Below are 57,671 nucleotides of genomic sequence, written 5' to 3'. Positions count from 1 at the left end.
GCACCAATTACCTTCATAACACCAATCTCTTTTGTACGTTCATAGATAGACATCATCATAGTATTGGTAATGCCTATTGCTGCTACCACAAGTGAAATAGCGCCAATACCTCCTAACATAATTTGAATGCTATTAGAAGCTTTCTTCATTTCATTTAAGTATTCCATAGGACTTGATGCTCTATAGCCTGCTTCATTAATTGCCTCTTGTACACTGATTACACTATCTTCATCTATTACTTTAACTCGTAAGTTACCATATTGGTTATCATCTTGATTACGATTATTTTCTTCACCATAAAGCTGTTTATTATAGCGCTCCTGGTCTTCTTTCAGCTTATTAAAAATCTCTAATGGAATAACTGCTGAATAGCTATTCTCCCAGTCTTCTGGTCCAAACATCCCTGATACGGTTACCTTAGGTTGTTTAGGTACCTCTACACGATTGCCCTGGCTATCTGTCTGTGGCTCATTAGTATCCCCTGTATACCGACCTACATCTAGTTTAAGTACATCTTCTCCTACTTTAAATTCCATAGGTGGAGGTGGATTACGCCAATTAATCTCTTGCCCTGCCTTTACAAATTCACGACAAAGTTCTTGCCCTAACAAAATACTATTCTTATCTTGATCTGTAAATAACCTACCTTGCTCTACTTTATAACCTAATGCTTCCATTTCCTGCGCTGATAACCCACGTATTTCTACCTGCCAGCTTGTTGCATATTTACCAAATCTTAAATAAGCTTGAAGAGAACGCTTTGGTACGACCATCTGCACCCCTGGCAATTTGCTGATAGTTTCTACTGCCTTATCATTTAGTTTGGGCGCCTTAGGATCATCCCAATTATTTGGATAAACTTCTACTATAGTAAGAGACTGCATACCTGCAAGTTGTTCTTTGAAGTTACTGTCCATAGCAATTCCTAGGGAAAGCATTAAGATAATAGAGCTTGCCCCAATGACAACACCTAAAATGGTGAGGAAAGTACGAAGCTTTCGCCGCCATAAGCTTCGTACACTCATCATAATGAGATCACTAATCTTCATCGATATCTATCTCAGCTAATTTATCTTTACGTTTTTTCATAATAAATGCAGTAATACCTGCGGCAATACCTATACCTACTGCAACACCTAAAAGAATTGGCCATTTTGCAGGCTTTTCTTCTTCCATTGGAACTTCTTCCATTGGAACTTCTTCCATTGGTGGTGCACTTTCCATAACCTCTACTTGGAAATCATGTGTTAAAGACTGCATTTTACCTGTAACATCTTCATACTCAATTTGAATTTGTCCAGTAAGCGTTCCTGATTGATTTGGAATAATCGTTGGCATATAAGTTTTAGAACTACCTTTTTCTAATGCCCCAATAATGAGTGTATTATCTTGTACCTCAAACCCTTCACCAGTTGTTGAAATTCTAATATTACTGATACTTGTTTTACCTGTATTGTAAATGTTAGCTGTCATTTCAGCGGGCATACCTAATTCAGCATACTCTACCTGTACTTCAGCTACTTCAAGCTTAGTTACCTGCTCAACTGGAATACCAAAATGCTCTGTTGCTGTAATAGCCTCACCGTTTTCATCTTCATACTCCATTTCCAGAGTAATTTCATAAGTCTTTGGTTTTGCACTTGGAATCGTATAAAGTCTAATATTCTTTACTTCCATTTGACCTGGTGCAAGGGTATCAATAAAGAATGTATTACTTGCATTCACTGGTGTAAATACACTGCCTGTATCATTCTCACCTTGTTCTTTAACCGTTAAGTTAGCTTTTAAGTTATTTACAGTTTTTGACTTGTTTGTATTAAGGAAACCAATTTCAAGGTCAAACTCCTCACCAGCTTTTACAACAACTGGATTAGAACTATATGTTCCTACAATTACTTTAGGCTTACTTTTTCCTTTGTCTTCCCCCTCTTCAGCTTTTTCATTTTCTACTGAAACAGTTGCATATTGTTTAATGGCTACTTCTTTGCCATTAAGACTATATTCAGCTACAATTTCAATGGGATAAGTTCCTGTTGTAACTGGTTCTGTCGCTACAAAAGTTACATTGTAAGATTTAGTTTGTCCTTTTGCAAGCTTTGGCTCAATAAAGATACTTTTTGATTTAGAAACAATGCCTTCTGAACTTTTAACACTAATTTTAACATTTTTAGCTTCATCTGGCGTTGTTACTTTAAATCCAATATTGAACTCTTCACCTATTTTCTTAAGCCCTATAGGCTCTGCTATTGTTGTAATCTCAAGCTCTTTTTGCGCTACACTGCCTTTTGTACTTAAATAAATAAATTGACTGCTTGTCTGCGTTTCACCTAAATCATCAATATAACTTAATTTCATTTCTACTGGCAAATTATATGTACTTGTATCATTTACAATAAGACTCACAGGTACAGTCTGCACCTTACCACTTTCAATATTTTCTACATAACGCACATTGCTGCCATCTGCTACAAAGACTTTTTCATTTGGTACAATTTCAAGTTTTACATTTTTAGCTGCTACATGACCAACGTTTTTAATGTTTACTTGGATCGCTTTGGCTACATTTGCCTCAAATGCTGTTGTATTGGTTACATTGACTTCAAGGGCTGGAGGCATAAAGTTACTATCTACTTTAAGTTTAACGATATGTTCTTTTCCTTCAATTTCTACAACCATGTCATGAATACCACGTGTCACATCTTTATCAACATCAAGTGTCACATAGTAATCTTTTTGTTCACCTTTATTCATGGATGAAAGGCTGATTTCCTTTTTCTTTAGTGCAATGCCTTTTGCAGAAGTAGTGTCTTTCATTTTCAATTTCATCTTTCCAGATTCTACATATGCTTTACTATCATTTTTTACCGTCAATGTAATCTGTTGCATTTCTCCTGCAACGACATTAATCACACTTTGTGACAAAGTAAGACCTTCTCCTGCACTAATAGCCGCTGTTGCATTTTTCAAAGGAATTTGTACAGTAGCTGGTTCTTTCATACCTTCATAACCTATTTCTAGTTCTACAGAATTTCCAGTACCATTATAGACTAAATCCATAATAATGATGGTATTATCTCCATTAATTTGAACGTCTTTTGCAGTTAAACTTTTAGAAGTACTTCCTGAAAGCTCAATATATTGAATAATATCACTAAGACTACGTTTATCACCCTGAGCTGGCGTATATGTAGCCTTAACAAACACATTAAATGTATCCCCTTTTTCTAATTTTGCTTCAACTGCATCTGCTTCTAAAACTAATATAGACTTTTCATCTTGTTGTAGCTCTGTAGCATACAAGCTCCCTCCTGTCGGATATGTACATGATGCCGCAATAATTCCTGCCATAAGCAGTCCCATTGCCCTATTCTTTCCTTTCATAAATGATCTCCCTTTCTTCTCCATTTTTTACTTCAATCTTATGAATGTTTCCATCTATAATCGTAATAATACGATTTGCGTAATCTGCAATTTCTGGGTCATGAGATACAATAATTAATGTCTGATTATATTTCCTAGCTATATCACGAATCATATCCATAACTTCGATGGTTGTATGGGTGTCTAAGTTTCCTGTAGGCTCGTCTGCAAATAGAATTTTAGGACGATTGACAAAGGCTCTTGCAATACTTACTCTCTGCTGCTGCCCACCACTCATTTCCTTTGGTTTATGGTGCATACGTTTACTTAAGCCTACTGCCTTTAACATTTCTTTTGCCCTTATTTCTCTTTTGGCTTTTGGCATTCCTTGAAAAATAAGTGGTAAAGAAACATTTTCAAGTGCCGTTAAAGACGGTATTAAGTTATAAGATTGAAACACAAATCCTATATGCTTCTGTCTAAAGGTTGCAAGCTGTGATTCATTTAGCAAATCAACACGCTTATTTTTTATTTTTATTGTTCCTTTAGTTGGTTTTTCAAGGCCAGCTAACATATTAAGCAAAGTAGATTTCCCTGATCCTGATGTCCCAAATAAACAGCAAATTTCGCCTTCTTCTATTTCAAGATTGATATTGTCAAGTGCTACAATTTTCTCTTGACCCATACGATAAACTTTTCTAAGGCCCTCTACTTGTATAATTTTACTCAAGTTACCCCTCCTTCTTTGTCTTTATTCAACCAATAAGTTTAGTATAGTATAAATTTTTTATCTTTTCTACAAATTAAACTTTTTATTTTATTACATTTATACTATACAAAAAGGTTATACCTCTTTATTAGACGCATAACCCTTCTTTTAAGTTTCAATATTTATTTATTTTTTAAACAAAACTTGCTCGTCTAGCCATATCTAAACTATTCTTTAAACATAACTTACCATATCCCCAACTGGGGGCTGGAAAGATGACTCCTGGCACGTTCCTATTAGCTCCTCTTAATAAGTAGGTTCTGATGCTTTCTCCATATAAAAAAGGATTATTATTTTGTACAATTCCCCACTGCATCATGAGTGCTACTGAACCTGTTACATGGGGCGTTGCCATACTTGTGCCTGATAAAGTTTGATATCCCCCAGCATAGTTGGCGGCCATAATATCAACCCCTGGGGCTACAAGGTCCGGCTTAATTTGAACAGGTGGTCTTGTATAACCTCTCCCAGAAAAAGGAGCAATTTGATTTGTCACACTGTTATAGGCTCCTACTGAAATAACAAAGGACGATGTAGATGGTGTAGTTAATGTTAAATCAGGGGTGTTATCTAAAAAATATGTCTCGTTACCTGCTGTAGCAATATTCTCTCCCCAGATATTAAAAGTTCCATCTACCACATTGTCTCCAAATATACGCATTCTCCATAATCCAGAATCTATAGGTCCACCCTGTAGCCCTGTCATAAATACACCAAATTCAATATTTCCATTAAGAGGAGAAGGCCCTGCAAAGGCTGGATAAACTACACTTCCCCCTATTACATATCTCCTTACAGGCGTCGTATAGGAAATACGAGGTGTACTTTGCCCATTTGGTGCAATAAGTTGAAAAGATAACTGATCAACAGAGTTTTGCCAGACAAAAAAACTATAAGTACGCTTATTAGGTCCTATTTGTAATTCTACTGTTGTTACACCATCCTGCTCCACACTTTCCTCTACATGATTACGAGATATTCCTTCATTCCCTGCCCCTACCATAATATTATTTTTCCATTCTTGTGCAGCACTATTTAAGTAAAATTCAATCAGTGCTGTTCCATTATGGGGCCCCTCATTCATACCTAAACTTAAATTAATAGCAATAGGTTTATTCTCCGCCCTTGCTTTTTCTATCACATAACGTACAGCTAGCATAATATCGGCTGTTCTTACAAGATTGCTAACAGCAGGATTTCCTAATTTGACAATAACAAATTCAGCTTCTGGTGCTACACCTACTATCCTTCCCGCAGAGCTTCTGCCATTTCCTCCTGCAATACCTGCCACATGTGTGCCATGTCCGAGTGTATCCTGACTTGGGACAATGCGTAATCTTTCAAATTGATTTGGCGCTCTTAAGGCTTCATTAATCTGCTCTCTTGAATATTCCGTTCCTTCTAGATAGCCTACTGGAGGATTTCCCATGATAGTTTGATCCCATATACTTACAATTCTAGTGGTTCCATCTGGATTCCTAAAATCAGGATGAGCATAATTAATGCCTGAATCTATAATCCCTAATAGTACCCCTGTCCCTTTAAGCTGATAAGGCAAGTTATTTTGAACTGTATTAATGCAGCTTGCAACCAAACTCTGTGTTAAGTTGTAGAAAAAGTCTTTTGGTGCTTCCATATATTCAATTTCAGGATATTGAAGTAAGTTCCTTGCACGTTCTAAGGGAATGACAAAAACAGCAATCTGATTATTAATACGCTCTACCAGTGCCCCTTCAGCCTGTGCAATTCTTTCAATGTCTCCATGATATTTCACGATAAGCCTTTGATCACGGTCTGCTAAAAGCTCATCTCTTTCTTCTTGGGTCATATTCAATATGATATTAAGTTCGGCATCGGTTTTCGGTCCCATCTTCTCCTCCTTATTGCTGACCATAAATACGTTCTAATTCGTCAAGTACATCTGATATACATAAAATACCATATCCGTAAGCTTGATTAGGGAAAGTTCCAAACTGACTAGGTTTCCTTGCATATCTCATAACTAGCCCCTTTAAAGCTTCCCCATAAAGATAGCTATCTGGTCTAATCCGCAGTCCATACTGTATAAAGAGTGCATAAGCCCCGCACATGAAAGCTGTTGCAATACTACTTCCTGACATCGTTGTATATAAAGCTTCTGTTCCAGCCTGTGGTACAGTCACATTAAGCCCTGGTGCAGATACATCTGGTTTAACACGGTCATCTACTGTATAACCTCTCCCGGATGTCGTTAAAATCTGAGACGTTCGTCCATTTATAGAGGCTATACTCGTAATCAAATGCGCTGTAGAAGGAATAGTTAGTGTAGTAAAAGGATCAGGTTCTAAAAATCTACTTCCTCGCCTATATTGATCCGTTAACGTTGCCCATACATTATATCTACCATCTACTATGGTATTCCCTATAATTTGTATCCTCCATATACCTGGATCTACAAATTCTGTTCCAAAGCCTTCTAATAAAATGATTAACTCCTGGCTTCTTGCACTAAAAGGGGCTGAGGATATATTAATAAGTACAGATGTGTTACCAAAGACATAGGCTACGTTATTAATACTATCCTGCAATATATCTGTTTTTTCACCACTAGGTGCAATAATAACAAAGGACATATCATCTACAAAATTCTTATACAAGTTAGCTGTATAAAATTTTTCTCCTGGGTCTATAGAAATTTGTATATCTCTCACTTCCCCCGCTACCACTGTTCCACTTGTATGCCTTTCTTTATTCGCCTCATTTCCTGTACCTACTGACATATTAATAGGCCATACAACACTCATTTGATCAATAAAAATTTCTAAGTTGCTATATCCCGCATGGGCTCCTTCATTCAGACCTGTTCCTATCATAAGGCTAACAGGTTTGTTAAACATACTCGCTTGTGAAATAGCAAAAGTAATCCCCCTCATTACATCTGCATTAGTAGGCCCTATCAAAGTACCATCTGGGTAAAACTGTTCACTCATTTTAACCACTAAAATATCACTCTTAGGTGCCACTCCTTGATTCTGTCCACCAGAAGCCCTTCCATTTCCAGCTGCTACACCTGTAACAGCTGTACCATGTCCCAGTATGTCTGTACTTGGTACAACAGTTAAACGATCCTCCTGGGTAGGCTGACTTAAAGCTTCATCAATTTGCTCTTTTGTAAAATAAGCACCACTTGAAAAGCCAGGTGGCGGCGTCCCTTCTAAATTTTGATCCCATATTGCTAAAACACGAGTAGTACCATCATCATTACGGAAATCAAAATGTGAATAGTCTATTCCTGAGTCCATTATAGCCACAATGACGCCTTCTCCTGATACATTATAACTTTGAGGTGTGTAGATCGCTTGTGGTGCACATATAGTGAGAGCATTTTCAACAGCAATATACTGCATAACTCTAGGAAGTTCTATATAGAAAATGCTCCTTTCATTAGATAAATCTGCAATTAAATTTTTATTAATTGTAATAAAAGCAAAACGGCCATTAATCGTCTCATAAGAAAAAGGCATCCTGTTACTAAGTTCCTCTAAATCCCTATGGTACTGAACAATCAGCTTCCATTCTTCTTGTAAAATATTTTGACTTGTAATTTGATAAAAAGCTTCTACAGATATATATGTGGGAAAAATTAATGCAAGTTGCAATAAAGGACTCATTTTATTAAGATTCATCATTTCCTCCCTATACAAGTATTAAGCTATTCTGGAGATCTAATTTGCCATAACCTTCAATATTATTAGGGTAAGTCATATTGATACTACGCCTTGCTCCTCTAATTAAGATGGTTCTTGCTACTCTTGTATTCATAGGTTCGAAATTTCCTTTTAGAACAGCCCATTCAAGTAGCAATGCACATGCTGAAGCTGTAACTGCTGTAGCTACCCCTGTGCCACTATAAGTTGTAAAGCCACCTATCAAATTAGGCACTTCTACATTTACACCTGGTGCGATTATTGATGGCTCAATAACCATCGTTCGTGTGGGCCCCCTACTAGACCCTGCATAGATACTCTGGTCTACTCCATTATAAGCCCCAATCGTAATATTATCTAAAGCATTTCCTGGCGTTGTGATTGTCATATTAACATCTGGCTGTAAAAATCTCGTATCCTCTCCTACAAAACCTTGTTTAGGTAACCATACATTATAGCTCCCACTAACTACTGTTTCACCATAAACAGTAATAGCCCATATTCCAAGTGTAGGTGTTGTAAATCTAAAACGAATACTTTGATCACCTGAAGTAGTTGCTGAACTTATATATTGTACTTCAACCTTGGCATTTTCTAGTGGAAAGGTGTATTCCTGAACCTGTATGGCATTAATGGGAACTTTTCCAGTGGTTCCACCTAAAGGTGTTCTAATGGATACAGACAACTTATCAGGTGCATTACTCCATAAGTACATGACAAAACCTCTCTCATCTGCTCCTACATTTAACTCAAATGAACTGGTGCTATTTTGAGTAACCGTTCCACTGTAGTGATGCCCTTGATTAGCTTCATTTCCTCCAGATAATACAAAAATAATATTTTCAAATGTACTCGTTTCCTCTAAGTAACGTTCTACAATAGTTCTCCCATCATGACCGCCTTGGTTTGTACCAATAGCTGTACAAATAACTAAAGGCTTTCTTTGAATGCTAGCCAATTGTAACAAATGATTAATTCCTGTTAAATAATCATTTTCTTGATAAGCTATAGCACCTGTCTTAATAAGATTTGCATCTCTTAAATACTTACTAGCAGGTCTCAATTTTACAACAGCAATGTCAGCATCAGGTGCCCCTCCTACATAGCCTCCTGGCACACCTCGCTCATTTCCTGTTGCTATACCTGCCAAAGCTGTTCCATGACCATCCATATCTGTACTGGGTACAATACTTAAAGGATCTGGAGATCTTAAAGCTTCATTAATCTGTTCCTCTGTATATACCGTACCATAGTTATAAAGCCCTGTACCACTTCCTGGTATACTCTGATCCCAAATATTTATAATACGTGTTGTATTATCCTCATATGTAAACAGTGAATTCGTATATTGAATACCTGTATCAACAAACCCAACAATAACTCCTGTTCCGCGCAGTTCCCCAAATGGATAGTTATGAAAAATGGATATATTACTTTGCTCTACAGCCTGTATTGCATTGAGTCCAAAGAGCATAGGTTCATAAATCGATCCTATTTCTTTCTGAAGCTCTGCAAATTCACCTTCAGCCCCTTCAGGCACTTCTAACACAGTCAACCTCGAACTAATAGGACTAAAAATTAAATTAGGAAATCTTTGTATATATTCCCTAACGCCAATGGGTGTTTCTATTAAATAGCTCCTTATCTCATCCATATATTTCCTCCAAATTCAAGCAAAAACTGCCTGAAAGCTTTATGTTAAAACTTTTCAGGCAGCCTCAAATGCTCATCTCTTATTATTCATATGAAAGATTAGTTCGTTTTAGTATGCTTTTTGATTAACTTTTCAATCCAACTTAGTACATCTTCCTGTATTTTCTGAATTTCTGTGTCCAAATCATGTAAAAGATCATGCATACAAGATTCATATTCTATAATTTGTTTATCTTCAAATGGAATCTTTCTTACAAGACTTCTATTACGACTAATAGGAATCACTAAATCTTTTGTTCCTAGTAGGAAAAGAGAAGGCACTGCATATTCCTTAGCATGTTCTATAGCATACTCTACACCTATTCTTAAAAACTGGTCCATAAAGCGCATAGTCGCAAAAGTATTACCTACTTTATCTTCTTTAAAAGCTTCAATATAGACTTCATTACGTGTAGCAAGGCCTTCACCTACTCGGTGTATTTTCAAATCACCCGCCATAAAACCTAAACTTTCATAAAAAGCAGGTGGGAGATTTTTCATACCTATAGGTACCCCAAGTGCTGGTGATGCTAAAATTTGTCCCATTAAGTCTTCTTTATACTTAAGTCCGTATATAAAAGTAATCAGTCCCCCCATGGAGTGACCATAAGTCACAATAGGCTTCTTGTACCTGCTCTTTAAATCCTGAATGAGATAATGTAAATCTTCTACAAAATCAAAAAAGTCTTCAATATCCCCCTTAGGTCCCTCTGAAAAGCCATTACCCCTATGGTCAATAATGCATACCCCTATATTTTGTGCTATAAGTATTTTAGCAAAATCAATATAACGCCCTGAATGCTCCATAAAACCATGCGCAATGACTACGATACATTTACATTTTGAAGGAATATCTTTGCGGCAAAAAAGTTTTACACCATCTTTCCCATAAAAATACTGCTCCATTAGGTTCATACTTTCACCCTCTATCTACCATATTCTCTTAAAATGGTATCAATTGCCTTACTTGCTTCTGACTTAGATAAACTTTCAATTTCTTTTTCTAATGTTATTTTATGTGTATTACATAAATTTAATAGATATTTTTTTTGTTTTGCTGTAATAGGTGATTGCTTAGGCATCTGCCATGCTAAAGGGTGTGGCTTAAAAAGTTCTGGGTCTTTAGTTTCAAATTCATCCCTTAAAAATCTAAAAAGCTCAGAAGTTGCATAAGCATCATCATAAGCACGGTGTGCATTTAATAAATCTATGCCATAATGATTACATAAATCTCCAAGCTTTCGACTTGGCAAATTCCATAACATCTTACGCGCAATAATCAGTGTATCTAATGTATCATTTTCTAACTTAAGTCCAAGACGTGTTGCTTTAACACGAAGCATACGATAATCAAATACTTCTATATTATGTCCAATAAGTGGAAGTCCTCTGCAAAAATCTATAAATCGAGGTAAAACAACTTCTATAGGCGCTGCATCTTTCACCATTTCATTAGTAATACCCGTTATACCTGTAATGTATTCAGAGATGATTTCATTAGGTTTTACAAGTTCATTAAACTGATCCTTAACCTGATTATTTTCTATATAAACTGCACCAATTTCAATAATATCACTTTCAAGAGGCTTTGTACCCGTTGTCTCTATATCTAAAACAATGTATTTTTCCATGTTGTTCTCCTTACGTCCATTCTTTAGTACTTATTTTACATGATGTCATCGTCATTTACTACCAAAATTTATTCTTTAATTTCTACCAAATTTTTTATTTTTTTATGCTTAAAACGATTGACAAAAAAATTTTTTTGGACTGGCTTGTAAAAAATCACCATGCAATATATAGTATATAAAGAATACAGAGGTCATATATATAGTACAGAAGAAGACCTTAATTGAACTTTTCAAGGGGGATTATCATGGATTATTACGTGATTAAACGAGATGGTAGAAAGGTAGCTTACGAATCTTGCAAAATAAAAAATGCTATTAAACGTTCAGCAAGTGACCTTCATCTTCTTGTGAATGTAGATGAAATTACAGAAGAAGTTGAAAGACGTATACAGGACTGTAGTTGTTATGAAATTAATGTAGAGCAGATTCAAGATTTAATTGAGCAAACTCTAGATGACTTTGAATTAAATTCTATTAAAAACACCTATGCTAATTATCGCAAAGAACGTACACGTATTCGTGACTTAAAATCAGAGCTTATGGATACAGTCCACGCTATTGGTATTGAAACAGATAGAGACAATGCTAATGTAGGCAATAACTTCTCTTCTAAACTCTTACGTATTGCAAGTGAGACAAATAAATGGCACAACCTTTCTACTATGCCTAAGCACCTAGCTAAATTACATGAGTTAGGCGACCTTTATTATCATGATTTAGATAGTTACAACCTGACTACTAATTGTTTACATATTGATACAGGTGCTATATTTGAAAAAGGCTTTAATACAGGTTATGGCACCATAAAAAAACCAAAGCGTATTGAAACAGCTGCAGAATTAAGCTGTATTTTACTTCAATCATCTCAAAATGATATGTTTGGTGGTCAATCTCATGTAAACTTTGATAACGATATGGCTCCTTATGTAGGTTATACTCGCGAAGAAATTGAAGAAGAATATGCTCCTCTTAAAGAAGTTATGGGAGATACTCCTTTTAACACTTTCGTACAAGAGAAGCTTTCTACACGTATTCATCAAGCTATGCAAGGCATCGTGTACAACCTTAATACTATGCATTCACGTGCGGGCTCACAAGTACCTTTCAGTAGCTTAAATATTGGGCTTCCTATGAGTGAAGATGCTGCCCTTGTCTGTGAAGCTTTCCTCCTTGAATATGAGAAAGGCCTTGGCAAAAAGGAACAACCTATTTTCCCTAATATTATTTTCCGTGTCAAAAAAGGTGTTAATCGTGAACCAAATGATCCTTACTATTATTTATTTAAATTAGCTACACGCGTTGCTGCTTCTCGTATGAACCCAACCTTTATGAATATTGATGCAGACTTTAACGCTTATTACTACAATAAAGGTATTCTTCCTGCAACTATGGGCTGCAGAACTTATGTATGCTCTAACATTAATGGCCCTGAGGGTCCTAATAGACGTGGTAACAATGCCCCTACTACGATTAACCTGCCCCGTATTGGTATTTTAGCAGAAGGTGATTTAGAACGTTTCTGGCAGTTACTTGATGAAAGACTTCATCAAGCTAAAGATTCGTTAATGCATCGCTATGAAGTTCTTAAACACCTTAAAGTAAAAGATTTACCCTTTGTTGCTGGTCAGGGACTTATGTTAGGATCAGAAGATCTTTCTTCTGAGGACTCTATTGACCCAATCTTAAAGAACGGCACCTGGTCTATAGGCTTTATTGGCCTTGCCGAAACACTTATTGCCCTTACAGGTAAACACCATGGTGAAAGTGATGAAGCACGTGAATTAGGCTATAGTATGATTCAACGTATGCGTGACTTTACAGATAAAACAACTAAAGATACAGGCCTTAACTGGAGTTGCTATGCTACACCTGCTGAAGGACTAAGTGGCAAATTTATTGGTCAAGACCGTCAACGCTTTGGCATTATTCCAGGTGTAACAGATAAAGAATACTATACAAATAGCTTCCATGTGCCTGTAAATTATCCTGTATCGATTATTGATAAAATACAGATTGAAGCACCTTTCCACAAAATGTGTAATGCTGGTCACATTAGTTATATTGAAGTAGATGGCTACCCTTCTGCTGAAACCATTGAACGTATCATACGTTATGCTTATAGCGAATCTAATATCAGCTATATGGGTATCAACTTCCACCTCCGCTACTGCAAAAACTGTGGTGAAACGATCAACGATGGTGTTAAAGCCTGTCCATCTTGTGGCAGCATGGATATACAAGGCATTAGCCGTGTAACAGGCTATCTAAGTTTAGATGAACGCTTCGGCTCTGGCAAAAGTGCTGAAAGAGACGACCGCATCGCTCATGATGGTAGCCAGAAGCATACTTATACTCTATGAGTACCCTAAAAGTTGCAGGCTTTCTGGAACACTCTACTGTAAATGGTGAGGGCTTTCGTAGTGTACTCTTTTTATCCGGTTGCCTCCACCACTGCCCAGGATGCCACAATCCTGAGATGCAGTCTTTCGAATATGGCGATGATGTACCTATAAACGTAATTCTAGCTAAAATCAAAAAAAATCTACCACTTATAGATGGTATTACCCTCTCTGGTGGTGATCCCTTTGAACAGGCTACTTCTCTTATACTTCTTCTAAAAGAAGTTAAAGCACTAGGACTTTCTATATGGGCTTATACAGGCTATACTTATGAGCAGCTTTTACAAGAACCTAAATTTAAGCCTATGCTTGAGCTCACTGATGTTCTTGTAGATGGTCCTTTTATAAAGGCTCTCAAAACAGATACAAAAAAATACGTAGGTTCATCAAATCAACGTATTTTTAAACTTCTAAATGGCCAAATTGAAAAAGAACTTTTCTTCTCATAAAAAATAGAGCATCTTCCTGATGCTCTATTTTTTACATTGATAAATTACAATACCTGCTATAATAATACCAATACCTAAGCATTTCATCCATTGAAAAGATACTTTTTCTGTACCAAATAATCCAAATAATTCTATAAGATACGCACCTAACATCTGAGCGATCAAAATAAGCATGGTAGCTCCTGCAGGACCTAATTTAGAAATAGCTAAAATCACGCAATAAAAAATGCCAATACTTACTGCTCCACTGAATAAATAAAACTTATTTACTGTCTTAAATCCATCTGGATTAAAATCCTTTGCAAAAAATAAGATGATTAAACTTGTTATAAGGCCTATACCGTGAACAAAAGTATTTGTAAACCATAATCCGGACTTTTCTGTAATACGTGTATTCCATACACCTTGAATACTCATTAAAATACCAGAAATAATAGCGACTATGCTAGCCAAATCATCTCCTCCTCTAATTCTTATTTTTTCACTTGAATTAGTTTCGGATAATTTCTGTTTTTTTATGCTTTAAAGTAAATGTATACCGTGCTTTTCACACATCTCAATCATTTCTTTTTGCCAGATAGAAGCCTGAACTTCTCCTATATGAATCTTATGTAAGAAGAACATGCAAATACGTGATTGTCCAATTCCTCCTCCAATTGTGTAAGGAAGTTCTTTGTTAAGAAGTAAGCTGTGGAACTCTAACGATTTACGTTCATTACATCCTGCTATATCTAACTGTCTAATAAGTGCCTCTTCATCTACACGAATGCCCATAGAAGAAAGCTCGAATCCACATTCTAAAATAGGATTCCAAAACATAATATCTCCATTTAAATGCCAATCATCATAGTCTGGTGCTCTACCATCATGTCTTTCTCCATTAGAAAGTACATCTCCAATTTGCATAATAAAAACAGCTTTCTTTTCTTTACAAATAGCATTTTCTCTTTCTTTGGCTGTCAGGTCTGGATACATCTGAAGTAATTCTTCTGACGTGATAAAAGTAATCTCTTGTGGTAACCATCGTTCAAGAGATGGGTATTCATGAATAATAAAGTTTTCTGTTTTTACAAAAGCATTATAGATTTTTTTAACTGTTTCTTTAAGATAATCTTCTGTACGCATTTCTTTTGTAATAACTTTTTCCCAATCCCATTGATCCACATAGATAGAATGGAGATTGTCTAGTTCTTCATCACGTCTTATGGCATTCATATCCGTGTAAAGCCCTTCTTCTACTTCAAATTTATAACGCGCTAATGCCATACGTTTCCACTTTGCTAATGAATGAACGATTTCTGCTTGTGCGCCATTATCATCTAAAAGATCAAAACTTACGGCACGCTCTGTACCATTTAAGTTATCGTTAAGGCCACTTTCTGGTTTTACAAATAAAGGTGCAGAGACACGTGTTAAAGATAGTTCATAGGCCAGTGCACTTTCAAAATAATCTTTTATTTTTTTTATAGCCACTTCTGTTTCTCTAAGGTCAAGTGTAGAAGTATAACTTTCTTTCATAAATAATTTCATGGAATCACCTCTTATTTTTAATTAAAAAATGCAATAAAAAACCTTCGCACCTCTCAACATGTGAAAGGGACGAAGGAATAATCTCGTGCCACCCTTATGGATTTAGACGTACAGAAAAATCTCGATACGTTTTAGATATAACGGTCTAAACCCGACTAAGCCTACTTGCCGAAGCGTTTGGTTAGCAGCTCCAAGATGTTCTTCTTCTAAAAATTAGCTACTGGCTTTCACCTACCCCAGCTCTCTGTATGCATCACTCTTAGCTTACTCTTCTTATCATTGCTTTTCATATAATATGGTTGAATTATATATAACTTTAAATTTATTGTCAATACTCTATTTCACTCATTTCTTCAAGTGTTCTAAAAGGCAACAAGCAATTCCAGTCAAAGGCATCCCTTAAATTTCTTGCTTCTAATGCCTTAAATAAACTTGTTTCTAGCATCTCAATATGACTTGTCATGTGTGTTATTAATGCATCGTACTGCTCATTTTCAAGTAGTGCTACTATTTTTTCTTGGTGAGAACGTTCATTCATCAGTTCTGGAACGAGATGATAGATGTACATCAAATATCTTTCTACACGCACAAATAAATTTTCGTACATTTTACTAAGTTCTGCATTAGCCGCAGTATCACAAAGTACTTGATAAAACAATCTGTAGTACCTACAATAAATAAGTGGATGGGCTGGTTTATTCATCTTTTCTAGTATATACTTAAGCTTATTAAGATGTTCACCTTCTACTTGCTGTTTAATAAGATATGCGCTCCCTACTTCTAGTACACGCCGCAGTTCAAAAAGCTCATGCATTTCTTTTAAACTAAGACGGGTTACAATAGCTCCCTTATTGCGAATACAATTCACTAACCCCTTACCTTCTAATTGAATTAGTGCTTCTCGTACAGGAATTAAACTGACATCAAATTGCTTTGCAATTTCATCTTGCTTAAGCTGTACACCTCCTTTATACTCACCTTGTAAAATAGCATCTTTCAAAGCTTCTGTAATAAGATCCGGCATGTTTTTGTAGTTTTGAATTTTCCCCAGTGTAAATATCTTTGTATTCATATTTTTATTATATCAAACTTTTATAATAAAATATAATTATTTATATAAATTTTTCAGAAAGCTAAAAGGAGGCTTCTATGCCAAAAATCATACATAATCTTAATGCCCGCATCGAACAAGCTGCCATGGAACTTTTTAATACCTATGACTATAATCAGGTCGATATGAAAATGATTGCAAAAAAATGTAATATTGCCGTTGGAACCTTATACAACTATTATCCCAACAAAAAACAACTTTTCATTCATGTCTTAGAGGAAAGTTGGTCTACTACTTCTCATTCTTTAGATGAGATTTATGAAATGGCCTTATTGCCAGAAGAAAAGCTCTCCCGTAGTATTGAAGTTCTTTATGATGACATTCATGGGCGTAAAGGAATGGGGAAGCTCATTTACAAAATACTTGCTTATCAAGAAATGGAAGCTGAAATGACAGACCTATTCCATCAAATCTTCTTCCAAATCGAGCGTCTTTTTGAGAATTTTGAGAAAAAAAGCTTCTCCTGCATTGAAGACTCTCTTAATATTAGATTAGCTAAATCCCTCATTGCTATTATCCAAAATACAGTTTCCTCATACCCTCATTCTAGAGAAGATAACCTTCACTTTATTCAGGACTTTTTCTATAACTCCATGCACGTTGACCTAGGCCTTAAAAAGAACTATTTAAAAGAGCACACTATTTAAATAGTGTGCTCTTTTAAATTAGAAATTTGCCAGTCAATAGTTTCTCTTCCTTGTCTTTCAAGAATTTCATTGACTTGTTTAAAGTGGTTACAACCAAAAAATCCTCTATGGGCTGAAAGTGGACTTGGATGGACTGCTGTCAGTACCACATGCTTAGGATTTGTAATAAGATTCATTTTCTTCTTAGCCGGACTTCCCCATAGAAGGAAAATAACTGTTTCATCTTTTTGATTAAGTAGCTTAATAATCTCATCCGTAAGGATTTCCCAACCTTTATTTTGGTGAGACTGTGGCTGCCCAGCTCTTACAGTAAGTACTGTATTAAGAAGAAGAACACCCTGTTTTGCCCAAGGCATCAGGTAGCCATTATCTGGTATACTGCAACCTAATGAATCCTGCAATTCTTTATATATATTTCTTAAAGAAGGTGGAATAGCTATCCCTGGATTAACAGAAAATGCCATACCATGTGCTTGCCCTAGTCCATGATAAGGATCTTGCCCTAATATAACCACTTTTGTATCTTGATAAGATGTTGCCTTTAAGGCATTGAATAAATCTTCTTTAGGTGGATAAATGACTTGTGTCCTATACTCCTCAATTAAAAATTGTCTTAGTGCTAAATAATAAGGTTTGTTAAATTCCTCTTTTAAAAGTTTATCCCAATCATTTCCTAAGTTTACCATGTCTTTTCTCCTATCTTTTGTCAATTTTTAAGTCTAAAGCCTTCTCCCATAACTTCATGTAAATTTTGTACAGTTAAAAAGGCTGCTGGATCGATCTCTCTTACATACTGCTTAAGTAATACAAATTGCCTTCGGTCTACAACTGTCATAAGGACTTCTTTACACTCTCCACTATAAGCACCTTTTGCTTCATAAACGGTAGCACCTCGTCCTAAATTTTCTAATATATAGGTTCTTGACTTAGATGCACCTTCCTCAGTAGACGGTATAATCATCACATGCTTTTCTACGCTAAAACCAGAAATAAAGTAATCAATCATCGTAGTGGTCATAAGTACACCAAGTGCGGCATAAAGCCCCTTCTCTATACCAAATGTTCCCATAGCTAGAAGTACGACAGCCATATCTGCAAGGAGTAGGCTGGTGGCAATATTAAGGTGTGTATATTTTGAAATAATTTTAGCAATAATATCCGTTCCGCCTGATGAAGCTTCCTGATTAAATATAACAGCCTGCCCAAAAGAAATAAATAAAGAACCAAAAATCAAAATAACCAGTGTATCATGGCTAAGTACAGGTACAGTAGGTGTAATCCTTTCAAATAAGCGCATACACAAGGCAATAGAAATGCTAGATGTCACACTTTTCACCCCAAAACTTGCTCCTAGTACAATAAAACCTATTAAAAACATGAGTATATCTAGCCCAAACACAATAAAGCTGATAGGTACTCTTGGAATAAGATACTGAATGACAATGGCTAAACCACTAATGCCCCCTGCTGCCAACTGAGCAGGTGCCCAGAAATAATAAATCCCTGTTGCTACTGCTAAAGAACCTAATACAATTTTAAGATAAGGCATGCTCTTTCTCTGCATAAACTGACCTCCCTATTAATTGTTGTTTTTGTTTTCTTGTAAGCTGCTTAATGGCATACTCTCTTTTAAGTGCTTGACTTTTTTCTTCATACTGTTCCCAGTAGACAAGTTCCACCGGTAACCTACATCTTGTATATTTTGCTCCTTTTCCTTCATTATGTGCTTTTAAACGCCTTTCTATGTCAGTTGTATAGCCTGTATAATAAGTTTCATCTCTACATTTTACTATATAAATAAAATACATAAGCCCCTCTTTTCATATTTTGATTTTTTTATACATAAACTATTTAAGTAGAACGAAATCTGCAAGGAGGGTTTTTATGACTCAATTCGGCACTATTAAGCATGCATTCCCCGGTAGCAATACCCCAAATGGATTCCACTCATTTTTTAACTATATTTTACCACAAAAAGAAGCTAATCAGCTGTATATTATTAAAGGTGGCCCAGGTACAGGCAAATCTTCCTTTATGAAACGCATAGGTACCTATGCTACAGAGCAAGGGCTAGATGTAGAGTTTTTACACTGCTCTTCTGATCCCGGCTCTCTAGATGCTATGATTATTCCAAGTCTTAAAATTGCTTTTCTGGATGGCACAGCACCTCATGTGGTTGATCCTGCTTCACCTGGTGTAACGGATCAAATTCTAAATTTCGGCACCTTTTGGGATGCGGATAAACTTACCCCTTATAAAGATAACATTATAGCTGTTAGTAACCGTATTCATGATGGTTTTTCTAAAGCTTACTATTACTTAGCTGCTGCCAAAAATATTTATGATGCTTATATTTTTACAGAAAGGAAAGCTATTAATCCTACTGCTAAGCTTAAAATTGAAAAAGACATTATTCATCAAGTATTTAAAGACGTGAAAGATAAAGAAGGTATAGGGAGTGTACGTCACCTTTTTAGCACAGCTATTACTGGCGAAGGTGTACTAGATTATATCCATACCCTTATTGGTACAACTAAAAATATCTATTTTATTAAAGAAAGCTTCGGCTGTAACAGTAAAAAAGTTATGCAGTCTATTTGTGATACAGCTACCGCTAAAGGTTATGCTATAGAATGCTATCATTCTCCTATGGATCCTGATAAAATTGAGGATATTCTAATTCCTGAACTAGATATAGCTATTACTATTAGCCATCCGCTTCATAAGCCTCGCATTTTCCCAACTCTTATCTTTGATTTAACAGCTGCACTAGACAGTGCTAGGCTAAAGTCTTTAGATTTTGAGTTAGATAAAGATAAACGCCTTTTTATGGATCTTATTGATAAGGCTTGTAATATGATTGGTGCAAATAAAAAGCTGCATGATGAGCTTGAGAGCTATTATATTAATGCTATAGATTTTACTGCTATTGATAATCTTTATGATACACTTATTCAAAAGTTTTTCTAATATTTTTATATAATCATAGAAAAAAGAGGCTAAATCAGCCTCTTTTTATTGCTGCACTTGCGCCTGCAAAGTATTTTTTAAAAGTTCTATTAAGTCGACTACCATTTTCTTTTCTACAGAAAACTCAATATGGTTATCCATTCTGAAAAGATCAAAGCTTGGGTCATAAGGTACAAATTCTAGTGTAACTTCTGACTGATCTACATTAATATATTGAATAGTCACTTCTGCCGGGCGTGGATTATTCTCTTCAAAACTTGTATTACTTAAATAAGAGTAAGCACTTAGCCCTTCAAGTGCACTTAAAAGCATTTCTTTTGTAGTACCATCTAATACATGACCATTTAAATTCGGTACGTTTTCTGATTCTTTAAGTTGAAGTGTATAGACTTCTTCTCCTTTTGTTACTATGACTTCTTTTAAAGCCTTACGATCAAATGTATATAAGGTTTTATCAATCCAGCTAAATGGTTCTACTTCAAATAAGGTATTTACAGCAGCTTCTTTAATTAGATAAATACCTGAATCTTCACTACTTCTAAAGTAAATCAAGCCATTTTGGCTACTACCAAATTCAAGCTTATACTCATCATTTAATACAATTAATAGTTCTGGTGATGCAAGCCCATAGCTTTCTAAGTCACCAACTTCTTCCACCACTTTTTCTTTCTTAATATTTTCAAATAATGTTATATAGTCTTGAACTTGTCCATCTAATACTTTATGTGTTGTTATAAAAGGTACTCCTACACTCCAGCTTTCACTTTCACGTGTTACTTCCATAACAAGCTGATTTTTTTTACTTAAGCTCATTTTTGTAACGCTTTCATAAGCTGGTGCTTTAAAATTAGGATCAATCATTTCATCTGTCGGTACCATAATACTTGCAAGATTAATATCTAGCACTAAAGCAAGCTCTTCTTTTTCATCGTTCCAAACATAAGTGGCATTTTCTTCTGGAACTTTATTTCCTATTCGGAAAGTATTTACTTCATTTAAGGTATTGTATACCGTAATAACCTTTGAATGCTCATTAATGCCATAAGCGCCTATATCTTTTGGGTTTTTAAGGATTTTATAAGAAGTAAGATGACTCATCTGGTAAGCTACATTTTTAAGTAACCCTTGATTATAGTGCACATCTTCTCTTACCTTATTAATCCAATCTTCTCCTGGTTTTACAAAACTTTGAGTCGTTTTGTCATTAAAATCAATCTGCACAATTTCTTCTACTATAAAGTCGCAAAGTGCTGTCTCCACTACTTCTAATGCCTCTACTTGACTATCTATATACCATCTTGTTAGAAATAAGCCTATGAGGATAACAATAGCGCATACGCCTATGCCTATTAATGTTTTCTTCTTCACCTTATTACCTCCTTTTATCTTCCTTCCTCTTTGATGCTTCTATAACCTTTATATCATATAAAAATTTCATCTATTTTGCAAATATTTTTTTGTATATTGTTTAACCTATCATAATATTATAAACTATACCTATACTTTAATCTATGTAAGGGGGCCATCTATGCACACCTATAAGCATTATGAACAGCCTATTGACTTACGCTCAAACTTTCTTACCCACAGCTATTTTACCGTACTTGAACAATGGGCATTTTATTGTAAAAATAAACCCATAGCTCCTCCATCCCGCTCACTTATACAATCTTTACAGTCTTTTATTTTTATCACTCAAAATAATACTTCTCATGTGCAAAAACTTAGTAATCTGCTCTTTACAAACTATACACCCTTCAAACCTATATCCATTAATCAGATCTATAAGCTTGAACAAATGCACTCACCTAATGGTGCTCGTTATTTTATAGGATGCAAGTATAAACTCAGTTTTCCAATACTTTATAAAAACTATTCAAAACAATTCCTAAAGCTTAAGAAAAATCATCATTATGAAGAAATCTCCATCCTTAATCAGTCTTTTATCCATTTACATAGAAATCTTATTTATGCCTATTTTAAAAGAGAAGCCGATCTTCCTCTTCTCTTTAAGATTTCAAACACGGAAGATTTTATTACGGAAGTCAAAAATATTCTTTCACAATTAGAAGTGGCTACACATGCGTAGCCACTTTTTAACGACATTGTCTTTTTAACATTTGCAATATAGGCTTTATTGTCACTCCCTTATTAAAGCATTTTTCTAAAGTTTTAGTACCTATTATTTCATTTATTTCCCGTTTCACACGTGGGTCCATGTCCTCTAGCGCCATTTGTATAATACCTAGTGTCACATAAAGTGCTATACTTTCCTCTTGATCTAGCATATCTTCATATTGATCAATAATTTGGGTAGTAGCCTCCTGAATGGTATACCCTTCTTCCATATACACATCCCATTCAGCCTCAATATGCTCAGCAAAACCAAAGTTTAACATTTCTCCTAAATCTGACATTCTTACCCCTCCAACCACTTTTACTGTATATGTATTATAGATATTTATTAAATATTCCTTTTTATAGTTGCATTTTGATCTAGTATGTACTAAAATAAAAACATAATATTAATTATTATTTAGGAGTGATTTTATGCTTTCTACAGCAGGGTTGCTACGTGAGCGTCATTTAAAGGTTACGCCACAGAGGCTTGCGATTTTTCATATGCTTTCGCATACCAATATTCACCCAAGTGCTGAAATGATTTATAATAGTTTACGTGAGACACATCCAACTATGAGTCTTGCAACAGTTTATAAGACTTTAGATGCACTTGTAAAAGCTGAACTTGTTCAGCAAATCAATGTAGGGGAAGATTCTTTTAGATACGATGCAAATATAACTTCACATCCGCATATTATCTGTACTTGTTGCCATCAAGTATTTGATTTAGAAGAAGATGCATTACCAAATTTAAAAGCACTTGTTTCAGAGAAAACACACTTTAAACTTTCTCATGAGCAACTTTATTTCTATGGCGTTTGTCCTGATTGTCAAGGATCCGTACATTAAAAAATAAAATAACCTCATCCAATATCTATATCGGATGAGGTTATTTTATTTTTCTCACTTTAAGTGTTTTTTTACAAATACTTCTATTCTTGCAAGTGCTTCTTTAATAACTTCTATAGAATATGCATAAGATGCCCTTACAAAGCCTTCTCCGCTTTCTCCAAAAGCTGTACCTGGTACCACTACAACACGTTGGTCCATAAGCAGCTTCTCACAGAATTCTTCGCTAGTCATCCCCATACGTTTAATACACGGAAAGACATAAAAAGCACCTTTAGGCTCGAAACAGGATAAACCCATACTTCTAAAGCCATCTAACATAACACGTCTTCTCTGGTCATAAGCCTCCCGCATTTTTCTTACATCTTCATCTCCACTTCGCATAGCCTCAATACCTGCATACTGACTTGTAGTAGGTGCACACATAATAGCAAATTGATGTACCTTTATCATCATACTAATAATAGGTGCAGGTCCTACTGCATACCCTAATCTCCATCCAGTCATAGAATAAGCTTTTGAAAAACCACTAAGTATCACCGTACGCTCATACATACCTTCAATATGAGCAATGGAAACATGTTCTCCTCCATAGGTAAGCTCTGCATAGATTTCATCTGATATAACGATAATATTTTTATCTCTTAAAACCTTGGCAATAGCCTCTAAATCTTCTCTTTCCATAATGGCACCTGTAGGATTGTTTGGAAAAGGTAAAATAAGAATTTTAGTTTTAGGTGTAATAGCCTTCTCAAGTTCATGGGCTGTAAGCTTAAAATCATCTTCTTCCCTAGTTGGTATAGGTACAGGTACTCCACCTGCTAATACTGCACAAGGCTTGTAAGAGACAAATGAAGGCTCCGGAATAAGCACTTCCTCCCCTGTTTCAATAAGAGTACGTATAGCTAAATCTATTCCCTCACTTCCGCCTACTGTTACAAGGCACTGTTTAGTCGGTGAGTATATGAGATCAAATCTTCTTTGCATATAGCGGCAAATCTCTTGTCTAAGCTCAAGAAGCCCTGCATTAGCAGAATATACTGTCTTACCTTTTTCTAAAGAATAAATTCCTTCTTCTCTCACATGCCAAGGTGTATCAAAATCAGGTTCTCCTACCCCAAGTGAAATAACATCTCCTATTTCATTGGCTACATCAAAAAATTTTCTTATCCCTGAAGGAGGCATCTGTGCCACCTTTTTAGCAATCATATCTTCTATTCTCATGGTGATACAATCATCCTTTCATCTTTTTTAATTTCTTCAAAGATGACACCATGATCTTTATATTTGTTTAGTACAAAATGTGTCCCTGTACTTAATACGGCATCTAATGGTGCAAGCTTTTGTCCTACGAAAAGCGCTACTTCTTTCATGGTTTTGCCTTCTATAATAACAGTTAAATCAAAACCACCTGACATGAGATAAACAGCTTTCACTTCACTGAAACGGTAGATACGTTCGGCAATTTTATCAAAGCCTTCACCTCTTTGAGGGGTCACTTTAACCTCTATAAGGGCTGTCACTACTTCCCTATGCTCTACTTTATCCCAATTAATAAGTGTCTTATAACCACATATGATTTTGTCCTTCTCCATCTCTTTAATAGAATCTACTACTTCCTGCTCTTCTAAACCTAACATAAGTGCTATATCGGCTGCACTATATCTGCTATTCTGTTCAAGCAATTCTAATATTTTTGTTTTCATTTTAAACTCCTCCATCACCCATTATTGTATTGTAAAAACATACATTGTTACGTGTACTCTTTTTAACTTGATACATAGCTTCATCTGCCTTCTTTATAACATCCTCTATATGCACATCGTCATCAGGATAAAAAGCCCCACCAATACTTACCGTAATTCTACTAGCGTCAGATATCATTTTTTTAAAATCATACTGCTCAATATACTTGCATAAATCATATGTTTTTTCTTCTAACCAGTCTTTTTGTATACTAGGGATAATCACTACAAATTCCTCTCCTCCATACCTTATAACAAGACTTTCTTTTGAGAAAGTTGCTTGTATAATATGAGAGACTGTTTTTAGTACTAAATCACCGGTAGCATGCCCATATCTATCGTTAAGACTTTTAAAATGATCAATATCTATAAAGAGCACACCTATACATCCCCCTATATGCTTTATCTTTTTTTCATACCGAGGCAAGACCTCCTCCATATAGTGGCGTGTTTTAGCACCTGTTAACTGGTCATAAATAGCTCTTGTATGTGCTGTCTCTAACTTTTGAAGCTTAAATAATACAATGCCTGCATGATTTACAATCTCATTAATATGTCTGCACGTATCTATTTCAAGTCTATCTTGTACATTAATGAGTATGAGTCCACATTCTTTATTATCTTTCATAAGGTTAAACATATAGACATACTTCTCATGGTTTCCTGGCAAAATCGTATAGGTATAATCTAGTCCATCTCGTTTATCGTTAAGTACAATAGGCTCAAAGTTTAGAATACAGTTTTTATATGCTTTATATTCCCTAATATTCTCTATTTCTTTTTGCACATAAACCATTTTAAATGGTATGCTACTATCTCCTATACCTCTATCGAGTAATACCTCTTCATAAGTATACATTTTAGAATTACTTTCTATGCCATTTTCATCATATAAAATAATACCTATTCCAGTCTCTTCTATGAGTTTATATATATTTTTAAGCAACTGACTTACTACTTCTTCTAATGTAATGGCTTGATAAATAGCAGTATTCATACTATAGAGATTCGTTACACTCTGATTAATTATTTTAAGCTGTTGCACTTCTCTTTGTAATCGGCTTATCTTTTCCCTAGACTTTTTGTGCTTCCTAACTATGTAATAAAACCAATAACTTATTAAAATAATGATGGCAACACTCATATAAAAACGCTGTATTTTTAAAGCATAAAAGTATTTATAAATGCTCTTATAAACAAAAAAAGTATTTCCTAACAAACCTATAATAAGTAAGGCTGTTACTATACTGCTCTCATATCTTATAAAAGCTATAATCCCAAGTAAAATCATAAAAAAATAAATAAATCCATTTCCATATTGACTCATCACATAAGCAAATAGGTCAAGTATCATTAAATCTACTAGCCATTCCATAATCCCAAGATAATATTGCCTTTTATAGGTTGTCCCATATTTTTTGCATAATTGATAAATAGACGCAGTCCATACTGAAGTCATAACACTCAGAATACTTACACTTTCAAATAATGATTCGTTATAATACATGTCTGTTTCTAAGTTAAATACTATAGAAAAAATAATAATATATCTAAATAGACAGAGTGATTGTTCCAATTTTATAAAATCTTTCTTTTCAAGTAACATCCCCTACCCCCATTTAATAAATTATTATAGTTGTGTGTATTATAACATATTTTCAGATAATTATATACCAAAATAATCCAAAATTACACAAAAAAGTGTCAATTTTATCAATTGACACTTTTTCTTATTTACTTTTTGGGTTAGAAAGAAGGGCCGCAAAATATCCAAATACAATGGCAGCTGTAATACCTGCCGCTGTAGCTTTAAGACCTCCTGTTAAAATACCCATATATCCTTCTTTAGCTACTTCATCCATGGCCCCTTTAGCTAGTGCATAACCAAATCCTATAATAGGTACAGTTGCACCTGAACCTGCCCAGTCTACAAAAGGTTCATAAATACCTAATGCAGTTAGTATTGCACCAGCTACTAGGAAGATAACCATAATACGTGCTGTCATAAGCTTTGTACGATCCATAAGAATTTGACCAATCACACAAAGTAAACCACCTACTACAAAGGCTTTTATAAGATCTATTGCAAAATCCATGTACTTTCCTCCTCTTATTCACACCAGATGCTTACAGCATGTGCAATTCCTGTAATGTTGTCACCTTGCTGAGTAGAACATAGACTCATTAACGCACCTGTTGGTACAAGTAAGATTTTCTTTAATTTTTTATCTTTTAACTGTTGATAGAAGTATCCTGAAAATAAAGATGCACTACATCCACAACCACTTCCTCCAGCGTGTGTATCCTGAGCCTGATTATCAAAAATTAATAGACCACAGTCTTGATGTACTGCAGATATATCTGTTCCTAATTGTTTTGTAAGATCCAATAATATATCTGTTCCACATTGACCTAAGTCCCCTGTAATAATAGCATCATAGTCTTCTGGTTTTTGATTCGTATCTTTTAGATGAGTCAAAATCGTATCAGCTGCTGCTGGTGCCATAACAGCTCCCATATTAAATACATCGGTTGTATTAAAATCTACAATTTTGCCTGTTGTAATGCTATGAATTTTGGGTCCTGTACCTGTCTTACCTAAAAGTACAAAACCACTACCTGTTACAGTCCACTGCTGTGTAAGCGGTCTTTGCCCACCATATTCGAGTGGATAACGAAACTGCTTTTCAGCTGTACAATAATGACTACTTGCACCTGCAATTACATAATCCGCATAGCCACCACCAATAATAATACTTCCAAGGCTCATAGATTCTCCCATTGTAGAGCAAGCACCGTATAAGCCAAAAAACGGAATATTAAAGTCTTTAATACCATCTTGTGTACTGTTAATTTGATTTTCCAAATCACCACAAAGAATATATTGAATATCTTCCTGCCTTTTACCTGACTTTGTAAGAAGGCCTTGTACTGTTTGCTTAATTAACATACCTTCTGCTTTTTCCCAAGTTTTCTCTCCAAGTAACTCATCTTCTAGCACTGTATCAAATACGCTTCCCATAGGCCCTTGCCCTTCTTTTGGACCTACTGTACTATAAGTTTCTAAAATAACAGGCTTATTTTGAAAAACAATTGTTTGTTTACCTAGATGTCCCATATGAATCCTCCTATAAGAAATAATAAAGGATGCCCACAATTACACTTGAAATTGTCCCAAATACAATAACAGGTCCTGCTACTGTAAAGAGTTTTGCACCCATTCCAAAAATGTAGCCCTCTTTTTTATATTCCATTGCAGCACTTACCATAGAATTTGCAAATCCTGTAATAGGAATGATACTACCAGCACCTGCATAGTTACCGATTTTATCATAAAGATTAAGTGCTGTTAAAATGGTACTAAGTAAAATAAGCGTTATAGTGCTTAATGTACCTGCATCAGGTTCTGAAAACCCTATATAAATAAATCCTTCTGTAATAAGCTGTCCGATTAAACAAATAGTGCCACCTACCCAAAAAGCTTTAAAAGAATTTTTGAGTACTTCATTTTTAGGTGAATGCTTATCTACGACAGTTTGATAATCCTTTTTGAGTGTTGAAACATCTGCCATATAATTCAGCTCCTTTATAAGTTAATGAAATCCTGGATATAAGTAATAAAATAAAGTTCCTATCATTTTACCGAATGCAAAGGCTAAAACGGCCATGTAAGCGCCTCTTTTAAGCTTTAATCTACTTTTACTAATAGGAATTACATCTAAAATCTCTGCTATTGCAATAGATAAACAGCCTACAAATACGCCAAAAGCTAACCCAAAGAAAGCAATAATTATTTTAGGAATAGGGAGGTAAATATCCCATATATATAAAATAGTTCCTGTTATAACACCTAATAAAGATACATTTGCAAAGGCAAAGTAATGCAATGTTACTTTTGCTTTTGTGGCAAGTCTTGGAATAATACCAATAGCATTAATAAAAGATAGAATACCCGTTGAAATAATAATCCCTGTTGCAAAACCCCATAGTATACATACTCCTGCATAAAGTACACTCATTCTTCATACTGTCCTCTCTTTTCAGCTATTAAGGTATCAATAATTGTATCCTCTACCTTGGTTTCATATTCATTGATTTCAACTTGTATAGGGGTAGGATCTTCTGTAAGTTTCTTTGTACCAATATGGTTATAAAATACAATAATCCCAAGAGGCATCCCAATGGCATAAGGAACAGTCAGCCATGCGGGGCTATCATTAATTTCTCCTGTAAAAACTTTGTATAAAGTCGTAAAAGTTTTAGCCATAGATACGTCTGTTTGATAGGCCATAATAGCTACTGTAGCACCTGCAAAAACAATGATACAAACTAAAATAAGCTTTACCCATTCCCATACTGGATGTGGCTTAGGCTTAACAGGATTATATTCAATGACCCCATCCATTTCCCCCACATTTTGCACAGATATATCTGGATACTCCTTATGAATAGCATCTATAATGGTAATAATACTAACTACAAAATGTGTGAGTTTCGTAACTTGTGGTTTAAAAAGACAGATGCTCTCAATCTGAGATTTAAGATGTTTAGGTGCACTTATATCAGCAACATCTTTAATTTGTATTTGCCTTTTCCCCTCAATTTTATTGTTTTTATAAGGCTTGATATAAATCTCCTGCATTTACTCACCTCTTTCTTCTATAAGCCCTATAGCATGAGATTTGTATAAAGTTATTATGATTTTATTTTGCAAAAATATACTTATTTGACACAACAAAAAGCCGTAACCCCCTCATAGAGGAGACTACAGCTAAAAAGAACTTTTATAACTCAATAGGATTATATTTCTTCTTCACCAATGTAATCCTTTATAAATGTTGATAAACGATGATTATGAGGGCTCTTCTGGAATTTTAGCTCTTTGTACACTTCCTTGTACCTCATGTACGTGTCTTTGTTGCTCTTCGTTATTGAAACAACTCATTTCTAATTCTTCCTTGCCTAAAAAGATTCCATCTCATCACTCTCTTTAAACCAAAAAAGGGTAGCTAAGCTACCCTTCTAAATAAAAAATTTTAAAACTCTCTTATTCTATCTTTCCGATATCAGATCTATACTGCATACCCGCAAAATGAATTTTCATGACTTCTTTATAAACTGCATTCCTTGCTTCTTCAAGTGTATCCCCAAGTCTTGTTACTGCAAGCACTCTTCCGCCATTTGTTAAAATTTGCTCATCTACAAGTTTTGAACCTGCATGATAAAGATAAGTATCTGCCTCTAATGTATCTAGTCCATTAATGACTACATCCTTTTCACTTGTTTCTGGATAGCCACGACTTGCAAGAACAACTGTCACACTTGGTTTACTATTCCATTTAAGCTCAATTTGACCAAGCGTTCCGCTCATACAAGCATGGAATATGTCTACTAAATCTGTCTCAAGACGAGATAAGATGCTTTGTGTTTCAGGGTCTCCAAAGCGTACATTAAATTCAAGTACCTTAGGTCCTTTTTCATCAATCATAAGACCAATAAACAAGATCCCTCTATAATCCAGTTCTTCAGCTTTAAAACCCTGAATGATAGGTTCTAAAATTTCTTTTTCAATTTGGATCATGACTTTATCTGTAATAATAGGATTTGGTGAGAACCCCCCCATTCCCCCTGTATTAAGACCACCATCATGATCTAACGCACGTTTGTAATCTCTAGCTGTTGCAAGTGGTACAATGCTTTTGCCATCTACAAAGCAAAGCAGAGAGGCTTCTATACCATTTAGGAATTCTTCAATAACAAGTTTATCGCCTGCCCCTTTAAACTTATTGCTGAAAATTTCACGAATAGCTGTTTCACCTTCTTCATAGCTCTGGGCAATAATAACACCTTTCCCTGCTGCAAGTCCATCTGCTTTTACAACTACAGGTAAGCTAAAAGTTCTAACTGCTTCTAAAGCTTTCGCTTCTTCTTCTTTAGTAAAGGTTAAATATTTTGCTGTTGGAATATCATATTTAGTTAAAAAGATTTTTGTAAAATCTTTGCTTCCTTCAAAAGTACTGCATGCTTTATTTGGTCCAAATACATTTAACTGTGCTTCTTGGAAAGCATCTACAATACCGAGTACAAGTGGCTCTTCTGGTCCAATCACTGTTAAGTCAATAGCATTATCTTTTGCAAAATTTACAAGTTTTTCAATTTCATTGACTGCAATATCTACATTTGTATATTTTGTTGCTGTTCCACCATTACCTGGTGCTACAAATAGATTTACTTCTGGTCTAAAGCGTTTAATCGTATCTGCAATAGCTGATTCACGTCCACCGTTTCCTACGATAAGAATATTCATGCTCTTTCCTCCTCTAGCTTTTTAATGGCTTTGACTAATATTTTGTGTTCAACTTCATGAAGTACACGCTTTTGAAGCTCATCAGGTATATCTGTTTCATAGACAGGTACTTTTTCCTGAAGAATGATTTCTCCTGTATCAATCCCTACTTCTACGAAATGTACAGTGGCCCCACTTTCTTTTTCCCCTGCTGCAAGAACTGCTTCATGTACTTTAATACCATAATAGCCTTTACCGCCGAATTTAGGTAAAAGAGAAGGATGAATATTAATCATACGTCCTTTATAAACTTCAATCATATTGGCATCTACTATTTTAAGGTAGCCTGCAAGGACTACTAATTCTACATCATGTTCCTGTAAACAATTTAGAACCTTCACATCATAATCTGCTTCTTTTGGATTAATGAAATAGGCTGGAATACCGTGCTTTCTTGCACGTTCTAATCCAAATGCCTGTTCTTTATTAGAAAGGACACAGACAATCTCACTTTTGAGATTGCCTGCCTCTACTGCGTCAATAATACTTTGAAGATTACTCCCTGATCCTGATACCAGTACACCTAGTCTTAATCCTGACATAATATAACCTCTTTGTTACCCTCTACAATTTCACCAATTATAGTTGCCTCTTCACCAACTTTACAAAGTGCTTCTACTACTTTATCAGCATCTTCTTTTGCTGTAACAATCATCATCCCAATACCCATGTTGAATGTATTGTAAAGTTCATTGATTTCTAAACCACTTAATTTTTCAAGAAGTGTGTAAACTTTAGGTGCATCGATAGCATTAAGACTAATTCTTGCATCTACACCTTCTGGAAGCATACGTGGTACATTCTCAATGAAGCCACCACCTGTAATATGCGCGATACCTTTAAGTTCTGCAGCTTCTTTTGCAGCCATAACTGCTTTTACATAAAGTTTAGTTGGTTTTAAGAAAGCCTCACCATAAGTTTCACCTAGCTCTTCGCAATATGCATTAAGGTCTAATTTATAAGTATCAATTATTTTTCTAACAAGTGAATAACCATTACTATGTACACCTGATGAACGAAGTCCAATGATTACATCTCCAGCTTTCATCTTGCTTCCATCAATCATTTTAGCTTTATCTACAATACCTACTGCAAAACCAGCTACATCATATTCACCATCTTTGTAGAACCCTGGCATTTCCGCTGTTTCTCCCCCTACAAGAGCACATAAACTTTCTTTGCATCCTATTGCTATACCTTTTACAATTTCAGCAACTTGCTCTGGAGAGATGCGTCCGGTTGCGATATAATCAAGGAAAAAAAGTGGAATAGCTCCACTACATAAAATATCATTTACACACATAGCTACACAGTCAATTCCAATTGTATCATGTTTATTCAAATCAAAAGCAAGCTTAAGCTTTGTCCCTACACCGTCTGTTCCTGACACAAGAACAGGTTCTTCCATACCCATGTATTTTGCAATCGAATAAGAGCCACCAAAGCTACCAATATCCGTTAATACACCATCTGTAAAAGTAGATTTAACGTGTTCCTTCATTTTGCTTACCGCTTCATAACCACGATGTACATCAACACCTGCATCTTGATAAGTAATTTTATTTGACATAGCCATCCTCCTATTTATCTTCCTCATTCATTGGGTTTAGTGGTACTTCCATTGGATAGTTCCCATTAAAGCATGCACGGCAGAAATTACTACTTCCTCCACATGCTTCTTTTAATCCTTCTAATGAAAGATATGTAAGGCTGTCTGCCCCAATATAATCTTTAATTTCTTCAATAGACATCATTGCCCCTACTAATTTTTCACGATCTGGCGTATCAATACCAAAGTAACAGCTGTATTTAACTGGAGGTGAAGTAATACATACATGTACTTCTGTTGCTCCCGCTTTACGAATTTGTTCTACAATGCGTTTACATGTTGTACCACGCACAATAGAATCATCAGTCATCACAACACGTTTACCCGCTATATTATGTTTAAGTGGGTTTAGCTTAATACGTACTGCATTTTCACGCATCTCTTGTGTTGGCTGAATAAAAGTACGGCCAATGTAACGATTTTTAGTAAATCCTTCCACAAAAGGAATACCTGATGCTTTAGAATAACCTATAGCAGATGGTATTCCGGAGTCTGGTACTGGAATAACAACATCTGCTTCAATACCTGCTTCACGACAAAGGATTTCCCCTGCTTTTTCTCTAAACTGATACACACTATTGCCATCAATAACACTATCAGGTCTTGCAAGATAAATCAGTTCAAATACACAAAGCTTCTTTTGGCACCAACTTTTGGGTTTAATACTTGTTAAGCCATCTTGATCAATGATCACCATTTCTCCCGGCATAACATCTCTTACAAACTCCGCATCAATAACATCTAATGCACAGCTTTCAGAAGCTAATACATAACCATCTTGGAGTTTACCAATACATAGTGGACGAAGACCATGTGGATCACGTGCTCCAATTAATTTATCTTGTGTTGTAATAACAATAGCATACGCACCTTTAATAAGCTGCATAGTATTACGGATAGCGGATTCAAGTCCTCTATTATAATGACGTGCAATAAGATTTAAAATAGCTTCAGAATCCGTTGTAGATTGAAAGATAACCCCTTCATCTTCAAGCATCTCCCTTACGCCTTCACTATTTGTAAGGTTCCCATTATGAGCAAGTGCAATAGAACCATGTTTATACTTTGCTACAAGTGGCTGACAGTTACTAAGGTCTTTATCCCCTGTTGTAGAATAACGTACATGTCCAATTGCAATATTGCCTGTAAGGCTTTTTAAATTGTGTTCATTAAAGACATCGCTTACAAGCCCCATACCTTTTGTACTTTCTAGTTTACCCTCTTTATTAACGGTAATCCCTGCACTTTCCTGACCTCTATGCTGAAGTGCATAAAGGCCATAGTAAACGTAGTTTGCTGCATCTATTCTCTCATTAAGATATACACCAATTACGCCGCATTCCTCATGAAGTGTATCCCCATCAAAATAATTCATAGTTCACCTCTTACTTTGTTACTCTATTAAGCATTTCTGCATAAACTTCTTCTACACCGCCCATATCACGTCTAAAACGGTCTTTATCTAATTTTTTATTTGTCTCTTTATCCCAGAAACGGCATGTATCAGGAGAAATTTCATCAGCTAAGATGATTTTTCCATCCACTCTACCAAGTTCAATTTTAAAATCAATTAATTTAACACCGATTTTGTCAAAGTATTCTTTTAAAAGCGCATTGATTTTAAAAGTCATCTCTGACATTATTTGAAGCTCTTCTGGTGTTGCTATACCTAAAGCTAAAATATGGTAGTCATTAATCATAGGGTCACCAAGTGCATCATCCTTAAGGCAAAATTCAAGTGTTGGGTTTTTAAGTACTGTACCTTCTTCCACTCCAAAACGTTTGGAGAACGAACCTGCTGCTACGTTACGTACAATCACTTCAAGTGGCACAATCTCTACAGCTTTTACAACTGTTTCACGATCGTTTAATTCTTCTACGTAATGTGTTTGAATTCCATTTTCTTCTAACATACGGCACATAATGTTGCTCATACGGTTGTTTACAACACCTTTGCCTAAGATTGTACCTTTTTTCTCACCATTAAAAGCTGTTGCATCATCTTTATAAGAAACAATGTAATATCTTTCATCTTCTGTGGTATAAACTTTTTTTGCTTTGCCTTCGTATAATAATGTTTGTTTTTCCATTTTAAATAGCCCCCTAATTATATTGATTTCTAATCATTTCATCTTTTTGTCTTACTTTAACTGCCATCTCTTCTTTGTAAGCTTTAAGCTTTGCTCTAATAGCTTCATCTGAAACAGCTAAAATTTGAAGCGCTAAAAGACCTGCATTCAGTGCTCCATCAATAGCTACTGTTGCAACTGGAATCCCTGGTGGCATTTGCACCATAGATAAAAGTGCATCTAAACCATCAAGTGTGTTTGATTTTATTGGAAGTGCTACAACTGGAAGTGTTGTGTAAGCTGCAAGTACACCGCCAAGATGTGCTGCCTTACCTGCTGCTGCTACAATAACTCCAATACCGTTTGCTTCAGCATTTCTTGCAAAACTTTCAGCTTCAGCTGGTGTACGGTGCGCGGAAATCACGCGCACTTCAACAGGTACACCAAAGCTTTGTACAACTTCTATTCCTTTTTCTACGATAGGTAGATCTGAATCGCTACCCATTACAAATGCTATTTTCATACCCTTAACTCCTTTTATTTGAAGTAATCTACGCCAGCTTCAAAGAGACGTTGATTTTTATGTCCTGGAATATTTTTGTGTACGCATTCACCTATACGTTCACTATGCCCCATCTTACCGATAATGCGGCCATCTTTTGATACAATACCTTCAATGTTATAAAGACTACCGTTTACATTAACATCTCCAGATTTTGTTGGATTACCATTGGCATCTACATATTGGCTGAAGATTTGTCCGTTTTTCACAAGTTCGTCAAGTACAACTTGTGGTGCTACAAAGCGCCCCTCACCATGAGAAAGTGGAATTTCATGTATATCGCCTACTGTTACATAACGAAGCCATGGAGACTGAACACTTGTAATCTTTGTTTTAGCCATAAGTGAAATATGTTTACCAATTGTATTGTAAGTAAGAGTTGGTGTTGCATGTGTCATTTCACAAATTTCACCATATGGAAGAAGACCAAGTTTTACAAGTACTTGGAAACCATTACAAATACCAAGTGCAAGACCGTCTTGTTCATAAAGATGCTTCATTACTGCTTCTGTGAGTTTTTCATTTCTGAAAGCCGCTGCAATGAATTTTGCACTACCATCCGGCTCATCTCCTGCAGAAAAGCCACCTGGGAAAGCAAGAATTTGCGCCTCATTAATTGCTTTTGCCATACGTTCAATAGAATCTTTGATTGCTTCTGGACTACGGTTAAGGAAAAGAACCTGTTCTACCTTCGCTCCTGCTTTTTCAAAGGCTCTTGTTGTATCATTTTCACAATTTGTACCTGGGAATACCGGAATAACAACTTTTGGCACTGCAATTTTATGTGTAGCCGTATAGATTTTAGATGGTTTATCAAAAGTTGCATCTACTGCATCTTCTTTAGCATCCACTTTTAAAGTAAATACTTTTTCAAGTGGCTTTTCCATGGTTAGCTTAACTTCATCTAAGCCTACAGTTACTTCATCTATTGTTAAGGTAGCTTCCTCTACTGTTTTACCTATTACTACGAAGATATCTTGCGTTAACGCCATTGCCACTTCATTTGAAACTTCTAAAATAAGATCCCCGTAGTTCGCTTCAAATGGGAGTACATCCAAACCTTTAAAACTTACATTTGCACCAATATCGTTACCAATTGCCATTTGACTAAGGGCGGTCACAAGGCCACCTTTACCAATAGCATAACTTGCAAGCACTTTTTGTTCTTTTGCAAGATTATAAACTGTATCATAAGCTGTTTTCATCACCTCAAAGTTTGGTACTTTATGCTCATCGACCGGAATATGTACATAAACAAGTTTGCTTCCTACTTCTTTAAAGCTACCACTTACACATGTCTTAGCATCTCCAATGTTGCAAGTGAAAGAAATAAGTGTTGGAGGTACTGTAAGCTGTTCAAACGTACCTGACATGCTGTCTTTACCACCAATTGCTGCAATGCCAAGTGCTTTTTGTGCTGTAAGTGTACCAAGAATAGCTGCTACTGGTTTACCCCATTTCGTTTTTTCTTCACCTAAACGTTCAAAGTATTCTTGGAATGAAAGATAAGTATCTTTATAATCTGCGCCAAGTGCTACAAGTTTTGCTACACTTTCTACAACTGCATATAAAGCACCATGGAATGGGCTGCCTTCTGAAAGATATGGATCAAAGCCATGTGTCATATAAGTTGCTGCTGTTGTTTCACCTTTAAGAACTGGGATTTTAGCAACCATACCTACTTCTTTTGTAAGCTGATTCTTACCACCATATGGCATAAGCACTGTACCAGCCCCAATTGTTGAATCAAATTGAAGACCTAAACCTTTTTGGCTTGCTACATTAAGATCCTTAAATGTATCTATAACATTTTCTTTTGTAAGTGTTCTTGTATCTTGTACCCAATTTGGTGCTGTTACATAAGCTTCTCTTTGTTGAGTAACCCCAGCACTATCTAAGAACTGACGGCTAATGTTAACAATTTCTTCACCACGCCATTGCATAATAAGGCGTTTTTCTTCTGTTACATCTGCTACCTTTACTGCATTTAAGTTTTCCTTCTCACAAAGTGCTACAACTTTATCAAAGTCTTTTGCTTCAATAGCAATAGCCATACGTTCTTGTGATTCAGAAATAGCAAGTTCTGTACCGTCAAGACCTGTATATTTAACTGGCACTGCATCTAGATCAATAATAAGACCTTCTGCAATTTCACCAATAGCAACACATACCCCACCTGCACCAAAGTCATTACAACGTTTAATACATCTTGAGAACTCTGGATTTCTGAAAATACGTTGAAGTTTGCGCTCTTCTACCGGATTCCCCTTTTGTACTTCACTCCCACACTGTTTAAGGGAGTCTTCTGTATGTTCTTTAGAAGAACCTGTTGCACCACCGCAGCCGTCACGGCCTGTTGCACCACCAAGAAGAATGATTATGTCACCAGCTTTTGGCTCTTCACGTCTTACAGCATCTGATTTAACAGCACCTACTACAGCACCTACTTCAAGACGCTTCGCTTTATAACCTGGGTGATAATATTCTTTAACTTCACCTGTTGCAAGACCTATTTGGTTACCATATGAACTGTATCCATTTGTAGCTGTCTGTGTAATCTTTCTTTGTGGTAATTTACCTGGGATTGTTTCATCCATAGATTCTGTAACATCCCCTGCTCCTGTTACACGCATAGCTTGGTACACATAGCTTCTACCTGAAAGTGGATCACGGATTGCACCACCAAGACAAGTTGCAGCACCACCAAATGGTTCAATTTCTGTTGGATGGTTATGTGTTTCATTTTTGAAAAGTACTAAGTAGTCTTCCATATTACCATCTACTTCAATAGCTTTTTCGAGTGTACATGCATTAATTTCATCTGACTCCACCATCTCTTTAAGCCCCCCCTGAGCTTTAAGGTCTTTCACAATGATTGTCGCCATGTCCATTAAACTTACTTTTTTATCTTTGTTGTTATAAAGCTCCCTTCTCATGCCTTTATAGACCTTAAAAGCTTCTTTAATTGGAGCTGCAAGTGTACCTTCTTCAATCTCAATATTTGTAAGCTCTGTCATGAAAGTTGTATGTCTACAATGGTCAGACCAGTAGGTATCAACTACTTTAAGTTCTGTAAAACTTGGATTACGTTTTTCTGAAACAAAGTAATTTTGGAAGTAAACAAGATCATCTAAACTCATTGCAAGTCCTTGCTCTTTTCTAAAGGCCTCAAGTCCTTCTCTTGTTAAATCAGTAAATCCATCCAGTACTTTAACGCTTTCTGGGACTGGATGCACAGTATTTAATAAATCTTTTGCGTCAAGTGCAACTTCTTCACTTTCAATAGGATTGATTAAGTGTTTCTTAACACACTCACATTCTGCTTGTGTTAATTCACCTTCAATAGCATAAACTTTTGAAGCTTTTACAAGTGGCATGAGTGTATGATCAATTGTTTTAATACATTGTACACATGAATCTGCTCTTTGATCATATTGTCCACTTAAGAAGCTTGTCATAAAGATAAAACCATTAAGTTCTGGCAATTCCCCTTCATATACTTCATCTGACTGTGGTTCAGAGAAAACTGTTTTTAGTGCTTTTTCATAAGCATCTGCTGTAATCTCTGCTACATCATAACGATTGAGTACACGTACATTTTTTACTCCTTTAATCCCTAAGAACTCTATGAGTTCATTTTGAACACGTTTTGCTTCAACATCAAAACTAGGTCTTTTTTCAACATAAATAACAAAGTTCTCCATAAGGTCCCCCTATTGAAAATTCTATTTTTTTTACAAAAGTTTATTTTCTTATGTATAAAGGGTACCACAGAACACTTCACATCGTCAATATATTTTCGAACATTTTATTTTATTATTTTTTTATAGTTCGTATTTTTCTTTTATTTGTTTTATCTTTATTATTTATGTTGTTTATTTTTATAGAGCACCCCCCTAAAAATCCGAACATTATAAAACACAAAAAACTCAGCAGGTAGAAATCGTTTTACCTACTGAGTTTTCAATTACGAGGAGTTTAGCATTCCCCTCATTTTTTTTAGAATACGTTTTTCTATACGTGACACTTGAACTTGTGAAATACCTAAAAGCTGTGCTATTTCTGTCTGTGTACGATCTTCATAATAACGATATACAATAATTTCTTTTTCTAATGGTTCAAGTGTTTCGATAACCTGCTCAATCACAATATGATCAATCATATTATTTTGCTGAGTAGGCGCCTGGTCTATCTTATCTTCAAGTGTAATAGGCTTACCATCCCCCTGGTGGATAACTGCACTTAAAGATTCAATTTCTGTATTCGCTTCTAACGCAACAATTACTTCTTCAAGCGGCAAATCTAAGCCCGCTGCTACTTCATTCATAGTCGGCTCTCTATCTAAACTCTTACAAAGTTCATCCTTCATCATTTTAGCCTTATAAGCTGTTTCCTTAAGAGATCTGCTCACCTTAATCATGCCATCATCACGCAGAAACCTTTTTATTTCCCCCACTATCATTGGCACTGCATATGTTGAAAACTTAACATTATAACTTAAATCAAATTTTTCAATACTCTTGAGAAGCCCGATACTGCCGATTTGAAATAAATCTTCCAGTTCATAACCTCTTCCTCCAAACCTTTTAACAAGGCTCCAAACAAGACCAATATTTTCTTCTACTAGAACTTCTTTAGCAATCTCGTCTCCTTGTTGTGCTTTCATAATCAATTTGATTGTATGATCCATAAGCTCCCACCTTTCTACCAAATGTGTGGGATATTAATAGAAAGTCTTTGTCATGGTGACTTTAGTACCTTTGCCAACCTCAGACTCAACAACTACTTGGTCCATCATAGACTGCATCACTGTAAATCCTAACCCTGCGCGTTCATCCTCTTCAGATGTTGTAAAAAGAGCTTGCATAGCTTCATCAATATTTTTGATTCCTTTGCCTTCATCTTTAACTTCAATGGTTACAAGCCTATCACTATAGGCACACCTAATCCAAATGGTGCGATTAGGGTCTGCATCATATCCATGTATAATACTGTTTGTTACAGCTTCTGAAACTGCCATTTTCACATCATACAGCTCGTCTACTGTAGGATCAAGCTGTGATAAAAAAGCAGCTACTGCAACACGTGCAAAAGATTCATTAAGCGAGTTGCTTGCAAACTCTATCTGCATGTCATTTGAATTTTGCATCTTCTTTCCCCCTATTACCATCTATTTATGCAAGGCTTTTAAAAGCATGCTCTTTGCTTTCATAAAGCTTCATTAATTTATAAATTCCTGATATGTTTAAAATTTGATCCACTTTAGTTGGTACATTGTATAAGCCTACATAGCCTCCACATATGGAAACATTGCGATAGCGTCCCATTAGTAGTCCTATCCCCGAACTATCCATAAATACAATGTTGCTAAAATCAAATAAAATATTTTTTGCACGTCTTTTTTGATACTCTCTATCTACTGTTTCACGTATCTCTACAGAAGTATGGTGATCAATCTCTCCAGATAGACTCACAATAAGTGTAGTGTCGTGCATACAAAACTCTATGTTCAATGCAGCACCCCTTTTCTTAAGTATTTTACTTCTATAGAATAGTATATTTTACAAATATTGTCAATCAATTTCTAATTTTTTACATTTTATTGAGAACCTTGTGTTTCAAGCTCTTTTACTCTCTCCTGAGCCTTTTTATAAACTAGAGTTTCTGTATAATCCTTAAGAACTATTTGATAATATTGTAATGCTTTAGAGATATTTTTATTATTTTCTTCTATCTGTCCCATATAGTATAAGGCATTACCACCATTTTTAGTTTTTGGTATAAAAATCAGTGTTTTTTCAAACTGTATCATAGCATCAATATACTGCTCGGCTTTATACAACTTATAGCCTTCGTTATAAAAAGCCTCTCCTGCCTTTGGATAAATACTTGCTTTCAATTCTTCATAAAGGGTTTTCTTATCTTCTTTTAAATCGCTAACAGAAATGTTATTAAGTACTTCTGCTGCACCTTTCATATCTCCTTTGTCTCTAAGCATGCGTACTTCCCAAAGCTTACTTTCCTGGCTTATTTTCATATATTCTTGTTTTAAATTTTCATTCTCCGCTAAAAGTTTTGTATTAGACTCTGTAAGCTTCCCTATTTTAGTTTCATAATCTTGCATAAAGGTATCAAGCTGCACTTTAATACTTGTATTTTCTGTTGTTCTATCATAAAGTTCTTGTTCAAGCTGGGCAGTTTTATTTGGCGTAATAAGGCCTACTTGTATACCAAACATACATAGCGCTCCAAATAAAAAGTACAGGACATAGTGTCCAAATATACCGCCTCTATTAATAACTTTTTGTGGCTTAATATCCGTCATAATATCTAAATCATTAATATGAGGTGCTTCTATGATGACGTCTGACATTTCTTCTATTTCTTCTTGTGGCATTTCTATCTCTTTTAAAAAATGTAATGCTTTTGTATTGCTTCCATCTTTCCTTAAGACATAATGAAGATGTGGCAATGCTTTATGATTTTGTTTCTGATATATATAGCATAGTGCTAATAAGTTACGTGCTTCTAGAAAATTAGGATTAATATGGATGGCCTTTTTAAGACGAATAATAGCCATATCATCATTTTTCTTCTGCATATAATGTAAGGCTCTATTGTAAAGTACAATACTATCTTTATAACTTTCAAGCTGCTTAGGATGATTTTGTAATTTTTCTATATATGTACTTGCAAGATTATCTTCTTTACAAAGTGCCTCACTTAAAATCCAGCTTTTAAGTGCTAAAGAAACCTGTCCAATCTCAAAATAAATAAGTCCTAAAAGGTTCTTTGCCTGAATATTATATTTATTATAATAAATAGCTTTTTCTAAATTGGGAATAGCTAATGAAAGTTCTCTTTGAGCTGCATGGCCATACCCTTTATTATAGTAATATTGACTTTTTTCATAGAAACCTATAATCCAATCTATTTTTTTTTCACAGATTTCACAATACTGTAAGGCTTCTACTTCATGATTGCAATATGGACATTTTACCTGCATAAATCAATTCCCCTGTTCATTAACTTGTTGATTCATCTTAATGAGATCTATAATATCTTTTATCTCTTCATTACTTATATGATCTTCAATACTATTAACCTCTAATACTGGTTTGAATTTTTCAAGTTCCTTTTCAAATTTAATCATACCTTCACCCCATTTCTCTTAACATGACACAAGTCTTCTATTTTCATAGTACAACCAACTTTTATTATAATCAACATTTATCTATAATGTATATAAATATTTAGTTAACTTGACATTCCTCTAACTTAAGGCTAACCTATTAATAATAGAACTTATAATGAATAGGAGGATTCTTATGAACGGAAAAGAAATAGATATATGCAGTTGTAATGTCATCCATACAGAGGTCGTTCAGAAAGTGATCCCTTGTATTTTAGATGAAAATAGTGCAACCGATTTATCCAGCTTTTTTAAAGTTTTTTCTGATCCTACACGTATCAAAATACTTAGTGCACTTTTCGTATCCGAAATGTGTGTATGCGACCTTGCTGCAGTACTTAATATGACCCATTCAGCTATTTCTCATCAGCTACGTACCTTTAAGGCCGCTAAACTTGTTAAAGCGCGTAAAGAAGGTAAAGTCGTTTATTATTCTCTTGCTGATTCACATATTCAGCAAATCTTTCATCAAGGCTATGAACATGTTAAAGAAGATTAAAAAATGTCTAGAGTCAGTCCTATGGCCTCTCTAGACATTTTTATTGCCTAAGCTCTTTGCAACATGTTCTATATAGAGCTTTGCTGTATCTACTCTCTTCAGTGTATATAAACTTCTACTTCCTACAACATCTTCGAGCTCATTAAAGATAAATTTTCCTTTCCCATCTATCATAAAGTCAATGCCTACATAATCACAAGGTAAATGCTTTAAAATACATTCTACAAGTTTCTTCTGCTCTTCACGTAAGTCATACCATTCTATTTTTCCACCTAAACAGTAGTTGGCTCTAAAATCTGTTTGTGAATATCTTCTTATAGCACCTATAATCTTTCCTCCGATTACAAATACTCTCACATCTTCACCTACATGTGAACATATCTCTTGCAAAATCCACTCCTTATGTTCATACTCTCTAAGAATTTGTTGTAGTTCATCACCTGTATGTACCATGAACACTTCTGTTCCACCATGTCCCTCTGGTGCCTTTATTACAAAGGGATACTTGAAGGGTACCTTTTCACTCTTCATAAACTCTGGATAAAAAAAGCTTGTCTTAAGAGAAGGTATCCCTAAGCTACTTATAAACTGATGCGTACGCCCTTTATGATTTGCTAAATAGGTCACTTCATATGAATTAAATACCCTTATCCCCATAAACTCTAATTGCTTAGAAAGCATGCTCTCTCTTGAACGATTAATGGCAAAATCTACCTCTTCTAGTCGTTTTCCTTTATGACTCATCCAAAGTCCATCTTCATCTACTCCAAGCTGCAAATCTTCATAGAATACAAATTGTATATATAACTGATTCTTTTTGCCATACTCCATAAGCATAGCCACATAACTCTCATTAACCCTATAATCTTCTCTTTTATAAATCAGTAAACCCTGTTTCATTTTGTCACTTCCTTTAAAATATAAGCCATAATCTTCTCTGCTATATTAATGCCTGTTAAATCTAAAATATTTTTAATATGTGCATTAGAATTAACCTCACATAAAAGAGGTTCACCTGCTTCTCCAAACATAAGATCTACACCAGCAAAATCTACTTTAAGCACTTTACATACCTTTACAGCCATTTCCTCAAAAGCTTTAGAAGGACTATAAGCTATCATCTTACCACCATTCGTAATATTAGCTCTAAAGTCATGTTCATTCACTCTGAGCATACTCGCTACCACTTTATCTCCCACTACATGAATACGTACATCTTTTCCTTCACTACTTGCTACATAAGCTTGATAAAGATGAGGTTTATGTGCAATTCTACTTCTTAATTCTACTAATGCTTCTGTATCCTCTATCTTATAAACTTGCATACCAAAAGAACCATAACATTCTTTGACAATAAGTGGATAGCTCAACTCCTCTTCAATATGTCTAATATAACGGTCTTCCTGTTTCTCATCATACATACCTTCAAATACAAGTGGTGCGATAATGGTCTTAGGCATTGCAATATTGGCTCCGCCTAATGCCTGCATAGTCATTCCTTTATGGTCACAAACACCAATGGCAGCCGATGTATTAAACACTCTAAGTCCTAATGTTTCTAAATGCTGTGCTAAAACTATATCTTTATCTAAAAAGAGTACAAACCCTATCTCTTCTACGTTTACATTTACCCATAACTTACCTCTATCATCCATACCATATGCTATTTCATCTGTGTAGCAAACTTGTAAGTTAACCCCATAACTACCAGCTGCTTCTTTATATAACTGTGTAATCTCTTCAAATTTTGGTGTACGCATATATCCATTTACAATCAATAACCCTTTCATTTTGTCATCTCCTCTTATGTATTTGTTATGCTTTTTTATAAAATCTATTGTAAGGGTAACCTATTTTAAAAGCAATGAAAAAAGAGAGTGCCTTTAATCACTCTCTGTTATGACTTTAGCTTTTCTGATTTCTCGTCTGTAGCATCTTCACCTATCTCAACTTCTTGCTCCTCTTCTTCTGGTATTTCATCTTCTTCATCTTCCTCGTCTCCTTCTTCCTCTTCATTAGTTTCTATCTCCTCAGGAAATGTAGAAGGTATTTTACGACTCTGAATATCTGCAAGAATAAACACGATAATAACACATATAACGAGAATAACAATTAAGAAAATAGGGTTCATAAGTACCTCCTAAAAAGTACTGTCTTATTACTAACATATGATGCCAGACTCTAAATCATACCTATTGACAAGCTTGGAATTTATTCTCTCTTTAAACAATACGGTTTCTCATCTCCCCTTTAAAGAAGGCTTCTATATTAGCTGCTACTTCTCCAATTAGGTTACCTCTGGCCTCTACACTAGCCCATGCAATATGAGGTGTCACAATCCATTTAGATGGATCTACATCATATAAAGGATGCTCTTGTTCTATTGGTTCTACCTTTAAGACATCTAGGGCTGCTCCTCTAATGAGATTTTCCTTAAGTGCCCTAGCAAGTTCCACCTCCTCTATAATACCTCCCCTTCCAAGATTCATTAGCAAAGCACTCTTCTTCATCTTACTCATCTCTTTATATCCTATAAGGTTTTGAGTTTTTTCATTTAAAGGCGCATGAATAGAGATAATATCACTTTCTTTAAGCAAGGTATCTAAATCTACACACGTATAGCCAGCACGTCCATTATTCCCAGAAGTGGAATAATAGATAATATGTACGCCAAAAGCTTCGGCTATTCTTGCTACTTCCTTGCCAATAGCACCCATTCCTATAATCCCCCAAGTCTTCCCTGCTATTTCATAAAAAGGCTTGGCAATATATGCAAAAGTATTACTATTTGCATAAGACTTAGTCTTTACATATTCATCATAAAAAGCTAAATGCTCTAATAAATTAAACAGTAAAGCAAAGGTATGCTGTGCCACACTCTTTGTAGAGTATCCTGGTACATTGACTACGCCAATTCCTCTATCTTTCATATACTCTAAATCAATATTATTAAAACCTGTTGCAAAGAGTGCAACCAATTTTAGTTCTTTAGCATCTTTTAGCTGCTTCTTGCCAAGCTGTACCTTATTGGTCACAACCACATGAGCATCTTTAACTCTTTCAGCAACTTCATGAGGCTGAGTTAAATCATAAATCATGACTTCTCCCATTGCTTGAATAGGCGTAAGGTCTATATCATCTCCTAATGTTTTAGCATCAAGTACACAAATCTTCATCATCTTCTCTCCTTTTATTATGTATTTACTTTTCAAAGTATCTCTTTATCACTTTATATAGCAAAGGACGAAGCACCTATATTGCCTCGCCCTCTCTTTATAAAAATTATTTATATTGTTCTCCTACTTCAATCTTTGAAAGTAACCAGTCAAATTAAAAAGCCCAGTTACCGTCTTTAAGCACTATAAAGCTTTCTCCACTCTCTGTCTCTGCTTCAATCGTAAGATTTGTATCCCCTACCATAAAATCTACATGTGTTAAAGATGTATTGGCACCAACTGCTTCTAACTGCTCTTTATTCATCTCAGTACCTTTTTCAATTGTATCTGGATAAGCACTTCCGATAGCAAAATGACAAGAAGCATTTTCATCAAATAATGTATTATAGAAAATAGTATTGGTATTAGATACAGGTGAGTCATCCGGTACAATAGCTACTTCGCCTAGGTAATGTGAACCTTCATCTGTCTCAATAAGAGATTTAAGTGTTTCATATCCTGACTCTGCTGTAAAATCTACAATACGGCCTTTCTCAAAATAAAGAACAAAGTTTTCTATTAAGTTACCGCCATAACTTAAAGGCTTTGTAGAAGCTAGCTTACCATTTACACCATATTTAGAAGGCATAGTGAAAACTTCTTCTGTCGGCATATTAGCTACATAGTAAGTTCCTGCTTTATTATAGCTTCCACCACCTTGCCAAATATGACCTTTTGGCAGTTCTACATAAAGGTCTGTTCCTTTAGATTGATAATGAAGCTGTGTAATCTTCTTGCTGTTTAAGAACTTTGTTTTTTCTTCTAAATTCCTTGTATGCTCTTTCCATGCTTCTACTGGGTCTTGTTCATATATACGTGTTGCAATATAAATTTTATCCCATAATTTTTCTATAGCTTCATCACTATTTTGTGCCTTAGGAAATACTTTCATAGCCCATTCGGCTGTTGGAATAGAAGCTACACACCAAGCTACATCTCCATTTTGAATGTAGTTTCTAAATCCTTCTAAAGCTATACCTGCCGTTTTTTGCATCGTTGCAATACGTGCTGGATTTACATCTTTTAATAAGTCTGGATTAGATGCAGAAATGCTGATAAAAGCACAGTTGTTTGCTGCAAGTGTTTTTTTCCCTTCGGCCACCCACTGAGGATATTCTAAAAAGGCTTCATCTGGTGCATGCATATACGTTACTTTACTTAATTCTTCATCTACGTAATCTACATAAACTTTTTTAGCACCTGCTTCATAAGCACATTTTGTAAGTGCCCTTGCAAAATAAGCTGTTTGAATTGGTGATGTAATCATAAGATACTGCCCCTGTTGAATATTAACACCTACTTCTACAATAAGCTTTGCATAATTTAATAAATTTTTTTCTTTTGTTTCCATAACCCTTTCTCCTTTCTGATTTAGCCTACAAACTGATTGTTTGCCATGCTATATGTATAACCAATAGCATCCATACGCCCTAAAAGTTCTTCCATGTCTAAATCATAATCTTTACAAAGTGCCTCTAAAGAATCACATTCATCTCTTAATTTCATATTCACAATACTAAGCATCATATAAGGGTCTTTTCTATTTAAATTTTCCATTTTTTCTGTCCTTTCTTTTGTCAAAGTGTGTCATTTTATTACAATTTAAAGTCATTATAGTCTCTTAAATTTAGAGTGTCAACCAAACCTGCCTACTTGGTAGAAACAATTCTTGTAACTGTATGAATTTTTGAATATAATACTACTATCACTATAGACAGTTGGCAGAGTAGATGTAAGCGCGTTAAGTGCTAGTTGGACGGGAAGTTGCCACTAGACGAAAAGCTTAATGCTTGCGGTGCTTATGTCGCATTCCGCTGCCAAGTCAGCGCTCTTCAATACACATTTTTTGGAGGTGCTTTATGAATCATAAATTAACTAAAATGGTGCTTATTGCACTACTTGTCGCACTTAATATTGTTTTAGTGCGCTTTGCTAGTATTAACCTTGGTCCACTACTTCGTATTAACTTTGGTTTTATTACCATTGTTATTATGGGTATGCTCTTTGGACCACGCTCTGCTGCCCTTGGTGCAGCATTAGCCGATTTTATCGGTGCCATTGTCTTTCCAACAGGAGGTGCTTATTTCCCTGGTTTTACTTTAAGTGCTCTTGCAACAGGTTATATTTATGGAAAGATGCTCTATGGCCACAAGCTGTCTATTAGTCGTATTGTCCTAAGTAATTTACTCGTTATTCTAATTGTTCAGCTATTCTTAAATCCATTATGGCTTTCTATGATTACAGGTAAGGCCTTTATGGTACTTATTAGTGCCCGTGTTATTAAATCCTTCCTTATGCTTCCTATAGAAAGTGCACTTATTATGGTGACTTATAAATATATTTCACCTTTCTTTATGAAATACGCTGAACGTTAATCGTTTATAAACTTAGTCAATTGTTTATAGTGAAAACAAGACTTAAAAAGGTCACCCATTAGGTGACCTTTTCTTATATTACTCTTTAGGAAAAAGACTTTTTAAAGTTTTAGACTTTGTATGATGTATAAGAGGAAGCTTAATAATCATAGTCGTTCCTTTATCCTCTTCACTAAGCACTTCAACTTTTCCTTGATGCTCAGTAATAAGTTTTTTCACCATTGTAAGCCCTATACCGCTGCCTTCATATTTCTCTCTACTCTTATCTCCTCTATACATACGTTCAAAGATATAAGGCAAATCTTCTTTGCTTATACCGATTCCTGTATCTTCTATATACATACATACCATTTTCTCTTCAATGGTTGTATACACTCTAATACTACCTTCTTCTGTAAATTTAAAAGCATTAGAGAAAAGGTTCATAAGAATTTGCTTTAAAGCATTGTAATCTGCATAAACAGTTACATGGTCTGTCTGTTTTAAATCTAGTTTAAAGTGTATATGCCTTTCTTTAGCTACAATCTTAAAGACATTATAGACTTCCTTAATACAACTATTCATATAAAGTTCCTGTTTATGAAGATCTGTTGTGCTATCTTCAATATTTTTCAGCTTATCTAGGTTACTTAGAAGGCTTCCAAATCGCACAACTTCTTGATAAAGTACTTGCATTTGATCTTCATCTATTGGATAGATACCATCTATCATTGCCTCTAAGTTACTCTGTAAAATATGAAGAGGTGTACGAATCTCATGAGAAACATCTGAAATCAATTTTCGTCTTAAAGTATCTTGTTCATCTAACTTTTGAGCTAGGTAATTCATACTATGTCTTAAATTTTCTATTTCTTTAATGCTACTATGTTTATTATACCTTGTATAATATTTGCCTTCCGCTAGGTCTACTGAAGTTCTTGCAATAGCATAAATAGGTTTAGTAAATAACCTTGTAATATAAGCACCTATAGAAGCAAAACATACCAGTGCAATAAGCCCACTCCAAATAATACTGCGGTTAATCCCTGCCTGGAAATCAATGTCTGAAGTAGATAACAACCATGAAGGGAAATAACCAATACGTGCATAACCTACTAAGCCGTATTGCTCCGATTCAATAGGAATGTCTTGAAATGTATAGATCTTATCCTTAAACTGCATCATCTGTGGTAAATAAAAGAATGGATACTCTAAGTCTTCTATCTCCTGAGCTAGTTCTTCTTTCGTTTTCCCCCATATAAGTTCTTTATCAGGATTTAAAATAGCTACTGAAAACTTACCAATTTGTGTATTAGTCAATAGGCTTTCTTCTAAAGTTTCATTCCATGAACCTTCATTATCATAAATTTCTTCTAACTGTCTTACAATGATTCCACTGGTCTTTTGAATGTTATCCTCTATATAATTTTTAAACTCTGTATGGATAGTAGCGTTAACAAAAAGTGCTGTAATAAGAATCGTTAATGTACCTACACATAAAAGTAGCGCAAAAAGCTGCTTACGCATGGAAATCATACTAATGTACCTTCAAATTTATAACCTATACCTGTTACAGTCTTAATATATTTAGGACTCTTTGTATCTTCTTCTATTTTCTTACGTAAGTTTTTAATATGCACGTCAATAGTACGGTCAAACCCATCAAAATCAATACCCATAACAGCCTCTATAAGCTGCTCTCTGGTGAAAACACGTCCTGGTGAAGAAGCCAGTTCATAAAGCAAATCAAATTCATTTGGCGTAAGATTAATAATTTCATTATTGATTTTCACCATACGCTCTTGAAGATAGATTTTAAGGTGACCTTTATCAAAGACAAGTGTATCCTTATTTTCTTCTCGCTCTTTACGACCTTCTAATGCTTTGACACGTGCAACAAGCTCTCTAGGACTTACTGGTTTGACTAAGTACTCATCGGCTCCTATTTGGAACCCCTCTACTTTATTATCCAGTGTACCTTTTGCTGTAATCATAAAGATATAAACATTTGAAACACTTCTCATTTCTTTACAAATATCTTCTCCTTGGATATCCGGTAGCATTAAATCCAGTAGCACTACATCTATTTTATTTTTATAAAATAAATCTAGTCCTTCTCTACCTGTATAGGCATAGAAAACCTTATAATTTTCCTTTTCAAGATACTTTGTCATAATATCTGCTACACGTACTTCATCTTCTATAATTAAAATATTCATTATATAACCTCCAAATCAGCTGTATTAACCCTTATTTTTACTATGATTATAGCCAAATTATGTGAAGAAAGATTGAAAAATAACTTTACTTTTTTATTGCATTATTCCGATATATTCTATAATTAATTGCCAAATTCACGATTTTATTTTACAATAGAATTAACATCTATATGATAAAGTAAATTTAAGGGATTTTGCGTTTTACGGAGAGGGGCATATTGATATGGAATTTAATTTTGATAGTAAGGAACAGCTCATAACATTTATTCAATCCGAAATCATTACAACAGCTGAAGCAACTGAGCTTTTGAATTGTTCAAGGCAATACCTCGATGAATTAGTGAGTAAAGGTAAGATCACCCCTGTAAAAACTATTAACCGAGTTAGACTATACTGGCGTGATGATATTTCAGCATTACATAAAAATAAATATTAGAAAAGAAGCCAGGCCGTAGGACCTGGCTTCTTTTTATGCTATTAACTCTATAATTTTATCCTCATTTAAAGTTTCATGCTCAAGTAAAGCCTCAGCAAGTACCATAAGCTTTTCTTCATGTTCCTTTAAAACAAGCTTAGTCTCTTCATAAATCTGATCCATTTTTTCCTTACATACTTTTAAAAGTTCTTGGTTACTGTTACCTGGACAAATGACCTCACAGTTGATTAATCCATACGTATCATCCATACCATAGCGTGTTATGAGTTCTTTTAAATAGTAAGTTGCTTTTTCTATATCATTGCTAGCTCCTGTTGTAATAAGATCTTTTCCAAAAATTATTTCCTCTGCTGCTCTGCCTGCAAGTGCAATTTGAATCTGGCTAATAAAATCTCTCTTAGTCATATACATACTATCTTTTGGAATACTCATGCTAAATCCTCCAGCGCCTTTTACTGTTGGTACAATTGTTACTTTGACAACACGCTGCATAGGTACTATAAGCTTAGTAATAAGGGCATGCCCTGCTTCATGAAAGGCTGTAATACGTCTCTCTTCTTGCGTAATATAGGAACGGTCTTTTTTTTCAGCTCCTGCTAGTACAACAGAAAAGGCCTTTTCAATATGATTCATTGTAATTTTTATCTCTCCCGCTTTAGCCGCTAAAATAGCTGCCTCATTAAGAAGATTCTCAAGCATGGCACCTGTAAAACGTACAGTTTGTCTAGCCAATTTCTCACTATCCACCTCATCGCTTATAGGCTTACCTTGTAAATAAAGTTTAATAATTTGCTCCCTAGCACCTTGATCAGGATAACCTATTTCAATTTGTCTATCAAATCGTCCTGGCCTTAGAAGAGCATCATCTAATAACTCTAATCTATTGGTTGCTGCAATAACCACAATGCCTTCATCATGTTTAAACCCTGACATCTCTGTAAGTAATGCGTTAAGAGTTTGATCCTTTTCTTCATTGCTTCCTGAAAGATTATTACTACGCTTTTTACCAATAGCATCAATTTCATCAATAAAAATAACAGCTCTTTCATGTTTTCTAGCTTCTTTAAATACTTCTCTGATACGGCTTGCACCTACACCTACATACATCTGTACAAAGTCTGACCCACTTAATGAAAAGAAAGGTACACCTGCTTCCTTAGCAATAGCCTTGGCCATAAGTGTCTTACCTGTACCTGGTGGCCCATAAAATATAAGTCCTTTTGGCATACGTGCACCAAGCTGTGTATATTTCTGAGGGTCTTTAATAAAACCTATAATATCTTCCACCTGATCTTTAACCTCATGGTTACCTGCTATTTGCTCAAAACCTATTCTTAAATCATCTGCTTCAATAGCTTTTATACCTAATGCCATAGTCTGCATACCTGTGTGTCTTTTAGTACCTCTAAAAACAATATAAAAGACGCCTATAAAAACTGTCGCACTAATGAACATCTGAACAAAATAAAAAGTTGTGTTATTATTACCTTCTGTCACTTTTATATTTTTCAAAAGAAGTTTTTCTTTGAAATCTAACGTACGAGGGTTCTCTGTTTTATAAAGTATATCGTCCCCTACTTGTTTAAACGTAATATAAGGGCTATCCCCTATACTTACTTCTTTAATCTTTCCTTCTCTTACTTGTTCCTGAAAAGCATTATAATTCATAAAAAAACTTTGAGATTGCTTATAGTTATAAACGCCTATACTTAAAAGAATCAGTATTCCTAAACCAAGTCCTATCATAAGCCACTTTTTTTGCTTTAACTGCTTCTTCATACTTTCCCCCTCTTACTTTATCTTTATAGTTCTATTATATTAGAAACTACTTCTGGGAACATTAGTATGTATTTGGAAAATAAAAAAGGGCAAAGAAAAAAGAGAAAGACAACGGGTCTTTCTCTTTGAGAGAAGGTATTTTATTCTAGGGGTAGCAAATAAATTCATATTTGCTGTAACATCTGGGGGAAGTTACATGATTATTATAGCAAGGGGTAACGCTTAAGTCTGCCCTAAGTTTTTTGTGTTCTTTTTATTTTTTTGTTCATTTTGCTATTTTTATTTTTTTCAATAGTCAATCTGCCTATACCCTTCTAAATTTTCTTTTATCCCTTATATAATATGCTTATTTTTTCCAATTTTAAACTATAAAAAAAATTTAACTTCAGCATTATAAACGGTTTTTTATCCATTTTTTCTCATTTACTAGGCATTTTTCAAATGAATATTTTGCATACCATTTGCAAGCATTAATTTAATACGATTTTCCTGATTGACCTTAGCACTTGAAGGGTCATAGTCAATGGCTACAATATTAGATTCTGGATAGATTTCTTTAATCTTTCTCATCATACCCTTGCCCACAATATGGTTAGGTAAGCACCCAAAAGGCTGTGTGCAAATCACATTCTGAACACCACTTTCTACCAGTTCTAACATTTCTGCTGTAAGAAGCCAACCTTCTCCCATCTTAACACCTAGCCCCATAAAATCACTTGCTAGTTTCTTAACTTTCTCAAAATCTGTAGGCGCCTTAAAATGACTAAATCTTTTAATACACTTAATCATTTTTCTTTGGGCATGGTGCAAATAGTGATAACCAAGCTTACAAGTTAGAACACCTATACCACATCGCCCATAAAGCCTTGCATCTATTTCCCTATTACTTAAGCAGTACATCATAAAATCCCCAACGCCTGCCATCACCACTTCTGCTCCTTCTCGAATAAGAAAATCCTCTAAGTGATTATTACCAAGTGGTGAGTATTTCACATAAATTTCCCCTACAATACCTACCTTTATTTTCTCTACATGATGCTTAGGTATAGCTTCAAAGTCACGTAGAATAGCTTTATACTGACGTTTAATTTGCAAAAACTTAGGTGTACTTGAAATATCCGCTAAGTAACTCACCCAATGGTCACTGACTTTTTGAGTATCTCCTTTATTAAGCTCATAGGGTTTACACTGATTGCTTACCCACATAATTAAATCCCCATACCACATAGCAATAAGACACTTGCCAAGTAGCGCTGGCGTTAGTTTAAAACCTGGGTGTCTCTCAAGCCCACTTGCATTAACTGAAATAACAGGGACCTGCTCATACCCACTTTTCTTAAGCGCCTTCCTTAATAGATGGATATAGTTAGAGGCCCTACATCCTCCTCCCGTCTGTGTAATCATAAGTGCTGTTTTATCAGGATCAAATTCGCCACTTTTTAAGGCTGCCATGAGCTGCCCTATAACAATAATAGCTGGATAACACAAATCATTATGAACACTTTTTAAGCCTTCTTTTAACATCTGCTCTGTTGTACCTTCATAAAAATCCAGCTTATAACCATACTGTCTCAGAACCTCTTTAATAATCCCAAAATGTATGGGTAACATAGTTGGTGCAATAATGGTATAATCTTTTTTCATTTCCTTTGTGAATACTTTATAATTTTGCATAAGACTTTCTCCCCTGCCCCTCTATTGCCTTTGCGAACATACTTCTAATTCTAATTTTAGCAGCTCCTAGATTGCTTGTTTCATCTATTTTAAGCTGTGTATAAAGTTTTCCTGCTCGCTGTAAAATACTATTTATTTCATCTGATGTAATTGCATCTGTCCCGCATCCAAATGATACAAGTTGAATAAGATCTATATCCTTCTGACGCGCTACATAATGAGCTGTATTATAAAGCCTTGCCTGGTAAGTCCATTGATTCAGTATATTCACCTCTGGCTTTTCATCCTTAGGACAAATACTATCTTCACTTACTACCACTGCTCCAAGATCATTAAGGAGCTGATCTATCCCATGATTAATCTCTGGATCAATATGATAAGGTCTTCCTGCTAACACCACAATAGGTTTATGATGAAGCCTTGCATAATCTATTGCCATTCTTGCTTCTATCCTTATATCTTCATAATAAGTATGGAGTGCTATAAAACCTTTCTCTAATGCCATATCTATTTGTTTCTTAGATAAATCATACCCCTTTTCTCTAAATAACTTATAGAGCGATTTACTTAAGGACTTAGGGTGATTGAAGTCTATATAAGGTGTAAGCATCTCTACTTGTTTAAGCCCCTCTATATTAGATGTAAGTACCTCTGGATAATAGGCTACAATAGGGCAATTAAAATGATTATCGGAAATGCCTTCATCTAAGTTATAACTCATACAAGGATAGAAAATAAAATCTGGCTTAAGCTTAAGTAAACTTTCAATATGCCCATGGGCTAACTTAGCGGGATAACATACAGTATCTGATGGAATAGAATATTCACCATCTCGATATAGCTTTTTATTCGAAGCAGAAGAAAGTACTACATTAAAACCTAATGTTTCAAAGAACTTACTCCAAAATGGTATAAGCTCGTACATATTCAGTACAACCGGTATACCTACCGTCACACCTCTTGTTCCATTTGTTACGCCCAACTTACGTATCTTATTGTATTTATAAGCATATAAATTAGGTAATTTTTCTTTCAACTTACCGACAGGTCTTTCACAGCGATTGCCAGATATGTAACGTTCCTTCTCTCCAAAGCAATTGACAATAAGATGGCAATGATTAGTACATAAATTACAGTTTGTCACTTTAGAAATATGCCTAAAGTGTTCCAGCTTTTCTATAGGAATAAGTGTAGTCTTTTCTTTTACATTTTCTTTTGCATATAAAGCTACCCCAAAAGCACCCATAAGCCCTGCAATATTAGGTCTAATGGTTTCTTTATGTAATTCAAGTTCTAGACTTCTTAGAATTGCATCATTAAGTAAAGTTCCCCCCTGCACTACAATATGATCACCCAGTTCCTCTACATTAGTTGTTCTAATCACTTTATAAAGGGCATTCTTCACTACACTCATTGCAAGGCCAGCTGATACATCTTCTATGGAAGCACCTTCTTTTTGTGCCTCTTTTACAGAGGAATTCATAAAAACTGTACATCTTGACCCTAAATCTACTGGATGTTTTGCAAAAAGAGCAATCTGTGCAAAATGTTTAACATCATATCCCATTTGCATGGCAAAAGTCTCAATGAAAGAGCCACATCCAGAAGAACAAGCCTCATTAAGCATAATACTTTGAATACGTCCACTAGCAATTTTAAAGCATTTAATATCTTGTCCACCAATATCTAGAATAAAACTCACCTGAGGGTCAAAGTAATGGGCAGCTGTAAAATGTGCAAGTGTCTCTACAATACCTATATCTATCTTAAAAGCATGTTTAATCAAATCTTCTCCATACCCTGTTACACCAGATCCACAAATTGTAATTTTATCTTTGCATAACTCATACACTTTTGAAAGTTCTCTTCTTATAATTTCTACAGGATTACCTTGATTAGAAGCGTAAAACTCATATAAAATTTCCTCATTTTCTCCTATTAATACCATTTTAGTTGTGGTACTTCCAGCATCTATACCTAAATAAGCCTTACCTTTATAGTGCTCTATAGGCATTTTAATAAGCTGGTAGGCATCATGACGTGCTTTGAAAATTTTATAAGCTTCTTCATTCTGAAAAAGTGGTTGTAGCTGTAAAAGTCTATTATCCTTCTTATACTCCTTCCTAAGAATAGTTTTGAGTGTTTCAATACTATAAGTCTTCTTACTACTCCCACTAAATTTAGCACACCCTAGTGCTACAAAAAGCTGACCATTTTCAGGAAAAACGGTATCCTCTTCATTTAATTTTAAAGCCTCTTTAAAGCACCTTTTTAATCCTTCATAAAAGAATAGCGGCCCACCTAAAAACATCACTCTTCCTTCTATTTTTCTACCTTGTGCTAGGCCAACAATAGTCTGATCTACTACAGCCTGAAAAATACTTGCACTAATATCTTCTTTAGATGCCCCTTGATTAAGAAGAGGTTGTATATCTGATTTAGCGAAAACACCGCATCTAGATGCAATACTATATAACGAAGTATGCTGAAGACTCATTTCATCTAACTCTTGTGTAGAAATATTCATCAGCGCTGCCATCTGATCAATGAAAGCACCTGTTCCCCCTGCACATGTAGAATTCATACGCTCCTCAAGGCCCCCGGTCAGAAAAATAATTTTAGCATCTTCCCCACCTAGCTCTATGACCACATCAATATCCATCTTCTCTTCTCTAACTAAAAAAGCTGTAGCAAATACTTCCTGTACAAATTCTAGATCTGTTTCTTCTGCAATCCCATATCCTGCAGAACCTGTTAC

At 35.1% G+C, this 57,671-nt stretch carries 56 protein-coding genes and 1 riboswitch (2 of these 57 cut by a window edge); of the genes, 9 read left to right on the top strand and 47 right to left on the bottom strand.

Features of this window, described 5'->3' with window-relative positions:
• From H8718_RS01920 to H8718_RS01885, 8 genes are all read right to left on the bottom strand, one after another.
• Positions 1 to 1,049: the 5' portion of an ABC transporter permease gene (locus H8718_RS01920; protein WP_249331321.1), read on the bottom strand. 301 nt of this gene lie to the left of the window's left edge; 1,049 of the gene's 1,350 nt are visible here — the first part of the coding sequence; it begins with the start codon at positions 1,047 to 1,049; the stop codon falls past the left edge of the window.
• Positions 1,039 to 3,381 carry a COG1361 S-layer family protein gene (locus tag H8718_RS01915; protein WP_249331320.1) on the bottom strand — a complete coding sequence of 781 codons (2,343 nt, stop codon included), beginning with the start codon at positions 3,379 to 3,381 and terminating at the stop codon, positions 1,039 to 1,041. Before H8718_RS01915 ends, H8718_RS01920 begins: the two co-directional genes overlap by 11 nt.
• Positions 3,365 to 4,045, bottom strand: a complete 681-nt coding sequence (locus tag H8718_RS01910; protein WP_177669988.1) for an ABC transporter ATP-binding protein — start codon at positions 4,043 to 4,045, stop codon at positions 3,365 to 3,367. Before H8718_RS01910 ends, H8718_RS01915 begins: the two co-directional genes overlap by 17 nt.
• Before the next feature lie 217 nt (positions 4,046 to 4,262).
• The gene (locus H8718_RS01905) at positions 4,263 to 5,999 is read right to left on the bottom strand and encodes a S8 family peptidase (RefSeq protein WP_249331319.1); all 1,737 of its coding nucleotides are present in this window, start codon (positions 5,997 to 5,999) and stop codon (positions 4,263 to 4,265) included.
• A 10-nt stretch (positions 6,000 to 6,009) separates the two neighbouring features.
• The gene (locus H8718_RS01900; RefSeq protein WP_249331318.1) at positions 6,010 to 7,794 is read right to left on the bottom strand and encodes a S8 family serine peptidase; all 1,785 of its coding nucleotides are present in this window, start codon (positions 7,792 to 7,794) and stop codon (positions 6,010 to 6,012) included.
• Positions 7,795 to 7,804: 10 nt separating this feature from the next.
• Positions 7,805 to 9,469 carry a S8 family peptidase gene (locus H8718_RS01895; protein ID WP_249331317.1) on the bottom strand — a complete coding sequence of 555 codons (1,665 nt, stop codon included), beginning with the start codon at positions 9,467 to 9,469 and terminating at the stop codon, positions 7,805 to 7,807.
• Positions 9,470 to 9,567: 98 nt separating this feature from the next.
• The gene (locus H8718_RS01890; RefSeq protein ID WP_177669387.1) at positions 9,568 to 10,422 is read right to left on the bottom strand and encodes an alpha/beta hydrolase; all 855 of its coding nucleotides are present in this window, start codon (positions 10,420 to 10,422) and stop codon (positions 9,568 to 9,570) included.
• An 11-nt stretch (positions 10,423 to 10,433) separates the two neighbouring features.
• Complete coding sequence (locus tag H8718_RS01885; protein WP_177669385.1) at positions 10,434 to 11,138, bottom strand: 3'-5' exonuclease; 705 nt, start codon at positions 11,136 to 11,138, stop codon at positions 10,434 to 10,436.
• A gap of 245 nt (positions 11,139 to 11,383) precedes the next feature.
• Here H8718_RS01885 and nrdD point away from each other — a divergent pair, with 245 nt between their 5' ends.
• Together nrdD and nrdG are read left to right on the top strand one after the other, a co-directional pair.
• The gene (gene nrdD, locus H8718_RS01880) at positions 11,384 to 13,498 is read left to right on the top strand and encodes an anaerobic ribonucleoside-triphosphate reductase (RefSeq protein WP_249331316.1); all 2,115 of its coding nucleotides are present in this window, start codon (positions 11,384 to 11,386) and stop codon (positions 13,496 to 13,498) included.
• Positions 13,495 to 13,986, top strand: coding sequence for an anaerobic ribonucleoside-triphosphate reductase activating protein (nrdG, locus tag H8718_RS01875; RefSeq protein WP_177669381.1), 492 nt, complete (start codon positions 13,495 to 13,497; stop codon positions 13,984 to 13,986). The genes nrdD and nrdG overlap by 4 nt, the downstream gene beginning before the upstream one ends.
• Positions 13,987 to 14,010: 24 nt before the next feature.
• Here nrdG and H8718_RS01870 read toward each other — a convergent pair whose 3' ends face one another.
• From H8718_RS01870 to H8718_RS01860, 3 genes are all read right to left on the bottom strand, one after another.
• Positions 14,011 to 14,439 (bottom strand): DMT family transporter, encoded by a 429-nt coding sequence (locus H8718_RS01870; protein WP_249331315.1) that lies wholly within the window; start codon positions 14,437 to 14,439, stop codon positions 14,011 to 14,013.
• A 69-nt stretch (positions 14,440 to 14,508) separates the two neighbouring features.
• Positions 14,509 to 15,516 carry an aspartate--ammonia ligase gene (gene asnA, locus H8718_RS01865; protein ID WP_249331314.1) on the bottom strand — a complete coding sequence of 336 codons (1,008 nt, stop codon included), beginning with the start codon at positions 15,514 to 15,516 and terminating at the stop codon, positions 14,509 to 14,511.
• Positions 15,517 to 15,844: 328 nt separating this feature from the next.
• Positions 15,845 to 16,588: a GntR family transcriptional regulator gene (locus tag H8718_RS01860; protein WP_249331313.1), complete on the bottom strand. Its 744-nt coding sequence runs from the start codon at positions 16,586 to 16,588 to the stop codon at positions 15,845 to 15,847.
• 77 nt (positions 16,589 to 16,665) lie between these two features.
• On the opposite strand from H8718_RS01860, the gene H8718_RS01855 reads away from it, so the two are divergent.
• A complete protein-coding gene (locus H8718_RS01855) occupies positions 16,666 to 17,274 on the top strand; it encodes a TetR/AcrR family transcriptional regulator (protein WP_249331312.1) in 609 nt (202 codons plus the stop codon).
• Here the strand turns inward: H8718_RS01855 and H8718_RS01850 are convergent.
• Genes H8718_RS01850 through H8718_RS01840 form a run of 3 tightly spaced genes read right to left on the bottom strand, consistent with a single transcriptional unit; the run spans position 17,271 to position 19,082 of the window.
• On the bottom strand, positions 17,271 to 17,960 hold the full coding sequence (locus tag H8718_RS01850; RefSeq protein WP_249331311.1) for a uracil-DNA glycosylase: 690 nt from the start codon (positions 17,958 to 17,960) through the stop codon (positions 17,271 to 17,273). The genes H8718_RS01855 and H8718_RS01850 overlap by 4 nt on opposite strands.
• A gap of 20 nt (positions 17,961 to 17,980) precedes the next feature.
• Positions 17,981 to 18,838, bottom strand: coding sequence for a YitT family protein (locus tag H8718_RS01845; protein ID WP_249331310.1), 858 nt, complete (start codon positions 18,836 to 18,838; stop codon positions 17,981 to 17,983).
• On the bottom strand, positions 18,810 to 19,082 hold the full coding sequence (locus H8718_RS01840; protein WP_249331309.1) for a GIY-YIG nuclease family protein: 273 nt from the start codon (positions 19,080 to 19,082) through the stop codon (positions 18,810 to 18,812). The genes H8718_RS01845 and H8718_RS01840 overlap by 29 nt, the downstream gene beginning before the upstream one ends.
• A gap of 76 nt (positions 19,083 to 19,158) precedes the next feature.
• Here H8718_RS01840 and H8718_RS01835 point away from each other — a divergent pair, with 76 nt between their 5' ends.
• Positions 19,159 to 20,244 carry an ATPase gene (locus tag H8718_RS01835; RefSeq protein WP_249331308.1) on the top strand — a complete coding sequence of 362 codons (1,086 nt, stop codon included), beginning with the start codon at positions 19,159 to 19,161 and terminating at the stop codon, positions 20,242 to 20,244.
• Between the two features lie 45 nt (positions 20,245 to 20,289).
• Here the strand turns inward: H8718_RS01835 and H8718_RS20735 are convergent, their stop codons facing one another.
• The gene (locus tag H8718_RS20735; RefSeq protein ID WP_249331307.1) at positions 20,290 to 21,612 is read right to left on the bottom strand and encodes a DUF4340 domain-containing protein; all 1,323 of its coding nucleotides are present in this window, start codon (positions 21,610 to 21,612) and stop codon (positions 20,290 to 20,292) included.
• Positions 21,613 to 21,772: 160 nt separating this feature from the next.
• Between H8718_RS20735 and H8718_RS01825 the strand changes: the two genes are divergently transcribed.
• On the top strand, positions 21,773 to 22,333 hold the full coding sequence (locus H8718_RS01825) for a hypothetical protein (protein ID WP_249331306.1): 561 nt from the start codon (positions 21,773 to 21,775) through the stop codon (positions 22,331 to 22,333).
• A 7-nt stretch (positions 22,334 to 22,340) separates the two neighbouring features.
• Here H8718_RS01825 and H8718_RS01820 read toward each other — a convergent pair whose 3' ends face one another.
• Positions 22,341 to 22,661, bottom strand: a complete 321-nt coding sequence (locus H8718_RS01820; protein ID WP_249331305.1) for a hypothetical protein — start codon at positions 22,659 to 22,661, stop codon at positions 22,341 to 22,343.
• A 133-nt stretch (positions 22,662 to 22,794) separates the two neighbouring features.
• Here H8718_RS01820 and H8718_RS01815 point away from each other — a divergent pair, with 133 nt between their 5' ends.
• Positions 22,795 to 23,214 (top strand): transcriptional regulator PerR, encoded by a 420-nt coding sequence (locus H8718_RS01815; protein WP_177669361.1) that lies wholly within the window; start codon positions 22,795 to 22,797, stop codon positions 23,212 to 23,214.
• Between the two features lie 54 nt (positions 23,215 to 23,268).
• Here the strand turns inward: H8718_RS01815 and H8718_RS01810 are convergent, their stop codons facing one another.
• The 20 genes from H8718_RS01810 to H8718_RS01715 all read right to left on the bottom strand — a co-directional run bounded on the left by H8718_RS01810 (position 23,269) and on the right by H8718_RS01715 (position 42,698).
• Positions 23,269 to 24,432, bottom strand: coding sequence for an aminotransferase class I/II-fold pyridoxal phosphate-dependent enzyme (locus tag H8718_RS01810; protein WP_249331353.1), 1,164 nt, complete (start codon positions 24,430 to 24,432; stop codon positions 23,269 to 23,271).
• A 2-nt stretch (positions 24,433 to 24,434) separates the two neighbouring features.
• Positions 24,435 to 24,920: an Lrp/AsnC family transcriptional regulator gene (locus H8718_RS01805; protein WP_177669357.1), complete on the bottom strand. Its 486-nt coding sequence runs from the start codon at positions 24,918 to 24,920 to the stop codon at positions 24,435 to 24,437.
• 1 nt (position 24,921) lies between these two features.
• Positions 24,922 to 26,565 carry a GGDEF domain-containing protein gene (locus tag H8718_RS01800; RefSeq protein WP_249331304.1) on the bottom strand — a complete coding sequence of 548 codons (1,644 nt, stop codon included), beginning with the start codon at positions 26,563 to 26,565 and terminating at the stop codon, positions 24,922 to 24,924.
• A 124-nt stretch (positions 26,566 to 26,689) separates the two neighbouring features.
• Positions 26,690 to 27,043, bottom strand: coding sequence for a stage V sporulation protein AE (gene spoVAE / locus H8718_RS01795; RefSeq protein ID WP_177669985.1), 354 nt, complete (start codon positions 27,041 to 27,043; stop codon positions 26,690 to 26,692).
• A gap of 26 nt (positions 27,044 to 27,069) precedes the next feature.
• Positions 27,070 to 28,077: a stage V sporulation protein AD gene (spoVAD, locus tag H8718_RS01790; RefSeq protein WP_177669353.1), complete on the bottom strand. Its 1,008-nt coding sequence runs from the start codon at positions 28,075 to 28,077 to the stop codon at positions 27,070 to 27,072.
• Positions 28,078 to 28,087: 10 nt separating this feature from the next.
• Positions 28,088 to 28,531, bottom strand: coding sequence for a stage V sporulation protein AC (spoVAC, locus tag H8718_RS01785; protein ID WP_177669351.1), 444 nt, complete (start codon positions 28,529 to 28,531; stop codon positions 28,088 to 28,090).
• A 21-nt stretch (positions 28,532 to 28,552) separates the two neighbouring features.
• Positions 28,553 to 28,978 (bottom strand): stage V sporulation protein AB, encoded by a 426-nt coding sequence (locus H8718_RS01780; protein WP_177669349.1) that lies wholly within the window; start codon positions 28,976 to 28,978, stop codon positions 28,553 to 28,555.
• Positions 28,975 to 29,601: a stage V sporulation protein AA gene (locus tag H8718_RS01775; protein ID WP_177669347.1), complete on the bottom strand. Its 627-nt coding sequence runs from the start codon at positions 29,599 to 29,601 to the stop codon at positions 28,975 to 28,977. Before H8718_RS01775 ends, H8718_RS01780 begins: the two co-directional genes overlap by 4 nt.
• Before the next feature lie 405 nt (positions 29,602 to 30,006).
• Entirely contained in the window at positions 30,007 to 31,266 is a 1,260-nt protein-coding gene (purD, locus tag H8718_RS01770) for a phosphoribosylamine--glycine ligase (protein ID WP_249331302.1), read from the bottom strand.
• On the bottom strand, positions 31,263 to 31,847 hold the full coding sequence (gene purN, locus H8718_RS01765) for a phosphoribosylglycinamide formyltransferase (protein WP_177669343.1): 585 nt from the start codon (positions 31,845 to 31,847) through the stop codon (positions 31,263 to 31,265). The genes purD and purN overlap by 4 nt, the downstream gene beginning before the upstream one ends.
• Positions 31,835 to 32,863 (bottom strand): phosphoribosylformylglycinamidine cyclo-ligase, encoded by a 1,029-nt coding sequence (purM, locus tag H8718_RS01760; RefSeq protein ID WP_334299071.1) that lies wholly within the window; start codon positions 32,861 to 32,863, stop codon positions 31,835 to 31,837. The genes purN and purM overlap by 13 nt, the downstream gene beginning before the upstream one ends.
• A 22-nt stretch (positions 32,864 to 32,885) precedes the next feature.
• The gene (gene purF, locus H8718_RS01755) at positions 32,886 to 34,289 is read right to left on the bottom strand and encodes an amidophosphoribosyltransferase (RefSeq protein ID WP_177669339.1); all 1,404 of its coding nucleotides are present in this window, start codon (positions 34,287 to 34,289) and stop codon (positions 32,886 to 32,888) included.
• Positions 34,290 to 34,299: 10 nt separating this feature from the next.
• Positions 34,300 to 35,004 (bottom strand): phosphoribosylaminoimidazolesuccinocarboxamide synthase, encoded by a 705-nt coding sequence (gene purC / locus H8718_RS01750; protein WP_249331300.1) that lies wholly within the window; start codon positions 35,002 to 35,004, stop codon positions 34,300 to 34,302.
• A 13-nt stretch (positions 35,005 to 35,017) separates the two neighbouring features.
• Positions 35,018 to 35,506 (bottom strand): 5-(carboxyamino)imidazole ribonucleotide mutase, encoded by a 489-nt coding sequence (gene purE, locus H8718_RS01745; protein ID WP_249331299.1) that lies wholly within the window; start codon positions 35,504 to 35,506, stop codon positions 35,018 to 35,020.
• Positions 35,507 to 35,520: 14 nt separating this feature from the next.
• Positions 35,521 to 39,249, bottom strand: coding sequence for a phosphoribosylformylglycinamidine synthase (locus H8718_RS01740; RefSeq protein ID WP_249331298.1), 3,729 nt, complete (start codon positions 39,247 to 39,249; stop codon positions 35,521 to 35,523).
• 263 nt (positions 39,250 to 39,512) lie between these two features.
• Positions 39,513 to 40,235, bottom strand: a complete 723-nt coding sequence (gene sigF / locus H8718_RS01735) for an RNA polymerase sporulation sigma factor SigF (protein ID WP_177669332.1) — start codon at positions 40,233 to 40,235, stop codon at positions 39,513 to 39,515.
• Positions 40,236 to 40,268: 33 nt separating this feature from the next.
• A complete protein-coding gene (gene spoIIAB / locus H8718_RS01730) occupies positions 40,269 to 40,694 on the bottom strand; it encodes an anti-sigma F factor (RefSeq protein ID WP_177669330.1) in 426 nt (141 codons plus the stop codon).
• A 25-nt stretch (positions 40,695 to 40,719) separates the two neighbouring features.
• Complete coding sequence (locus H8718_RS01725) at positions 40,720 to 41,058, bottom strand: STAS domain-containing protein (RefSeq protein ID WP_249331297.1); 339 nt, start codon at positions 41,056 to 41,058, stop codon at positions 40,720 to 40,722.
• Between the two features lie 86 nt (positions 41,059 to 41,144).
• A complete protein-coding gene (locus H8718_RS01720) occupies positions 41,145 to 42,551 on the bottom strand; it encodes a tetratricopeptide repeat protein (RefSeq protein WP_249331296.1) in 1,407 nt (468 codons plus the stop codon).
• A 3-nt stretch (positions 42,552 to 42,554) separates the two neighbouring features.
• A complete protein-coding gene (locus H8718_RS01715) occupies positions 42,555 to 42,698 on the bottom strand; it encodes a hypothetical protein (RefSeq protein WP_177669326.1) in 144 nt (47 codons plus the stop codon).
• Between the two features lie 175 nt (positions 42,699 to 42,873).
• Here H8718_RS01715 and H8718_RS01710 point away from each other — a divergent pair, with 175 nt between their 5' ends.
• Positions 42,874 to 43,236: an ArsR/SmtB family transcription factor gene (locus H8718_RS01710; protein WP_177669324.1), complete on the top strand. Its 363-nt coding sequence runs from the start codon at positions 42,874 to 42,876 to the stop codon at positions 43,234 to 43,236.
• Between the two features lie 30 nt (positions 43,237 to 43,266).
• Here the strand turns inward: H8718_RS01710 and H8718_RS01705 are convergent, their stop codons facing one another.
• From H8718_RS01705 to H8718_RS01680, 6 genes are all read right to left on the bottom strand, one after another.
• Positions 43,267 to 44,136 (bottom strand): ATP-grasp domain-containing protein, encoded by an 870-nt coding sequence (locus tag H8718_RS01705; protein ID WP_249331295.1) that lies wholly within the window; start codon positions 44,134 to 44,136, stop codon positions 43,267 to 43,269.
• Positions 44,133 to 45,026, bottom strand: coding sequence for an ATP-grasp domain-containing protein (locus H8718_RS01700; RefSeq protein ID WP_177669321.1), 894 nt, complete (start codon positions 45,024 to 45,026; stop codon positions 44,133 to 44,135). Before H8718_RS01700 ends, H8718_RS01705 begins: the two co-directional genes overlap by 4 nt.
• A gap of 107 nt (positions 45,027 to 45,133) precedes the next feature.
• Positions 45,134 to 45,367: a hypothetical protein gene (locus tag H8718_RS01695; RefSeq protein WP_249331294.1), complete on the bottom strand. Its 234-nt coding sequence runs from the start codon at positions 45,365 to 45,367 to the stop codon at positions 45,134 to 45,136.
• Positions 45,368 to 45,458: 91 nt separating this feature from the next.
• Complete coding sequence (locus tag H8718_RS01690) at positions 45,459 to 46,415, bottom strand: D-2-hydroxyacid dehydrogenase (RefSeq protein WP_249331293.1); 957 nt, start codon at positions 46,413 to 46,415, stop codon at positions 45,459 to 45,461.
• A gap of 151 nt (positions 46,416 to 46,566) precedes the next feature.
• Positions 46,567 to 47,802 carry an aminopeptidase gene (locus H8718_RS01685; protein ID WP_177669315.1) on the bottom strand — a complete coding sequence of 412 codons (1,236 nt, stop codon included), beginning with the start codon at positions 47,800 to 47,802 and terminating at the stop codon, positions 46,567 to 46,569.
• A 20-nt stretch (positions 47,803 to 47,822) separates the two neighbouring features.
• Positions 47,823 to 48,008, bottom strand: a complete 186-nt coding sequence (locus tag H8718_RS01680) for a DUF4250 domain-containing protein (RefSeq protein WP_177669313.1) — start codon at positions 48,006 to 48,008, stop codon at positions 47,823 to 47,825.
• Between the two features lie 163 nt (positions 48,009 to 48,171).
• Positions 48,172 to 48,270: riboswitch (THF riboswitch) on the top strand.
• 40 nt (positions 48,271 to 48,310) lie between these two features.
• Here H8718_RS01680 and H8718_RS01675 point away from each other — a divergent pair.
• Positions 48,311 to 48,826 (top strand): folate family ECF transporter S component, encoded by a 516-nt coding sequence (locus tag H8718_RS01675; RefSeq protein ID WP_249331292.1) that lies wholly within the window; start codon positions 48,311 to 48,313, stop codon positions 48,824 to 48,826.
• A 78-nt stretch (positions 48,827 to 48,904) separates the two neighbouring features.
• Here H8718_RS01675 and H8718_RS01670 read toward each other — a convergent pair whose 3' ends face one another.
• The gene (locus H8718_RS01670) at positions 48,905 to 50,341 is read right to left on the bottom strand and encodes a sensor histidine kinase (protein ID WP_177669309.1); all 1,437 of its coding nucleotides are present in this window, start codon (positions 50,339 to 50,341) and stop codon (positions 48,905 to 48,907) included.
• Positions 50,338 to 51,024, bottom strand: a complete 687-nt coding sequence (locus H8718_RS01665) for a response regulator transcription factor (RefSeq protein WP_283246128.1) — start codon at positions 51,022 to 51,024, stop codon at positions 50,338 to 50,340. Before H8718_RS01665 ends, H8718_RS01670 begins: the two co-directional genes overlap by 4 nt.
• 223 nt (positions 51,025 to 51,247) lie before the next feature.
• Here H8718_RS01665 and H8718_RS01660 point away from each other — a divergent pair, with 223 nt between their 5' ends.
• Positions 51,248 to 51,460 carry a helix-turn-helix transcriptional regulator gene (locus H8718_RS01660; protein ID WP_177669307.1) on the top strand — a complete coding sequence of 71 codons (213 nt, stop codon included), beginning with the start codon at positions 51,248 to 51,250 and terminating at the stop codon, positions 51,458 to 51,460.
• Between the two features lie 33 nt (positions 51,461 to 51,493).
• Here the strand turns inward: H8718_RS01660 and H8718_RS01655 are convergent, their stop codons facing one another.
• The 3 genes from H8718_RS01655 to H8718_RS01645 form a co-directional block, all read right to left on the bottom strand.
• A complete protein-coding gene (locus H8718_RS01655; protein ID WP_177669305.1) occupies positions 51,494 to 53,239 on the bottom strand; it encodes an ATP-dependent metallopeptidase FtsH/Yme1/Tma family protein in 1,746 nt (581 codons plus the stop codon).
• 426 nt (positions 53,240 to 53,665) lie between these two features.
• A complete protein-coding gene (locus H8718_RS01650; RefSeq protein WP_249331291.1) occupies positions 53,666 to 54,913 on the bottom strand; it encodes a 2-hydroxyacyl-CoA dehydratase in 1,248 nt (415 codons plus the stop codon).
• Positions 54,900 to 57,671, bottom strand: partial view of an acyl-CoA dehydratase activase-related protein gene (locus H8718_RS01645; protein ID WP_249331290.1) — the 3' portion only. Its footprint extends 180 nt past the window's final position; the window shows 2,772 of its 2,952 coding nt (coding positions 181-2,952); the start codon falls outside the window, past its right edge; the stop codon is at positions 54,900 to 54,902. The genes H8718_RS01650 and H8718_RS01645 overlap by 14 nt, the downstream gene beginning before the upstream one ends.

The sequence above is a fragment of the Zhenhengia yiwuensis genome (assembly GCF_014384995.1).
Taxonomy (GTDB): domain Bacteria; phylum Bacillota; class Clostridia; order Lachnospirales; family Cellulosilyticaceae; genus Zhenhengia; species Zhenhengia yiwuensis.
Note: the sequence above shows the minus strand (reverse complement) of the source record. Positions and strands in the feature narration are given on the sequence as shown.

What these genes read in the sequence shown, in the direction of transcription:
- H8718_RS01775 (WP_177669347.1), bottom strand. Translation starts at nt 29,601, where the DNA reads ATGCAGGAGATTTATATCAAGCCTTATAAAAACAATAAAATTGAGGGG.
- H8718_RS01860 (WP_249331313.1), bottom strand. Translation starts at nt 16,588, where the DNA reads ATGAATACAAAGATATTTACACTGGGGAAAATTCAAAACTACAAAAAC.
- H8718_RS01915 (WP_249331320.1), bottom strand. Translation starts at nt 3,381, where the DNA reads ATGAAAGGAAAGAATAGGGCAATGGGACTGCTTATGGCAGGAATTATT.
- H8718_RS01680 (WP_177669313.1), bottom strand. Translation starts at nt 48,008, where the DNA reads ATGGAAAATTTAAATAGAAAAGACCCTTATATGATGCTTAGTATTGTG.
- purC (WP_249331300.1), bottom strand. Translation starts at nt 35,004, where the DNA reads ATGGAAAAACAAACATTATTATACGAAGGCAAAGCAAAAAAAGTTTAT.
- H8718_RS01700 (WP_177669321.1), bottom strand. Translation starts at nt 45,026, where the DNA reads ATGAAAGGGTTATTGATTGTAAATGGATATATGCGTACACCAAAATTT.
- spoIIAB (WP_177669330.1), bottom strand. Translation starts at nt 40,694, where the DNA reads ATGCAAAATTCAAATGACATGCAGATAGAGTTTGCAAGCAACTCGCTT.
- H8718_RS01855 (WP_249331312.1), top strand. Translation starts at nt 16,666, where the DNA reads ATGCCAAAAATCATACATAATCTTAATGCCCGCATCGAACAAGCTGCC.
- H8718_RS01885 (WP_177669385.1), bottom strand. Translation starts at nt 11,138, where the DNA reads ATGGAAAAATACATTGTTTTAGATATAGAGACAACGGGTACAAAGCCT.
- H8718_RS01800 (WP_249331304.1), bottom strand. Translation starts at nt 26,565, where the DNA reads ATGTTACTTGAAAAGAAAGATTTTATAAAATTGGAACAATCACTCTGT.
- purE (WP_249331299.1), bottom strand. Translation starts at nt 35,506, where the DNA reads ATGAAAATAGCATTTGTAATGGGTAGCGATTCAGATCTACCTATCGTA.
- H8718_RS01670 (WP_177669309.1), bottom strand. Translation starts at nt 50,341, where the DNA reads ATGATTTCCATGCGTAAGCAGCTTTTTGCGCTACTTTTATGTGTAGGT.
- H8718_RS01665 (WP_283246128.1), bottom strand. Translation starts at nt 51,024, where the DNA reads ATGAATATTTTAATTATAGAAGATGAAGTACGTGTAGCAGATATTATG.
- purN (WP_177669343.1), bottom strand. Translation starts at nt 31,847, where the DNA reads ATGTCAGGATTAAGACTAGGTGTACTGGTATCAGGATCAGGGAGTAAT.
- H8718_RS01650 (WP_249331291.1), bottom strand. Translation starts at nt 54,913, where the DNA reads ATGCAAAATTATAAAGTATTCACAAAGGAAATGAAAAAAGATTATACC.
- purD (WP_249331302.1), bottom strand. Translation starts at nt 31,266, where the DNA reads ATGAATATTCTTATCGTAGGAAACGGTGGACGTGAATCAGCTATTGCA.
- spoVAC (WP_177669351.1), bottom strand. Translation starts at nt 28,531, where the DNA reads ATGGCAGATGTTTCAACACTCAAAAAGGATTATCAAACTGTCGTAGAT.
- sigF (WP_177669332.1), bottom strand. Translation starts at nt 40,235, where the DNA reads ATGGATCATACAATCAAATTGATTATGAAAGCACAACAAGGAGACGAG.
- H8718_RS01805 (WP_177669357.1), bottom strand. Translation starts at nt 24,920, where the DNA reads ATGAAAACAAAAATATTAGAATTGCTTGAACAGAATAGCAGATATAGT.
- H8718_RS01695 (WP_249331294.1), bottom strand. Translation starts at nt 45,367, where the DNA reads ATGAACCCTATTTTCTTAATTGTTATTCTCGTTATATGTGTTATTATC.
- asnA (WP_249331314.1), bottom strand. Translation starts at nt 15,516, where the DNA reads ATGAAATTATTTATGAAAGAAAGTTATACTTCTACACTTGACCTTAGA.
- H8718_RS01815 (WP_177669361.1), top strand. Translation starts at nt 22,795, where the DNA reads ATGCTTTCTACAGCAGGGTTGCTACGTGAGCGTCATTTAAAGGTTACG.
- spoVAD (WP_177669353.1), bottom strand. Translation starts at nt 28,077, where the DNA reads ATGGGACATCTAGGTAAACAAACAATTGTTTTTCAAAATAAGCCTGTT.
- H8718_RS01720 (WP_249331296.1), bottom strand. Translation starts at nt 42,551, where the DNA reads ATGCAGGTAAAATGTCCATATTGCAATCATGAAGTAGAAGCCTTACAG.
- H8718_RS01690 (WP_249331293.1), bottom strand. Translation starts at nt 46,415, where the DNA reads ATGATGAAGATTTGTGTACTTGATGCTAAAACATTAGGAGATGATATA.
- H8718_RS01740 (WP_249331298.1), bottom strand. Translation starts at nt 39,249, where the DNA reads ATGGAGAACTTTGTTATTTATGTTGAAAAAAGACCTAGTTTTGATGTT.
- H8718_RS01835 (WP_249331308.1), top strand. Translation starts at nt 19,159, where the DNA reads ATGACTCAATTCGGCACTATTAAGCATGCATTCCCCGGTAGCAATACC.
- H8718_RS01825 (WP_249331306.1), top strand. Translation starts at nt 21,773, where the DNA reads ATGCACACCTATAAGCATTATGAACAGCCTATTGACTTACGCTCAAAC.
- H8718_RS01895 (WP_249331317.1), bottom strand. Translation starts at nt 9,469, where the DNA reads ATGGATGAGATAAGGAGCTATTTAATAGAAACACCCATTGGCGTTAGG.
- H8718_RS01890 (WP_177669387.1), bottom strand. Translation starts at nt 10,422, where the DNA reads ATGAACCTAATGGAGCAGTATTTTTATGGGAAAGATGGTGTAAAACTT.
- H8718_RS01910 (WP_177669988.1), bottom strand. Translation starts at nt 4,045, where the DNA reads ATGGGTCAAGAGAAAATTGTAGCACTTGACAATATCAATCTTGAAATA.
- H8718_RS01780 (WP_177669349.1), bottom strand. Translation starts at nt 28,978, where the DNA reads ATGAGTGTACTTTATGCAGGAGTATGTATACTATGGGGTTTTGCAACA.
- H8718_RS01840 (WP_249331309.1), bottom strand. Translation starts at nt 19,082, where the DNA reads ATGTATTTTATTTATATAGTAAAATGTAGAGATGAAACTTATTATACA.
- nrdG (WP_177669381.1), top strand. Translation starts at nt 13,495, where the DNA reads ATGAGTACCCTAAAAGTTGCAGGCTTTCTGGAACACTCTACTGTAAAT.
- purF (WP_177669339.1), bottom strand. Translation starts at nt 34,289, where the DNA reads ATGAATTATTTTGATGGGGATACACTTCATGAGGAATGCGGCGTAATT.
- H8718_RS01820 (WP_249331305.1), bottom strand. Translation starts at nt 22,661, where the DNA reads ATGTCAGATTTAGGAGAAATGTTAAACTTTGGTTTTGCTGAGCATATT.
- H8718_RS01715 (WP_177669326.1), bottom strand. Translation starts at nt 42,698, where the DNA reads ATGATTAAATTTGAAAAGGAACTTGAAAAATTCAAACCAGTATTAGAG.
- H8718_RS01660 (WP_177669307.1), top strand. Translation starts at nt 51,248, where the DNA reads ATGGAATTTAATTTTGATAGTAAGGAACAGCTCATAACATTTATTCAA.
- H8718_RS01705 (WP_249331295.1), bottom strand. Translation starts at nt 44,136, where the DNA reads ATGAAACAGGGTTTACTGATTTATAAAAGAGAAGATTATAGGGTTAAT.
- H8718_RS01900 (WP_249331318.1), bottom strand. Translation starts at nt 7,794, where the DNA reads ATGAATCTTAATAAAATGAGTCCTTTATTGCAACTTGCATTAATTTTT.
- H8718_RS01850 (WP_249331311.1), bottom strand. Translation starts at nt 17,960, where the DNA reads ATGGTAAACTTAGGAAATGATTGGGATAAACTTTTAAAAGAGGAATTT.
- H8718_RS01675 (WP_249331292.1), top strand. Translation starts at nt 48,311, where the DNA reads ATGAATCATAAATTAACTAAAATGGTGCTTATTGCACTACTTGTCGCA.
- H8718_RS01710 (WP_177669324.1), top strand. Translation starts at nt 42,874, where the DNA reads ATGAACGGAAAAGAAATAGATATATGCAGTTGTAATGTCATCCATACA.
- H8718_RS01655 (WP_177669305.1), bottom strand. Translation starts at nt 53,239, where the DNA reads ATGAAGAAGCAGTTAAAGCAAAAAAAGTGGCTTATGATAGGACTTGGT.
- H8718_RS01685 (WP_177669315.1), bottom strand. Translation starts at nt 47,802, where the DNA reads ATGGAAACAAAAGAAAAAAATTTATTAAATTATGCAAAGCTTATTGTA.
- H8718_RS01905 (WP_249331319.1), bottom strand. Translation starts at nt 5,999, where the DNA reads ATGGGACCGAAAACCGATGCCGAACTTAATATCATATTGAATATGACC.
- nrdD (WP_249331316.1), top strand. Translation starts at nt 11,384, where the DNA reads ATGGATTATTACGTGATTAAACGAGATGGTAGAAAGGTAGCTTACGAA.
- H8718_RS01845 (WP_249331310.1), bottom strand. Translation starts at nt 18,838, where the DNA reads ATGCAGAGAAAGAGCATGCCTTATCTTAAAATTGTATTAGGTTCTTTA.